The sequence below is a fragment of the Epilithonimonas mollis genome (assembly GCF_900142325.1).
Taxonomy (GTDB): domain Bacteria; phylum Bacteroidota; class Bacteroidia; order Flavobacteriales; family Weeksellaceae; genus Epilithonimonas; species Epilithonimonas mollis.
Genome location: NZ_FRAM01000001.1, coordinates 807,401 through 865,071, shown reverse-complemented (window position 1 = coordinate 865,071; position 57,671 = coordinate 807,401). Strand labels below are relative to the sequence as shown.

45 protein-coding genes (2 of these 45 running past the window's edge) are annotated in these 57,671 nt (G+C 38.0%); 24 read left to right on the top strand and 21 right to left on the bottom strand.

The features are described from left to right. The 5 genes in view from pyk to BUA97_RS03815 are tightly spaced (at most 24 nt apart) and all read right to left on the bottom strand, a layout consistent with a single transcriptional unit that may run on beyond the window. Positions 1–361, bottom strand: partial view of a pyruvate kinase gene (gene pyk, locus BUA97_RS03835; protein WP_072996525.1) — the 5' portion only. 1,085 nt of this gene lie to the left of the window's left edge; the window shows 361 of its 1,446 coding nt (coding positions 1–361); it begins with the start codon at positions 359–361; the stop codon falls past the left edge of the window. Next, positions 354–827, bottom strand: a complete 474-nt coding sequence (locus BUA97_RS03830; protein ID WP_072996524.1) for an IPExxxVDY family protein — start codon at positions 825–827, stop codon at positions 354–356. Before BUA97_RS03830 ends, pyk begins: the two co-directional genes overlap by 8 nt. Beyond that, the gene (gene rnc / locus BUA97_RS03825) at positions 802–1,572 is read right to left on the bottom strand and encodes a ribonuclease III (RefSeq protein ID WP_072996523.1); all 771 of its coding nucleotides are present in this window, start codon (positions 1,570–1,572) and stop codon (positions 802–804) included. The genes BUA97_RS03830 and rnc overlap by 26 nt, the downstream gene beginning before the upstream one ends. Positions 1,573–1,584: 12 nt before the next feature. Beyond that, the gene (gene fabF, locus BUA97_RS03820; RefSeq protein ID WP_072996522.1) at positions 1,585–2,832 is read right to left on the bottom strand and encodes a beta-ketoacyl-ACP synthase II; all 1,248 of its coding nucleotides are present in this window, start codon (positions 2,830–2,832) and stop codon (positions 1,585–1,587) included. 24 nt (positions 2,833–2,856) lie between these two features. Further along, positions 2,857–3,096: an acyl carrier protein gene (locus BUA97_RS03815; RefSeq protein WP_002976354.1), complete on the bottom strand. Its 240-nt coding sequence runs from the start codon at positions 3,094–3,096 to the stop codon at positions 2,857–2,859. Positions 3,097–3,276: 180 nt separating this feature from the next. Between BUA97_RS03815 and folE the strand changes: the two genes are divergently transcribed. The 9 genes from folE (at position 3,277) to BUA97_RS03770 (ending at position 15,166) form a co-directional block, all read left to right on the top strand. Next, positions 3,277–3,942, top strand: a complete 666-nt coding sequence (gene folE, locus BUA97_RS03810; RefSeq protein WP_072996521.1) for a GTP cyclohydrolase I FolE — start codon at positions 3,277–3,279, stop codon at positions 3,940–3,942. A 117-nt stretch (positions 3,943–4,059) separates the two neighbouring features. Continuing rightward, complete coding sequence (cysS, locus tag BUA97_RS03805; protein WP_072996520.1) at positions 4,060–5,529, top strand: cysteine--tRNA ligase; 1,470 nt, start codon at positions 4,060–4,062, stop codon at positions 5,527–5,529. Positions 5,530–5,627: 98 nt separating this feature from the next. Continuing rightward, positions 5,628–6,359 carry a carboxypeptidase-like regulatory domain-containing protein gene (locus tag BUA97_RS03800; RefSeq protein ID WP_139258217.1) on the top strand — a complete coding sequence of 244 codons (732 nt, stop codon included), beginning with the start codon at positions 5,628–5,630 and terminating at the stop codon, positions 6,357–6,359. A gap of 56 nt (positions 6,360–6,415) precedes the next feature. Continuing rightward, positions 6,416–9,070 carry a 4-alpha-glucanotransferase gene (locus tag BUA97_RS03795; RefSeq protein ID WP_072996518.1) on the top strand — a complete coding sequence of 885 codons (2,655 nt, stop codon included), beginning with the start codon at positions 6,416–6,418 and terminating at the stop codon, positions 9,068–9,070. A gap of 222 nt (positions 9,071–9,292) precedes the next feature. Next, complete coding sequence (locus BUA97_RS03790) at positions 9,293–10,228, top strand: hypothetical protein (protein WP_072996517.1); 936 nt, start codon at positions 9,293–9,295, stop codon at positions 10,226–10,228. Positions 10,229–10,324: 96 nt separating this feature from the next. Beyond that, the gene (locus BUA97_RS03785; RefSeq protein WP_072996516.1) at positions 10,325–10,705 is read left to right on the top strand and encodes a Spy/CpxP family protein refolding chaperone; all 381 of its coding nucleotides are present in this window, start codon (positions 10,325–10,327) and stop codon (positions 10,703–10,705) included. 78 nt (positions 10,706–10,783) lie between these two features. Further along, complete coding sequence (locus tag BUA97_RS03780) at positions 10,784–11,293, top strand: ferritin (RefSeq protein ID WP_072996515.1); 510 nt, start codon at positions 10,784–10,786, stop codon at positions 11,291–11,293. Between the two features lie 13 nt (positions 11,294–11,306). Beyond that, positions 11,307–13,187, top strand: coding sequence for a DUF3857 domain-containing protein (locus BUA97_RS03775; protein ID WP_072996514.1), 1,881 nt, complete (start codon positions 11,307–11,309; stop codon positions 13,185–13,187). An 8-nt stretch (positions 13,188–13,195) separates the two neighbouring features. After that, complete coding sequence (locus BUA97_RS03770) at positions 13,196–15,166, top strand: transglutaminase-like domain-containing protein (RefSeq protein WP_072996513.1); 1,971 nt, start codon at positions 13,196–13,198, stop codon at positions 15,164–15,166. Positions 15,167–15,414: 248 nt separating this feature from the next. Here the strand turns inward: BUA97_RS03770 and BUA97_RS03765 are convergent, their stop codons facing one another. Together BUA97_RS03765 and BUA97_RS03760 are read right to left on the bottom strand one after the other, a co-directional pair. Next, the gene (locus tag BUA97_RS03765; protein WP_072996512.1) at positions 15,415–18,564 is read right to left on the bottom strand and encodes a UvrD-helicase domain-containing protein; all 3,150 of its coding nucleotides are present in this window, start codon (positions 18,562–18,564) and stop codon (positions 15,415–15,417) included. 232 nt (positions 18,565–18,796) lie between these two features. Beyond that, positions 18,797–19,390 carry a ribonuclease HII gene (locus tag BUA97_RS03760; RefSeq protein ID WP_072996511.1) on the bottom strand — a complete coding sequence of 198 codons (594 nt, stop codon included), beginning with the start codon at positions 19,388–19,390 and terminating at the stop codon, positions 18,797–18,799. A 131-nt stretch (positions 19,391–19,521) separates the two neighbouring features. Here BUA97_RS03760 and BUA97_RS03755 point away from each other — a divergent pair, with 131 nt between their 5' ends. Both BUA97_RS03755 and BUA97_RS03750 read left to right on the top strand, forming a co-directional pair. After that, on the top strand, positions 19,522–22,443 hold the full coding sequence (locus BUA97_RS03755) for a SusC/RagA family TonB-linked outer membrane protein (protein ID WP_072996510.1): 2,922 nt from the start codon (positions 19,522–19,524) through the stop codon (positions 22,441–22,443). A 5-nt stretch (positions 22,444–22,448) separates the two neighbouring features. After that, complete coding sequence (locus tag BUA97_RS03750; RefSeq protein ID WP_072996509.1) at positions 22,449–24,011, top strand: SusD/RagB family nutrient-binding outer membrane lipoprotein; 1,563 nt, start codon at positions 22,449–22,451, stop codon at positions 24,009–24,011. 121 nt (positions 24,012–24,132) lie between these two features. On the opposite strand, the gene ffh is transcribed toward BUA97_RS03750, so the two are convergent. After that, the gene (gene ffh / locus BUA97_RS03745; protein ID WP_072996508.1) at positions 24,133–25,497 is read right to left on the bottom strand and encodes a signal recognition particle protein; all 1,365 of its coding nucleotides are present in this window, start codon (positions 25,495–25,497) and stop codon (positions 24,133–24,135) included. Positions 25,498–26,017: 520 nt separating this feature from the next. Here ffh and atpB point away from each other — a divergent pair. The 6 genes from atpB (at position 26,018) to atpG (ending at position 31,052) form a co-directional block, all read left to right on the top strand. Continuing rightward, a complete protein-coding gene (atpB, locus tag BUA97_RS03735) occupies positions 26,018–27,118 on the top strand; it encodes a F0F1 ATP synthase subunit A (RefSeq protein WP_072996506.1) in 1,101 nt (366 codons plus the stop codon). Positions 27,119–27,160: 42 nt separating this feature from the next. Further along, complete coding sequence (locus BUA97_RS03730) at positions 27,161–27,379, top strand: ATP synthase F0 subunit C (RefSeq protein WP_063968283.1); 219 nt, start codon at positions 27,161–27,163, stop codon at positions 27,377–27,379. Positions 27,380–27,474: 95 nt separating this feature from the next. Continuing rightward, positions 27,475–27,963: a F0F1 ATP synthase subunit B gene (locus tag BUA97_RS03725; protein ID WP_072996505.1), complete on the top strand. Its 489-nt coding sequence runs from the start codon at positions 27,475–27,477 to the stop codon at positions 27,961–27,963. 5 nt (positions 27,964–27,968) lie between these two features. Continuing rightward, positions 27,969–28,505, top strand: a complete 537-nt coding sequence (gene atpH, locus BUA97_RS03720; RefSeq protein ID WP_072996504.1) for an ATP synthase F1 subunit delta — start codon at positions 27,969–27,971, stop codon at positions 28,503–28,505. A gap of 16 nt (positions 28,506–28,521) precedes the next feature. Then, a complete protein-coding gene (gene atpA / locus BUA97_RS03715; RefSeq protein WP_072996503.1) occupies positions 28,522–30,099 on the top strand; it encodes a F0F1 ATP synthase subunit alpha in 1,578 nt (525 codons plus the stop codon). A gap of 86 nt (positions 30,100–30,185) precedes the next feature. Then, on the top strand, positions 30,186–31,052 hold the full coding sequence (gene atpG / locus BUA97_RS03710; protein WP_072996502.1) for an ATP synthase F1 subunit gamma: 867 nt from the start codon (positions 30,186–30,188) through the stop codon (positions 31,050–31,052). Between the two features lie 116 nt (positions 31,053–31,168). On the opposite strand, the gene pyrF is transcribed toward atpG, so the two are convergent. Beyond that, on the bottom strand, positions 31,169–32,533 hold the full coding sequence (gene pyrF / locus BUA97_RS03705; RefSeq protein ID WP_072996501.1) for an orotidine-5'-phosphate decarboxylase: 1,365 nt from the start codon (positions 32,531–32,533) through the stop codon (positions 31,169–31,171). A gap of 213 nt (positions 32,534–32,746) precedes the next feature. Continuing rightward, a complete protein-coding gene (locus BUA97_RS03700) occupies positions 32,747–33,301 on the bottom strand; it encodes a DNA-3-methyladenine glycosylase I (RefSeq protein ID WP_072996500.1) in 555 nt (184 codons plus the stop codon). 439 nt (positions 33,302–33,740) lie between these two features. Between BUA97_RS03700 and BUA97_RS03695 the strand changes: the two genes are divergently transcribed. Next, positions 33,741–35,276 (top strand): serine hydrolase, encoded by a 1,536-nt coding sequence (locus BUA97_RS03695; RefSeq protein WP_072996499.1) that lies wholly within the window; start codon positions 33,741–33,743, stop codon positions 35,274–35,276. A 74-nt stretch (positions 35,277–35,350) separates the two neighbouring features. Here the strand turns inward: BUA97_RS03695 and BUA97_RS03690 are convergent, their stop codons facing one another. Together BUA97_RS03690 and BUA97_RS03685 are read right to left on the bottom strand one after the other, a co-directional pair. Further along, a complete protein-coding gene (locus BUA97_RS03690) occupies positions 35,351–36,622 on the bottom strand; it encodes an aminotransferase class I/II-fold pyridoxal phosphate-dependent enzyme (protein ID WP_072996498.1) in 1,272 nt (423 codons plus the stop codon). A 77-nt stretch (positions 36,623–36,699) separates the two neighbouring features. Continuing rightward, a complete protein-coding gene (locus BUA97_RS03685; protein WP_072996497.1) occupies positions 36,700–37,737 on the bottom strand; it encodes a PLP-dependent cysteine synthase family protein in 1,038 nt (345 codons plus the stop codon). Between the two features lie 219 nt (positions 37,738–37,956). On the opposite strand from BUA97_RS03685, the gene BUA97_RS03680 reads away from it, so the two are divergent. The 3 genes from BUA97_RS03680 (at position 37,957) to BUA97_RS03670 (ending at position 43,563) form a co-directional block, all read left to right on the top strand. Continuing rightward, positions 37,957–41,442 carry a glycosyltransferase family 117 protein gene (locus tag BUA97_RS03680; protein ID WP_072996496.1) on the top strand — a complete coding sequence of 1,162 codons (3,486 nt, stop codon included), beginning with the start codon at positions 37,957–37,959 and terminating at the stop codon, positions 41,440–41,442. 168 nt (positions 41,443–41,610) lie between these two features. Further along, a complete protein-coding gene (locus BUA97_RS03675; protein WP_072996495.1) occupies positions 41,611–42,144 on the top strand; it encodes a DUF1697 domain-containing protein in 534 nt (177 codons plus the stop codon). A 129-nt stretch (positions 42,145–42,273) separates the two neighbouring features. Continuing rightward, a complete protein-coding gene (locus tag BUA97_RS03670; protein ID WP_072996494.1) occupies positions 42,274–43,563 on the top strand; it encodes an aldehyde dehydrogenase family protein in 1,290 nt (429 codons plus the stop codon). Between the two features lie 51 nt (positions 43,564–43,614). Here the strand turns inward: BUA97_RS03670 and BUA97_RS03665 are convergent, their stop codons facing one another. From BUA97_RS03665 to BUA97_RS03645, 5 genes are all read right to left on the bottom strand, one after another. Next, a complete protein-coding gene (locus BUA97_RS03665) occupies positions 43,615–44,652 on the bottom strand; it encodes a L,D-transpeptidase (RefSeq protein WP_072996493.1) in 1,038 nt (345 codons plus the stop codon). Positions 44,653–44,742: 90 nt separating this feature from the next. Continuing rightward, a complete protein-coding gene (locus BUA97_RS03660; protein ID WP_072996492.1) occupies positions 44,743–45,711 on the bottom strand; it encodes a YpdA family putative bacillithiol disulfide reductase in 969 nt (322 codons plus the stop codon). Between the two features lie 25 nt (positions 45,712–45,736). Further along, positions 45,737–46,042, bottom strand: coding sequence for a chaperone modulator CbpM (locus tag BUA97_RS03655; protein ID WP_072996491.1), 306 nt, complete (start codon positions 46,040–46,042; stop codon positions 45,737–45,739). A 1-nt stretch (position 46,043) separates the two neighbouring features. Next, positions 46,044–46,958: a DnaJ C-terminal domain-containing protein gene (locus BUA97_RS03650; RefSeq protein ID WP_072996490.1), complete on the bottom strand. Its 915-nt coding sequence runs from the start codon at positions 46,956–46,958 to the stop codon at positions 46,044–46,046. A 102-nt stretch (positions 46,959–47,060) separates the two neighbouring features. Next, positions 47,061–47,600 carry a lipocalin family protein gene (locus tag BUA97_RS03645; RefSeq protein ID WP_072996489.1) on the bottom strand — a complete coding sequence of 180 codons (540 nt, stop codon included), beginning with the start codon at positions 47,598–47,600 and terminating at the stop codon, positions 47,061–47,063. A gap of 135 nt (positions 47,601–47,735) precedes the next feature. On the opposite strand from BUA97_RS03645, the gene BUA97_RS03640 reads away from it, so the two are divergent. Then, positions 47,736–49,169: a M20/M25/M40 family metallo-hydrolase gene (locus BUA97_RS03640; protein ID WP_072996488.1), complete on the top strand. Its 1,434-nt coding sequence runs from the start codon at positions 47,736–47,738 to the stop codon at positions 49,167–49,169. 86 nt (positions 49,170–49,255) lie between these two features. Here BUA97_RS03640 and lnt read toward each other — a convergent pair whose 3' ends face one another. The 4 genes from lnt to BUA97_RS03620 form a co-directional block, all read right to left on the bottom strand. Further along, complete coding sequence (lnt, locus tag BUA97_RS03635) at positions 49,256–50,929, bottom strand: apolipoprotein N-acyltransferase (protein ID WP_072997197.1); 1,674 nt, start codon at positions 50,927–50,929, stop codon at positions 49,256–49,258. Positions 50,930–51,092: 163 nt separating this feature from the next. Further along, positions 51,093–52,751: a gliding motility-associated ABC transporter substrate-binding protein GldG gene (gene gldG / locus BUA97_RS03630; protein ID WP_072996487.1), complete on the bottom strand. Its 1,659-nt coding sequence runs from the start codon at positions 52,749–52,751 to the stop codon at positions 51,093–51,095. Positions 52,752–52,890: 139 nt separating this feature from the next. Next, positions 52,891–53,619, bottom strand: coding sequence for an ABC transporter permease subunit (locus BUA97_RS03625; RefSeq protein WP_072996486.1), 729 nt, complete (start codon positions 53,617–53,619; stop codon positions 52,891–52,893). Positions 53,620–53,639: 20 nt separating this feature from the next. Beyond that, positions 53,640–54,206, bottom strand: a complete 567-nt coding sequence (locus tag BUA97_RS03620) for a CopD family protein (RefSeq protein WP_072996485.1) — start codon at positions 54,204–54,206, stop codon at positions 53,640–53,642. Between the two features lie 141 nt (positions 54,207–54,347). On the opposite strand from BUA97_RS03620, the gene BUA97_RS03615 reads away from it, so the two are divergent. Both BUA97_RS03615 and BUA97_RS03610 read left to right on the top strand, forming a co-directional pair. Further along, positions 54,348–56,492: a M12 family metallo-peptidase gene (locus BUA97_RS03615; RefSeq protein ID WP_072996484.1), complete on the top strand. Its 2,145-nt coding sequence runs from the start codon at positions 54,348–54,350 to the stop codon at positions 56,490–56,492. A 228-nt stretch (positions 56,493–56,720) separates the two neighbouring features. Continuing rightward, positions 56,721–57,671, top strand: partial view of a M12 family metallo-peptidase gene (locus BUA97_RS03610; RefSeq protein WP_084081242.1) — the 5' end (the start) only. 1,188 nt of this gene lie beyond the right edge of the window; only the first 951 of its 2,139 coding nucleotides appear in the window; its start codon is at positions 56,721–56,723; the stop codon falls past the right edge of the window.

Here is a 57,671-nt window from a genome sequence, read left to right as displayed (position 1 = left end):
CAACTTTTACATCCTGAGGAAACTTCTCATAAGTCATATAAACCTTTGTAGAGTCGCCTTCCATTTTTTCATTTGTGAATGTCAAAACATCACCAGGATTAAGGAAAGATCCTTCCTTTACAACACCAACTCTCAGTTTTGGACCCTGCAAATCTCCCAAAATAGAGACCGAGTAGCCATATTCTTTATTAATCTCACGGATTATATCAATATTTCTTTTTACCAGTTCGTAATCGGCATGTGAGAAATTTATTCTGAATACATCACAACCAGCTTGTATCATCTGGATCATTGTTTCCTTGCTGGAAGTCGCAGGACCAAGCGTTGCAATTATTTTTGTTTTTTTTAGGTTTTTATTCATAATATTGAATTAATTGATAAAGTTCCTCTTCAGAACTTAATGGATATTCCTGAATTTGAAATGCAAAATTTTCCGGGAGCAAAATTAATGAAAAATCCGCAAACATATCGGAATTAGTTAAAAGGTAATCCACATCTTGGTGCAGATTTAGTAAAAATTTAATATTTGATTCATCTAAAAAAAGCTGATTCTGAACTTTTTTTGTAACAGATGACACAGATTTATTGGAAATAAAGCGATAGCAGTTTTTTGAATTCCTGTCATAGGCCTGGAAACGGGAGAAGTAATAGTCAAAATACTCGCCTTCGATTTTAATATCTTCGATTCTTCTGAATTTGAAATCATTGATATTGTTGAGGTTGTAAAACAATTCATGCTCTGGGATTGCTTTTATGAGTCTAATCAATCCTATGATGATCTCTGTATGATCTTCTTCTAGCTTAAGAAATTGTTTTTTGGTTTTCAATAATATTTTCTTTTTTACTGAGCATATAAAAAGCCCTTTGAGCTGCCTTTTCCTCGGCTTTCTTTTTAGATGCTTCTACAGCATTTGATATTTTTTCGTTGTGAAGCCACACATAGCACCGGAAGACAGTCACTTTATTCGGTTGGATTTCTTCGCAGGTTTCGTACTTGATAGGAACTTTTTTCTTTTGACTCCATTCCAGGAGAAGACCTTTGTAGCTGATGATCTTGTTTTCCAGCTTGTTGATGGTGGAAGGTGTAAGAATCCTGTCCAAGACAATTTTCTTACAAAACTCATAATCAATATCCAGGTATATAGCTCCGATCAGCGCTTCCAAAAGGTTTCCGGAGATGTTTTCGCTCAGAATGGTTTGACTTATATCAGCCTGTAACAGAGAACTCAGTTTGAGATCTTCTCCAAGTTTGTTCAGGTTTTTTCTGTTGACAATCTTGGATTTCATCTGCGTGAGAAATCCTTCATTTTCATTCGGATAGGTCTGAAAAAGATGGCAAGAAATAATGGTTCCCAAAACAGAATCCCCTAAAAACTCCAGACGTTCGTAATTTTTTTTATTCGTACTTTTTGAAGAGGATTTTAAAGAAAATGCCTCTTTAAAGATTTCCAGATTGTGAATATTGTATCCGACAATTTCAGAAATTTTTTTGCGAAAAAGAATATCTTTTTCCGAAAGTTTTTGTGTTCTGTTTTTAGGAAGTAATTTGAAAAAATAATTTTTCAACTCCATAAAAACATCAAATTATAATTTTTTGAAAAGTACGCAGGCATTATGACCTCCAAATCCAAATGTATTGCTCATCGCAATTTCAACATTCTTTTCAACAGCTTTGTTAAAAGTAAAGTTGAGTCGGCTGTCAATATTCTCATCATCCGTAAAATGGTTGATGGTTGGCGGAACAATACCGTGAATAATAGTGTGCAATGCAGCAATAGCTTCAATAACTCCAGCTGCTCCTAGAAGGTGGCCAGTCATTGATTTTGTAGAATTGATCTGAATGTCAAAAGCGTGTTCCCCGAATAATCTTGCAATTGCGTTAGATTCTGCGATGTCTCCTAATGGAGTAGATGTACCATGCATATTGATATGATCTACTTCGTCAGCAGTTACACCGGCATCTTCCAGACAATTTTTCATTACCAGATAGGCGCCGAGACCTTCAGGATGCGGAGCGGTCATGTGATGTGCATCTGCACTCATTCCGCCTCCGGATAATTCTGCATAGATAGTTGCTCCTCTTTGTTTTGCATGCTCATACTCTTCAAGGATAATACATCCTGCTCCTTCTCCCAAAACAAATCCATCTCTGTCTTTGTCAAAAGGTCTTGAAGCCGTTTTTGGATCGTCGTTCCTCGTAGAAAGTGCATGCATTGCATTAAAACCTCCCATTCCGCTTGCTGTAACAGCTGCTTCCGAACCTCCACAAACGATAACGTCCGCTTTGCCTAAGTTGATAAGCATTTTAGCATCGATCAAAGCGTTTGCTGATGATGCACAAGCTGAAACGGTGGTGTAGTTTGGTCCGTGGAAACCATACTCGATGGAGATATTTCCAGGCGTGATGTCAGCAATCATCTTTGGAATAAAGAAGGGATTGAATCTCGGAATATTGTTGGAAGCAGCCCAGCCCAGAACTTCTGTTTCAAAAGTTTCCAGTCCGCCGATTCCCGATCCCCAGATCACTCCCACGCGATCTTTATTCACATTATCTTCAATAAGCCTGCTGTGTGCGATAGCTTCTCTCGCGGCGATCTGGCCGAACTGAGAATTTCTGTCCATTTTCTTTGCCTCTTTCTTATCGAAATAATTAAGCGCATCGAAATTTTTCACCTCACAGGCGAACTTAGTTTTAAAATTTGTGGAATCAAAAAGAGTAATAGGAGCAGCACCGCTCTCTCCTTTAAGAAGGTTTTCCCAGTATTCTTTAGCATTATTTCCAATCGGTGTAATAGCGCCGAAGCCGGTTACAACTACTCTTTTTAATTCCATAAATTTTTTTTGTCTAATAAGATATTATTTATTTACAACTTCTTCGATATAAGCGATAGCGTGACCTACAGTTGTAATTTTTTCTGCTTGATCATCAGGAATCTGAATGTTGAATTCTTTTTCGAATTCCATGATCAATTCTACAGTATCCAAAGAATCAGCTCCTAAATCATTAGTGAAGCTAGCTTCCGGAGTTACTTCTGTTTCTTCAACGTCAAGCTTATCAGCGATGATAGCTTTTACTCTTGATGCAATGTCTGACATAGTATTTATTTTTAATTAATGTTAATTTGGTGCAAATATATAAAATTTCAAATCATTTCAACTTTTTTTTAAACATTTAAACTTCCTCCGGAATCTATCTTTTTTATAATCAAATCTTTATAATTACTATGGATAAGGTGTGAAAATTTGCTTATTTTTGCCTTTTATTAGTAATATATTATGGAACAATTTCCTGATAACGATGATGATGTGTTTACAGGCAAGGAACATACGCCACTCAGAAAGGACGCTTTTGATCTGCAACCGGAAGAAAAAATCAATAAAATAGAAAATCTTTTTTCCGAGATCATGCATACTCTGGGACTGGATATGACAGATGATTCCCTGAAAGATTCTCCGAGGCGTGTAGCAAAGATGTATGTTAACGAGATTTTCGGAGGTTTGCTTCCTGAAAATAAACCGAGCATCTCAACTTTCAAAAATCAGTACAAATACCGGCAGATGCTGGTGGAGAAGGATATAACAGTGTATTCTTTCTGCGAACATCATTTTTTGCCGATTATTGGAAAAGCACATGTGGCTTATATTTCGAACGGCGAAGTAATCGGATTGTCAAAAATCAACAGGATTGTTGATTATTATGCCAAACGTCCACAAGTACAAGAAAGATTGACCATGCAGATTGTTGATGCTTTGAAAGAAGCATTGGGCACAAAAAACGTTGCCTGTATTATCGATGCAAAACATCTTTGTGTGAATTGCAGAGGAATCAAAGATACGGCAAGTTCTACAATTACCGCAGAACTGAGCGGGATTTTCAGAACCAATCCAATTACAAGACAGGAGTTTCTGCATTATGTAGGAAGTCATGCAAAATTTGATTAAAATGATAAAATTTAAAAAATATTCGCATAAGATTTTCATTGCAACAATTATCTGTTGTTGATTTTTTGTGTCCATATTTTCATTATTTATCAATTATTTATCATTAATTAAAAATCAATGCAACTAAAAATATACAACTCGCTGTCGGGCGAAAAAGAAGTTTTAAAACCAATATTAGAAGGTAATATCGGGATGTACGTTTGTGGGCCAACGGTTTACAGCAATGTACATTTGGGAAATGTGAGAACATTTTTGTCCTTCGATTTTATCTACAGAAGTCTTCAATTCTTAGGTTATAAAGTAAGATATGTCAGAAATATTACAGATGCCGGACATCTCACGGACGATGGCGATATCAATAATGACCGGTTCATCAAGCAATCCAGGCTGGAAAAACTGGAGCCGATGGAAATTGTCCAAAAATATACGGTTGATTTTCACGACGTTCTGAATAAATTCAATTTGTTGCCTCCGACTATTGAACCGACAGCAACTGGTCACATCATCGAGCAGTTGGAACTGACGAAACTTTTGGTAGAAAAAGGTTTTGCTTACGAAAGCAACGGTTCTGTTTATTTCGATGTTTTGGAATACAATGCCAGAGGTCTCAATTACGGCGAGCTTTCCCGAAGAAATATCGAGGAATTGTTTGCTAATACAAGGGATTTGGATGGGCAAGGCGAGAAAAAAAATCCACAGGATTTTGCACTTTGGAAAAAAGCGTCGCCAGAACATATTATGAAATGGCCTTCGCCTTGGGGAGAGGGTTTCCCGGGCTGGCATCTGGAATGTACTGCGATGAGCACCAAATATCTGGGTGATCAGTTCGATATTCACGGTGGTGGAATGGATCTGAAATTCCCACACCACGAATGTGAAATCGCTCAGGGAAAAGCTTGCAATGGATTAGAACCTGTAAAATACTGGATGCACGCGAATATGCTGACGATGAACGGACAGAGAATGAGCAAATCGACCGGAAATTATATCCTTCCAATGGAACTGATTACCGGAAATAATGATTTCTTTGAAAAAGCGTTTCATCCAAGCGTGTTGAGATTCTGCTTTCTACAGGCGCATTACAGAAGTGTTCTGGACATATCCAATGATGCAATGCTGGCGAGTGAAAAAGGCTTCAACAGATTGATGGAAGCGGTGAAAATCTTGAACACTCAAACTCAGGTTGAAAGCGTAGGAACCACTTCTTTTGATTATAAAAACTGGAAAGAAAAAGTTTTGGAAGCTTTGATAGATGATTTTAATAGTCCGATATTGATTTCTCATTTGTTTGAGGCGGTGAAGTTTATTTCTGCTTCAAAATTAGGGAAAGAAAGTATTTCTACTGAAGATTATGAAGATTTGAAACAATTTTTAAATGCGATCGTTTTTGATGTTTTGGGATTGGAAATGATTGAAGAATCAAATAATGATAAACTCGACCAGACTTTGCAGGTTTTAATTGATTTGAGAAATCAAGCCAGAAAATCTAAGAATTGGGAACTTTCTGACCAGATCCGTGACCAGCTTCTTGAAAAAGGCATCGAACTGAAGGACGGGCGGGACGGAACTTCTTATCAGTTGATTTAATTAAAATCAATCATAAATAATTACAAATACGGTTAACGAAAGTTAAACCGTATTTTTATTTTACCAAAGTACTTTAGTTTTGTAAAAAATAAATGCGTTTGAAAAGACTTTTACAATTCATTTTTTTTATTGTTTATGCAAACTCGTTTTCTCAGGTCATCACAGGAAATGTCCTGTCAGAAGAAGGTATCCCAATTCCGAAAGTATTGGTTGTGAATATGAGTTCCAATCAAAAAGTCTATACTGATGTTTTCGGGCGCTTTTCAATGGCTGGAAAAACAGGGGATGAGGTTCGGTTTGCCAAAGAAAGTTACAAAGGCGAAAAAGTTATTGCTCTTAATCATTCAGTAACGGTTAATCTTCAAAAAATTCCGCAGGAGATAGAAGAAGTGAAAATCATTGACAAAAGGCTTGCTGAGTCGCGGGAAGAAAAGCTAAGAAAAGATATCGGCTTACCAAAAGGACCGGATAAACCAAGGGAAAAGCCAGCCGATGCTGTTGATGATATTGTAAAACCGCTTATTGGCATTCCGCCTACGCTCAATTTCCAGGCAATATACGATGTCGTAAGCGGAAAATCGAGAAGATTGCGCAGACTTTATAGGTATGAAGATTTGCAGGAAGGTCTCGCCTGGATCAAACAGAATGTAGATTGGGAATATTTTCAGGATGCAGGTATAAAACCGGAAAACATGAATGATTTCCTGATGTTTGCTTTACGCGATGAACGGGTTTTGATGTATATGAAAGCTAAAAATATTGGCGGAATAACAGTTTCTCTGGACAATAATATTTCGCCATATCTGGAAGTTCTTTCAAGGAAAAAATAAAATTTTATATCTTTCAATAAATCATTAAATTGCATCAATATTAACAGACCTTAATAATGAAACTATATTTTAGTGTTAACTTCGGGACAAAAGTTGGCCAGCGCCTCATTTTGCGTTTATACGACGAGAAAAATGACCATCGCGACTACAGCCTGGACTATTCCGAAAATAACAACTGGACCACTGAAATTGATTATTTTTCCAAATCGATTCTTTACAAATATCTTTTGATCACTGAAGACGGAGATGTTTTGGATGAAGAAATCCCGCATCACAGGCTTAATCTTCCGCACAGCTTCAAAGAATTTGTAATTTTTGACCAATGGAATCTCAAGAATTTTCCTGAAAATTATCTGACCAACAAAATCCTTCACAACCGTTTACAATGTTTTAAACCTGCAAAATCTTCCGTTGTCAAAAAACACACGCATCTTTTCCGGATAGAAGCGCCGCTTTATCATCCGGACTGGCAATTGGTTCTGGTAGGAAATGTTGATGCTTTGGGGAACTGGAACTATGAAAAAGCAATTGAACTGAATCAAACGGATTTTGGTGTCTGGGAAACAGGTGTGGAAATCAAATCCCATCAGACAGTTCTTTATAAATATGCAATCAAAAATAAAGAGACAGGTGAAGTTTTTTATATAGAACCGGGCGATAACCGCTGGGTTTTTGGGAACCCGAACAAGGATATTCTTTATGTCAAAGCCGATCATTATTTTAAATTTGATAATCATACACTTTGGCATTCTGCGGGTGTTGCAGTTCCTGTTTTCTCTTTGAGAACTGAAGAAGGTTTCGGTGTCGGCGAGTTTTCTGATATCAAAAAACTAGGTGATTGGGCCCATGAAAGCAAGCTTTCTCTGATTCAGATTTTACCGATAAACGATACGACTGCGAATTACACCTGGACTGACTCTTATCCTTACGCAGCGATTTCGGTTTATGCGCTTCATCCGCAATACCTTTCGGTTGAGAAATTAGAATATACTTTGCCAAAAAACCTCGTAGACGATTACCATGCGAAAAAGAAAGAGCTGAATTCTTTGAATCTGATCGATTATGAGCAGATGATTTCCGGAAAATGGAAATATGCAACTGCTGTTTTCGAGGAAAATAAAGAAAAGATTTTTAAAGATAAGAACTTCAGAAAATTCATTAAGGATAATGAAGAATGGCTGATGCCTTACGCTGCATTTTGTGTTTTGAGGGACAAATACAAAACCCCGAATTTTAATGAATGGAAAACACATAAAAAATATGTAGCAGGAAAAGTAGCAACACTTTATTCTCCGAAACATAAGGATTATTCTCCGCTGATGCTTCATGCATGGATTCAGTATCAGTTGCATTTGCAGTTACAGGATGCTGTTGCGTATCTTCATGATCTGGGGATTTCTGTAAAAGGAGACCTGCCGATAGGGATTTATCGCTATTCCGTAGATGCCTGGACAGAACCGGAACTATTCGGGATGGATTTCCAGGCCGGAGCACCGCCGGATCAGTTTTCAGATCTGGGTCAGAACTGGGAGTTCCCGACTTATAATTGGGAAGTAATGAAGGCCGACGGTTATCAATGGTGGAAAAAGCGTTTCAAAGTTCTGGAACAATATTTTGATGCTATGCGGATCGATCATATTCTTGGCTTTTTCAGAATCTGGAGAATGCCCGTTTCTGCTACGCAAGGCTTGCTGGGCTATTTTTATCCTGCGCTTCCTGTTACGGAAAATGAGTTTACGGACAGACAGATTCCTTTCAGTTTTGACCGCTATGTGAAGCCGTTTGTGAATGACCCGATTCTCTGGGAAAACTTTGGCGAATTTAAAGATAAGGTTCAGAATCACTTCTTTGATAATAATCATAATGGCGTCTATACATTTAAACCGGAATTCGATAGTCAGAGAAAATTAACGGATTATTTCAAGGAAAAATCCTGGAACTGGGCAGAAGAAAAACTCATTTCTCTTGCGGGAAATGTTCTGTTCCTGACCGAAGAAACAGAAAACGGAATCGTCTATCATCCGAGATTCAATATTGCAAAAACAACATCGTTCAAATATTTACCCGATTGGGAAAAGGCAAAACTGCTCGATCTTTATAATGATTATTTCTTCAGACGTCAGGATGGACTGTGGTATCAGAAAGCCATGGAAAAATTACCGGCTTTGCTGAATTCTACATCAATGTTGATTTGTGGTGAAGATCTGGGTTTAGTTCCTGATTGTGTTCCTGTTGTGATGGACAAACTTGCGATTACCGCTTTAAAGGTTCAAAGAATGCCGTCAGAAAACATTCCTTGGTATGATCCGAAAAATACAAGTTATCTGAATGTCGTTACCGCTTCGTCACACGATAGTTCAACGCTGAGACAATGGTGGCATGAAGATAGAAACCTGACGCAAAAATATTTTAACACGCAGCTGGGCCAATACGGAACTGCACCTTGGGATCTTTCCCCGGAATTATCAGAAATGATAATGAAGCAGCATCTTTACACAGACGCAATGCTGGCAATTTTCCCTATTCAGGAATTTTTGGCAACCGATGAGGGGTTAATGAACCCGAATATGGATGAGGAAAGAATCAACAATCCGGCGGTTTTTCCACACTATTGGCGATATAGGATGCACATCAGACTGGAGGATCTTAAATCAAAAGACAGCTTCAACCGGAAAATTACAAACTGGATCGAGAGCAGTAACAGGTTTTAGTCCAAAAAAATATGACTAAAAAAGCCTTTCAAATTTTTGAGAGGCTTTTTTTATTTAAAATTATAAGTCTGATTATCAGATGTAAATGTGCTTTTTTGAACTAAATGTTAATTCGATAATTAAACTTCCCTTTAACTTTTTTAATTCGCCAATATCCAAAAGACAGAAAGATCAGAATAATTAGAAAAATGGACTTTCCGTTAATTTTAAAAAATAAAGGAAATGAAAAAGATAATTTTAGGACTTGCAATGATTTTGGGAAGCATGATTTTTGCCCAGGATTATTACGACACTTATCCTCAGGACTATAACGGATACGAATATTATGACCAATCATATGACTATCCGGACGATTATTATTACAATTATCCAACGGATTATTATCCGGACCAGTATTATCAAGGCTATTATAACGACTACAGGAAAGCGGTTTATTCTATCAACTGGAACCGGTTCTTTGTTCAGTATCGTCTGACGCCTTGGCAGATTGACCAGATTATCGCGCTGAATAACCGTTTTGCAAACTATGCAGCATGGAATGCCTACTACGGATGGAATCCAGACAGATGGTATTATGACAGATTCTACGCTTTGCAGAATATTTTGGGACCAAGGATTTTTGTAGTCTATCAGAACGTTTATTTTCGCGGAAGAAACCCTATTGTCTTTTACAGAAACCGATGTGCAAATTTCTACGCAGTCCGTTATCCTGTGAGACCAGTTTACAGAAACGTGAATATTAATATCTACAGGATTGACAGAAATAACTTCCGTGACGGGTTCAGGAATCCGGGTAGAAATCAAGGGATGATTCAGCCGGACAGAAATCCAGGTATCAGAAACCCGCAACCACCGAGAAGCGGAGCCAATGGAAATAATATAGGAGCAATCAGAGGTTATAAAAACGACGGAATAAGAAATCAAAATGATAATATCCGAAATTCCGGAAATATAAGATATGGAAATGAAACCCCAATCAAAGTACAGCCAATGCCGGACGTCAGACAGGAAAACATACGAGGCAATAATGGCGTTAGACAAAATCAGAATTCCGAAAGAAAGATGGAAAACAAAACCAATGAGCGGTCTAATCAAAGGAGTTCATCACCGTCTGACAGAGGCAGCCGGGGTTCTGGCAATCGATTGGTGTCCCGATAAGTTTTAACAAAAATTTATAATTACAGTTTCTTAACCTTATAATTATTAAGAAATCAAACTAACAAATAAAAAATATTAATATTAAATTTAAAAAAAATGAAAAAATTGATTTTAAGTGCAGCATTTCTTGGATTAGGTATTTTTGGATTTGCTCAGACTGCACAAAGCAGAACGGTAGATTTTCAACAGAAAAAAGCGGAACGTTTGCAAAAGATGAAACAGGAGCTGAATCTTACTGATGCTCAGGTTACTCAGATAAAAGCATTGCACGAATCCAAAGCTGCGGAAAGAAAGCAGGAAATGGCTGCCAAGAAAGAGGACAGAATAAAAATGATGAAGGAGAATGATGCAGAAATGCAGAAGATACTGACGCCGGATCAGTATAAAAAATTTCAGGAAATAAAAGCGAAAAAAATGGCAGAAAGAAAGGAACAATTCCAGAAAAGAAAAACAGCTGAGGCTGCCGTGGTGAAGTAAGTTATTTTTTAGTGGTTAATTTTGTTAAAGAGTGGATTTTTATCCGCTCTTTTTTTATATTTGGGAAAAATTAACATTATGGTAAGCGACAATATTATAAAGCTCATCAACGAGCAGATTACAAAAGAACAATATGCAGCACAACTTTACCTTTCTATGAGTGCCTGGTTCTACTCACAGGATCTGGAAGGGATTGCCAACTATTTCAGAATCCAGTCAAAGGAAGAGCTGATGCATGCAGATAAGATGTTCGATTATATTCACGATATAGGTGGAAAAATCATTCTGAACGAAGTGGCAAAGCCACCACATGATTTTGCAAACGCCCAGGAGATTTTTGAAAAGGCTCTGGATCACGAGAGACTGGTAACCAAAAGTATTTTCAACATTGTGAAGGCGGCTAATGACGAAGGGGATTTCGCAACAACAAGTTTCCTGCAATGGTTTATCAATGAGCAGGTGGAAGAGGAGTCCAGTGCATCATTACTTGTTACTAAAATCAAAATGGTCAAGGATAATCCTTCCGCATTATACCTTTTTGATCAGGAACTGGCACAACGTGTTTTTACGCCTGCTGCAGGAAATTAATTCCTTTTAAAAAATGAAAAAACTAATAATCATGCTGGTGTTAATGTCAATAAAGACATTTTCACAAAATTATGCTATCTCGGAAATCCCGGAAGAACTTAAAAAAGATGCGAACTATGTGGTTCGTAATATAACTTCAGAATACCTGATCAAAGCGGAAAACAGCATCGAGCTGAAAAAGAAAATAATCATTTCGATTCTGAATAAAGCAGGAGATGGTGGTTCTTATGTCTATATCCCTTATGACAAGTACAGCAAAATATCAGATGTAAAAATAAAAGTTCTGGATGAAAATGGAAAGCAGATCGGGTCTTATTCAAAAAGTGATCTGAATGATGTCGGCCAGTCAAATGACGCTTACCTTTACTCTGATGACAGGGCGTTGAGAATGAGAATTGTACAGCCTGTCTATCCATACACTATAGAAACGTCTTATACTGAAAGATCATCCGACACTGTGTTTCTCCCTGTATTACAACCCTATATGGATGAGAATGTTTCAGTACAAAACTGGAGCACAGAATTTAAAAACGAATCGGGAATCAGACTCCGGAAAAAAATCACGGAAACCTTTTTTGGAAAACCGGAGATTTCTGAGTCGGATAATTTTATAAAAGCATCATTCAAAAATATCCCTGCCTATAAAGAAGAAAACTATTCGCCGGATTACAGGACAGTAGTTTCCAAAGTAGAGTTTGCCCTGGACAAAGCCTGTCTGAAAGGCGTTTGCGGTGATTTTTCCAACTGGAACAGCTTCGCTGGCTGGTACAAAGGTCTTTTGGAACCGGTTTCTGTCATCACGCCGGAAATTCAGCAGGAAGTTAATGCGCTTAATCTTACAGGCACAGTTTCTGAGAAAGTACAGAAAATCTACCAATATATGCAGAGCAAAACCCGCTATGTTTTCGTTGCCATAGGAATTGGAGGCTGGCAGCCAATGTCGGCCGATGATGTGAGGAGAAAAGGTTATGGCGATTGTAAGGCACTGACCAATTATATGAGAGTACTCCTGAAAGCTGCCGGTATTCCTTCTTACTATTCTATAATATATAGTGATAAAACAACAAAGATTTTTGATAAAGATTTTCCTAAGATGGATGGCAACCACGTGATCCTATGCGTGCCGACAGAAAGCGGAAATATCTGGCTGGAAAATACCTCTCAGAATATCGCATTCAATCATCTCAGCTATCAGACCATGGACAGGAACGTAATTATGGTCAAGGATAATGCGGCAGAACTTGCCGATACACCCAAGACTCTATCAGAAAACAATAAAGAAATATTAAGAATAAAAGCAGCCATCTCTGCTGATAATACCTTGCAGGTCTCTTCCAGCTTTGGATTTTCCGGCGGAATGTACGATATGTTTCTTCCCTTGATTTCCCTTTCGCCTGCAGATCAGAAAGATGCGCTGAAGAGACGATATGATTATCTGCAGTTCTCCAATATCGATTTAACGAATCTGACAAATGATAGAAACGAGGCGAAGATCAATTTTGATCTGAGTTTCAAGGCCGAGAATTACTCAAAATCTCTGGGGTCTGATATCTACTTCCGGGCGATTCCTTTTTTAGATTCTGATTTTCATCTGGAAGGCACCGACAGAAAACTTCCTATTGAGATTCCGTTTGGATTCACCGATGATTATGAGATAGAATACACGATTCCCGAAAGCTATAAGTTTTCCGAAACCTTGTCTCCGGTAAAAATAGATTCCGAATTCGGGAGTTTTTCTATGGAGTTTATTCCTCTGGATAAAAAGCTTCTGGTCAAAAGGAAGTTCATGCTGAAAAAAGGAACTTTCCCTCCCGATAAAATCTCGGAATATATCAGCTTCAGAAAAAAAACAAATAAAATAGATCATACAAAAATCCTGATAACCAAATTATAAACTCAATTATGAAAATAAAAATTTTGCAGATCCTGCTCACATGTGCCATCCTTCCAATCTTCGGACAATATAAATTTCTGGATATTCCCAAGCTTGACAATAATGATCTGAAAGCTGCTTCATATGCAAAAAATCCGTCGGAAGCTGCAGAGATTCTCTACAAGTCTTATCATTATTACATTACCGACGGCCAACTGAATCTTGATGTTGTCAGCCGGGTGAAGATCTATAAAAAAGACCAGGCAGAAAAATTCCTTAATCAGGAGATCTATACATATGACGGGAAAAATAATAAATCCGAAAAAGTAACGTCTCTGAAGGTTGTTACTTACAATCTGGTAAATGATAAAGTAGAGACTACCACTGTAGAAAAAAACTCTAAATACAAATCCAAGGATTCAAAAAACTACACCGTCACAAAATTTGCTTTTGAGAATGTGAAAGACGGCTCTGTTCTGGAGTACAAATATTCCGTGCTGTCACCTTTTGTCTGGTCTGTTGACAGGATCACAGTGGAAGATAATGTTCCCACCCGCCGTTTCGATTATGTCCTGGATTTTCCAAAATATCTTGGTTTCAATATAGATTATAAAGGAAGCCTCACACCAAAAAACAGAGATGTAGCCGATAAAAATATCTACGGCGGAGAATATTATACCTATCGTTTTGGCTATGAAAATATACCACCTTACAGAGATGAAAAATATGTGCATAATCTTGACAATTACAGAACTTCCATAAGGGCAGAACTGAATTCCACTAACATTACAAGAACACCCGGCGCATACGATTATGCAGACCTGGGCGGGTTCAAATCTTATGCTGTCAGCTGGACGGATATCCGTAAGCAGCTGTATGAATCAGAATACTTCGGAGATCAGCTGAAAAAGAAATCTCTGGTAAAAGAGCTTCTCCCGGCAGATATAAAAAATATTACATCTGCAGAGGAAAAAGCGGCTGCCATTCTCAAATTTGTTCAGAAAAACTATACTTGGAATAATTATTACACCGTTGGAGCAGAAGAAGGAAAAGGCATAAGAAACCTCCTGGAAACCAAAGTCGGCAGCTCGGGAGAGATCAATATTCTGTTGATTATGCTGATGAGAAGTGCCGGTCTGGATGCCCAGCCTGTTGTGTTGTCGACCATAGGAAGAGGTCACCTGATGGATTATTCGCCGTCGCTGAATCAGCTTAATTATGTTCTGGCCCTTCTGGATATCGGTGGAAAAGCGGTAATCTATGATGCCACTTCCAAGATGACCCTTCCAAATCTTATCCGCCCGGCAGCTCTGAACTATAGCGGTTACCTGATGACTGAAAAAGAAGCTAAAAAAGTAAACATCTTCTGTCCCGGAAAAAGCACAACTTACCTCACGGTAGATGCCAGGCTGAATCCTGATGGAACGATGGAAGGCTCATTCTCTGATAAGGACACCATGCTCTATGCCATGATGAATAATGAAAAATATGATGAAGATAAAGCGGCTTATCAGAAAGAATATTACAAAGATCGCTACACATTTCCTTTTACAAATATAAAAACAGAATTGCTGGACAATAATGATTTCCAGACCAGTTTTGAGTTTGATTCGGATTCTTTTGTAGATGGGATCGGTGGTAAACTGGTTTTCAATCCTCTCTTGTTTTTGTATAACAAATCCCATCAGTTTGACCAGTCTGATGAAAGGAGATCGCCCATCGAGCTCTACACAGGCTATGACAAGATCAAAAAAGTTACCGTGACTTTGCCTGATGGCTATACATTTGAAAATATTCCGAAATCCAAAAAGTTCCGGACAGAAGACAATGCAATTCAATATATCTATAAAGTGACACAGGAAGGAAATAAGCTGACCCTGGAAACCACCACAACGGTTGAAGATCCTGTCTATCCCAAAGATTATTACCCGGCGTTCAAGCAGATATTTGACAATATCACCAAAATGGAAGGGCAGGTTGTAACGGCCGTTAAAAAATAGTGAATAGAATCCCGGGAATAATTTCTCGGGATTTTTTTAAGCTAATAATATTAAGGTATTCTCGTTCAATATCTAAATTTGAAAGCCGCATAGCGACAACCTGTTAATAGTAAAAAGTAAACAAAATAATCAAGCTCCGTAGTAGCGACCTGTAAAAAGCCCGAAAGTTTCCCGCCGCAGCTCTGCAGTAAGCTTTTCAGGAAAGGTTAGGAGTGTGCTTTGTAATCTAGTAAAAGTTTTCTGAATAATCAAATGTAGATTACATCCGTCTTCAACACTTTCTTCCCAAATTGTTCTAGCTTATTTTTATAAGTTTCCACTTGTTTCTGATTTTTTTCGTTCTCTTCACCGGTTTTAAAATCAATGATAATGAAACCGTTTTCGGTCTTTATTAAGCGGTCTGGGCGATAAGTTTTTGATTGGTCATTTTCTGTCACCAACATTTCGCGCTCATTAATTATTTTTAGGTTTTCTGTAAAATAATTAGAGTAATCTTTATTGTTTAAAATATTTTCAATTCTTTCCCAGATGGATATTTTTTCCTCGTTGGTTATTTTTCCTTCCAGCAAATAAGAATTGAGAACTTTGGCGACATCTTTTCTGGTTTTGATTCTGGATAGAACCTCATGTGTGAAAATCCCCATTCTTACACGCTCTATGCGGTTCTGGTAACTTTTGGAAGTGGTTGCAATTTCTATTTTCGACGGCTTTTCTGTGGTCTTGGCGATAGAAGTAAGATTTTCCGACAGATAGTCTTTCTTTTCCTTATTCTTTTGCTTTTTGAAATCGGAAACAGGAAAGACATCAAAAGAGTCAGATGGTTCTCCGTTTTCTTTCGGCTGAAATTGGGTAACAAAATCATAAAACTCTAAGTTGTTAGAAGATTTGCTCGGCTTCTCGATGTAGAAAAACAATTGTTCTACAGGTCTGGTTGTTGCAACATATTGGATACAGAAACGGTCAATTTTATTTCGGTAAGAATTGTCAAAATTGAATTGAGCCAAATCTTCATCGTAAGTTTCCAGTTCAGATGAGAACTGTGTCAGGATCACGGTTTTCAGTTCGTCTTCGCTGTTGAGGTTGTACCATTCGGAGAATTTTTTGTCATTGTTTTTATTTTCCATTGGAATAAAAACGACAGGGAACTCGAGACCTTTCGCTTTGTGAATCGTCATAATCTGGACCGCATCGATATTCTCGCTGGCCTGGATACTGATTTTCGAGGCTTCATCCTCCCAGAATTTCAGGAACTCTTTCAGCGTTGCACCGGCATTCTGAGTATAATTGAACAGCATCTCCAGGAAGTTCAGAAGGAAATCGGTCTCCTTATGTTCCACGGAAAATTCCTGAACATAATATTCGATAAAATTATAAAGGTTCAGCTGCGGGATATCATTCTGGGTCAGTCGGACATTATAATGAGAAGCAATATGATCTTCAATTTGTTTGTTATTTTCAAGATTCAGAATAGCTTTGATCTCTGATGTGAAATCCGTCATTCTTATTCTTCCGGAAGCATTCAGGAAATACATCATTTTCACCAGGAACTGACGGTTTTTCGGATTGATATCCCACTTGAGGAATTCTATCAGAGCCTTAACCGTAAATGATAAATCCAGAGTCAGACCTTTCTCGGAAATGGTTTTGATATGTGTTTCATTGCCGTTATATTGAACTTTCAGGTTTCCTAAAATCTGGGAATAATTGAAAATATCGGTATTTCCCCTGCAAAGAATTGTAATGTCCGAGAATGAAAATCCGTTGTCGAGGCATTCCTGGATATCCTGTCGCATTTTCTCCGCAGATTCTTCATAGAAAACAGATTTGACAGCGTTTTCCAGAAGATGGACTTTCACTCTGCCTTCCAGATTGGATTTCGCACCCTGAATGGCATTTTCCCCAAAGATGATCTGGTGTTCCTCATTCAGATCCCGGGACATGAAATCGTAGAGCCGGTTGTTGAAATCAACAATATTTTTCGCGCTTCTCCAGTTGAATTTAAGATGTTCTGCTGTTGCAAACTTGGGTGTGATCTCTTTTTGGTTGATGATGTTCAGCATCAGCTCACTGTCACCACCACGAAATCTGTAAATGCTCTGTTTCGGATCGCCAACAATGGTGAAGCTCGTATTGTCAGACGTTATACTGTTGTCACGGAGCGGCAGAAAATTCTGCCATTGCATCGCTGAGGTATCCTGAAATTCGTCAAAGAAATAATGCTGAAACCGTGTTCCTACTTTTTCATAAATAAAGGCCGAAGGCTCGTTCCGCAGATTTTCATTGATAATGATATTGAACTTGGAAAGTAAGACCAAGTCATTTTCTTCCTCGATTTCCATCAGCTTTTTCTGAATATCAGCATTGACCTTCAAAGGAAGAATAGCCTCCAGGATCTTTTCTTTTTTCTGCGAATCAATATGAATATCAATGATCTCTCTCCGCCAGGAAATCAGCTGAGGAAGTATTTCCTCGATGTCATTTTGCTTATGCCTTCCTTTTGCAGATGCACCTTTCAGATAATTCGTCAGTGCGGATTCTTCATTAGCCGGAAAAGGAAAACCATCTCTTTTCTTGTTATGGTAATCCAGAGCTTTTTGAAAAAATCCGGCAAGTCCGTTCTTTCCCTGCGCAAAGTCATCTACATCAATAGCCCGGCTTTTTATAAGGTCCAGAGCTTGCTTTGCGAGTTGAGATGATTGGATTTTATTATCACTTATTTTTTTCCGGAGTTCATTTTTTTTATTTTCATAAGCCTGCCATTCGAAGTCTTTGTTATCCTGCAAAGGCTTGTAATGAACATCATTTACAAATTTTTTCGCTGAATTATAAAGCGTTTGATTCAGATTGACCCGCTCATTGTTGTCAAGGTTGTAATTGACAAAATCCATAAAAGCTTCGGAAACCGTTTCCTCTTCACCGATCTCATCCAGCATTTTGTCCACAGCTTCTATCAGATAAGGTTCCGGCTGGATCTCCAGACTGAAGTTCTGAGCCAAGCCCAACTCATAAGAAAAACTCTTTACAAGCCGGGAATTGAATTTATCAATTGTCCCGATATTCAGCGTAGAGTAGTGGTGGAGAATATAATCCAGTACTTTTTGCGAACGCATATTGAGGTCTTCCAGCGTTATCCTGATGCCTTGGTCTGCAAGGGCTTCCTGTATATTTTTAAGATCCTGATTGCGGGAATAATTATCCTTAACAAATTCACCGAGATAAAAAAGGATTCTCTCCTTCATTTCATTGGCCGCCTTGTTGGTAAAGGTTAATGCAAGAACGCTTCTGATCGCATCCGGCTGGTTCGGAAACCTGAGGCAGATCATCAGTAATCTCTGAACGAGCGTATAAGTTTTACCTGAACCTGCAGATGCATTGATAACGGAATAAGTGTTTTGCATAGTAAACAAATGTAAGAAAATTGATTACAGGTTGCAATATGCAATGGAGTTGAAAATGTAGAGATGAGCGTGGAAATTTTTAACCTGAGCTTGTTCGTGCTATGTATATCCTAATAGTCGTGCTATGTTTGTCCTAATAGTATCTGTCAGAAATCAAGCGATTGATTCTATTTTTATTAAAATACAGTAGAATTAAATATACTTATGACTAAATTTTTCAGTTTTCAATATTTTAGATCTCAACGTCGTATTCCAACCGGAAAGATTTTCTGTGGTGGATATTAGGACCGAATTTTTTCAGGGCTTTCTGATGGGTTTTTGTACAATAACCGAAATTGGTGTTCCAGCCGTAATCCGGAAATTCGTCGTGAAGTTGTATCATCAGGTTATCCCGATAGTTCTTTGCAATAATAGATGCCGCTGCAATCGAAAGATATTTGCTGTCGCCTTTTATAATACAATGGTGCGGGATAAAATTATAAGGATGGAATCTGTTGCCGTCCACCAGGATCAGTTCCGGTCTCGTTTTCAGCTGATCGAGAGCCAGATGCATGGCATGCAAGCTGGCGTTCAGTATATTATGCTGGTCAATGAAATCCGGGGAAAGTTCTGCTATCGCAAAGTCCACAGCATTTTCACGGATGTAAAGGTCGAGATTCTGCCTTGTTTTAAAGTTTAACGTTTTAGAATCATTAACCAAATTTTGCTTAAAATTTTTATCTACAATAACTGCTGCAGCCACAACCGGCCCTGCCAGACAGCCTCTTCCGACTTCATCACAACCGGCTTCGATAAAGGCGTTTGAAAAATTTTGTATTAATAGCATAATAAAAAGTAACACTGCAAAGTTATGTAATAGTGCGACTTTAGATGATGCAATTAACAATTTTTTAACAATTTGTGTTGCATATATTAATAATGTTTTGCATTTTTGTTTATTGAAAAATTTGATTTGATATGAAAAAATTAACAACAAGCGTGTTAGCAGTGGTTCTTTCATCGTCTTTTGCAATGGTTTCTGCGCAAACGATAAAGGATACAGCTAAAACACAAGATATCGAAGGCGTGGTAGTAACGGCTTTAGGTATCAAGAGAGAAAAAAAAGCTTTGGGGTATGCTACTCAAGAAATTAAAGGGGATGTTATTTCCGATGCGGGTCAAACTAATGCAGTAAGTGCCCTTTCAGGAAATGTAGCTGGGGTACAAGTTACAGCACCTTCTACAATGGGTGGTTCTACCCGTATAACAATGAGAGGTATAAGTTCTGTCACTGGCGAAAATAGACCATTAATTGTGGTGGATGGTGTTCCTTTGGATAATTCAAACGTAAATACTTTAGATACTCAAAGAGGAGCTGGTGGTAGAGATTATGGTGACGCTACTTTTGATATCAATCCTGACGACATTGAAAGTGTAACTGTTTTGAAAGGTGGCCCTGCTGCTGCTTTATATGGAGCTAGAGCTGGAAATGGAGCTATTATATATACCACAAAGTCTGCAAAAAAAGGAAGAACAGAGGTTCAACTTAATACAGGTATTTCTTTTGAAAATATTTATATCAGACCGAAGCTTCAAAACTTCTATGGTGGAGGTTCTCAAGAAACATTACCTACCAGAACAATTAATGGAACAACTTATAATGTACAAGAATATGCTACAGATGCATCTTGGGGTCCAAAATATGATCCAAATTTGATGTACTTACCTTGGTATGCTTTTGATCCGGAGTTTGCTAATGATTATATGAAACCAGTTGCGTGGGTTGCTCCAAATAAAGATGTAGACGATTTTTTCAATACAGGAGTTACATATACGAATAATGTATCGGTTGCTAAATCGTTTGGTGATACAAATGTCAGATTGTCTTACACAAACACGCAAATAAATGGTATAGTTCCTACGTCAAAAATTAACAAAGATAATTTTAGTGTTAATTTAAATACTAAATTATCGGAAAATCTTAAGGCAGAAGCTATAGTAAATTATGTTCATACAGCAGGTTATAATAGACCTGAAGTTGGATATGGAGATAATTCAGTAGCTCAAAAATTCTATCAATTTGGACAAAGAAATTTAGATTTTTCAAAGCTTAAAGATTACAAGTTGTCTAATGGCAATCAAAGAACATGGAATAGAACTGCTTACAATAATGCTACTCCAAAATATTCTGATAATCCTTATTGGACAATCAATGAAAACTACTCTCAAGATAGTAGACAAAGATTTTTTGGAAATGCTGGTCTGACATATACCTTTGATAAACATTTTTATATTGTTGGTAAGGTTTATGGAGATGTATATTCACAGAATATCGATACTAGAGTAGCTGTGGGTTCTCAAGCTGTGTCAAATTATACTCTGGAAAAGAGAAATGTATCAGAATTTAATTACGAAGGTAGAGCGCATTATAGTAATAACTTTGGAGATTTTAATGTAAATGCATTTGTTGGATTTAATATTAGGGATAACAAGATGAGTTGGTTAAAAGGTACTACTGTTGGGGGGCTAGTTATTCCACATATATATAATTTAGATAATAGTAAAGAGAATGCTAAAGCAACAAATAGATCTTACCATAGTTCTGTAAAAAGTGTCTTCGGATCAGTATCTATTGGTTACAAGGATTTATTATACGTAGAAGCAACTGGTAGAAATGATTGGTTCTCGACTGTAAATGATGACAAACTTTATCCGTCAGTCACAGGAAGTCTTGTTTTTTCTAATTTAATAAAAGCTGATTGGTTATCTTTTGGTAAATTGAGAGCTGGATGGTCTAATGTTGCGCAAGGAACAGATCCATATAGTAGATTAAATTATACTGTTATAGGAACTCCTTTTGGTAGTTCTCAAATGTATTCTGATCCGAATACATTTAATGATCCAAATATCAAACCGGAAATGAAAAATACTAAAGAGGTTGGTATAGAGGCCAGTTTCTTTAATAATAGATTTGGATTTGATGTAACTTATTATGATGTCAAATCAACGGATCTAATCATTCCTTTACCTGTTGATCCATCAACTGGTTTCCTTTTCAAAAGAATTAATGCTGGGGAAATGACCAATAAAGGTATTGAGGCTATGGTTAATATTACTCCAATTAAGACTAGTGATTTCTCTTGGGATTTGACTTGGAATTTTGCTAGGAATAGAAATAAATTAGTTGAATTACAAGGTGATTTGAAAAATTACATTCTTACAAACGCACCTTTTAGAGTTCAATTAGCAGCACAAGTTGGTGAGGCTTATGGAGCAATTTTAGGAACAGATTATGTATATGATGCGAACGGGAACAAAATTATTGACGAAAATGGTTTCTATAAGGCGTCAGAGATTAAATCTTTAGGATCTATTTTGCCAAAGTATAATATGGGATTCCGAAATACTTTTAAATATAAATCTATTAGTTTGTCTGTATTAGTTGACATTCAAGAAGGAGGAAAGTATTTCTCAACAACAAATATGTTTGGAATGTACTCTGGGATGTTGGAAGAGACAGGCTTAGGTGGAAATAGAGCAGCGGGAGTTGTTCTTCCTGGTGTGAAAGAAGATGGTACTGTAAATGATATTTTACTTGATGCACCTACTTGGGGAGCTTCGTTCTACGACACTGTAGATGCGCAAAATGTCTTCGATGCAAGTTATATTAAATTAAGAGATATTACAATTGGTTATGACCTCCCTAAATCCTTAGTCGGGAATTATATTCAGGGTGTTAGAGTTTCGGCTTTTGCACGAAATTTATTTGCATGGAATTTATCCAATAAAGGTATAGATCCTGAAAATGTATCTTACGGTTCTGGTAATTATCAGGGAATTGAAGGTGGATCATTACCTTCGACAAGAATCTATGGATTCAATGTTAACTTTAAATTTTAATAAAAATGAAAAAAATAATTTTAATTATATCAGCACTAACAGTTTCAATGATTTCCCAGAGTTGCTCTGATAAATTTGATGAAATTGATATAAATCCCAATTCTACCGATAAACCACTAACATATGGTATATTTAATAGTGCAAACAAAGAATTGATGGATAATACAAGGGATGAGTGGACTTCAGGGCGTATCGCTTTGCCTTGGATTCAGTATTCTGCTCAAACAGGATATACAGAGGAAGATAGATATCGTTTCAGAGCTGCTAATAATGATTCTTTTTGGAGTTTTTCATATAGGGTTGCTCAAGACTACAAAAGAATTGCGGACTTAAATACTGATCCTGTAACAGCAGCACAAATGTCCGTGTATGGACCTAATAAAAATCAAATTGCTGCCGCTCGAGTTATGTTATCGTATGTATTCTTAAATTTAGTGGATACATATGGTGATATTCCATATTATTCATATGGTAATAAAGATGCAGATTTTCAAGCTTTGGACATAGATAAGTATGTTCAACCTAAATTTGCTAGCCAACAAAAAATTTACGCCGACATATTGAAAGAATTAAAAGAATCAGCGCAAATGATTGATGTTAATTCTAAGGTATTTACACAAGGTGATTTGTTGTTTGGCTCTGGATTGAAGCTTAAGAAATTTGCGAATTCTCTTAGACTTAGAGTAGCAACAAGAGTAAAGGGGGTTGTCCCAACTGCTGAAGAGCATATTACTGATGCGATTGCTTCTGGTGTCATGACTTCTAATACGGATAATGTTGGATTAACATATGAGAACAATTTGGTTAATCCTTCACCGATGTTTGATAATTTTAGAACAAGAACAGATTTTTCAGTTTCTAAAACTTTTGTACAATTATTAAAAGGAGAGAAGGGCAACTTTTCTTTAGATCCAAGATTGTTTAAGTATGCTTCTCCTATGAATGCTACCCAAACACAAATTCTAAATGGTACGTCGATAGAGTCTAATAATCCTGCAGATTTTAAAGGAATGCCGTATGGACTTCCTAGTACTATGACAGCAAGTCAATTAGATGAAATTAATTTTTTCAGTAAAAATGTATTAAAACCAAACTATACTGAGATATTTATGGAATATTCTGAAGTAGAGTTTTTATTAAGTGAAGCCAATGGCTGGGCTCAGGATCATTACGAAAAAGGTGTAAAGGCTTCTATGGAAAGATGGGGAGTTGAAGCATCAAAAATTAATGCTTTTGTCTCTTCTTTGCCAGTTGCATCAAAAGAAAATGTATTAACTCAGAAATATGTAGCCCTTTATATGCAGCCGTTTGAAGCTTGGGCTGAATATCGAAGAACGGGTTATCCAAATACGTTATTGCTTCCTGGTCAAACAGCCGAATTAAACATTCCGGTAGATGGTGAAACTACTTACACATTTGTTTCATTAATTGCGGGCCTTACAGATATACCAACAAGATTATTATATCCAACGGCATCACAGAATCTCAATACCATAAATTATCAAGCTGCTTCTCAGTCTATTGGAGGAGATAAAATGAATACTAAATTAATTTGGGATAAAAACTAATCTAAGGATTAGGATTATTTAGAAGAAAACCGCAGTAATGCGGTTTTTTTATTTCCAATAAACATAAAAAAGTCCGAAGTAATTTTTACTTCGGACTTTTATTATATAAAAAATTTCTAACTTATTTCCCAAACAATCCGCCACCCATTCCAGGCATATTTGGCATTTTGCTCATCATTTGCATCATTTGTTTCCCTTGAGGACCTTGCATCATCTTCATCATTTTGCCCATCTGGTCAAACTGTTTCATTAATGCATTCACGTCTTCTAGTTTTCTGCCTGCACCTTTCGCAATTCTTTGCTTTCTGGAAACATTGATGATTGAAGGTCTTCTTCTTTCGTCAGGAGTCATGGAGTGGATAATCGCTTCGATGTGCTTGAATGCGTCATCATTGATGTCCACATCTTTTATTGCCTTTCCAACACCAGGAATCATCCCCATAAGATCCTTCATATTACCCATTTTCTTGATCTGGTTGATTTGCTTCAAAAAGTCATCGAAACCAAATTCATTCTTGGCAATCTTCTTATGAAGCTTCTTCGCTTCCTCTTCATCAAACTGTTCCTGAGCTCTTTCAACCAGGGAAACAACATCTCCCATTCCAAGGATTCTGTCAGCCATCCTTTCCGGATAGAAAAGGTCAAGCGCTTCCATTTTTTCTCCCGTAGAGATAAATTTGATAGGCTTTTCTACAATAGATCTTATCGTCAAAGCCGCTCCACCACGCGTATCACCGTCCAGTTTAGTAAGAACAACACCGTCAAAATTCAAAGTGTCATTGAAGGCTTTAGCCGTATTCACAGCATCTTGTCCCGTCATAGAATCTACTACAAAAAGCGTCTCTGTCGGTTTGATGGTTTGATGAACAGATTTGATTTCGTTCATCATCTGCTCATCAATCGCCAAACGGCCAGCCGTATCCACGATAATCGTGTCAAAGCCGTTTGACTTTGCATAATTAATCGCATTCTCAGCAATCGCAACAGGATTTTTATTCTCTAGTTCTGTGTAAACTTCAATATTAATTTGTCCACCCAGCACTTTCAGCTGGTCAATCGCCGCAGGTCTGTAAACGTCGCAAGCCACCAAAAGTGGTTTTTTGCTTCTTTTTTGTTTCAGATAGTTGGCTAATTTTCCGGAGAAAGTCGTTTTACCGGAACCCTGAAGACCTGCAATCAAAATCACAGTTGGCTTTCCGGAAAGATTGATTCCCTCCTGTGAACCTCCCATCAGGTCAACCAATTCGTCGTGAACAATTTTCGTCATCAATTGTCCCGGCGTCAGCGATGTCAAAACGTTTTCACCAATCGCTTTATCCTGAACTCTTTTCGTAAGGTCTTTCGCTACTTTGTAGTTAACGTCGGCATCTACCAATGCTCTTCGGATTTCCTTGACTGTTTCTGCAACGTTGATTTCCGTGATTTTTCCACGTCCCGAAATATTATGAAGGGCTTTATCTAGCTTGTCTTGTAAACTATTGAACATACTTTAATAAGATATTTAAGTCTGCAAAAATAAGAAAATTTAAACGAAGTTACAGCGTCAGTGATGACTAATCAATCATCATTTATTTTTTGTTTTATTTGGGGCAGTTTAATCCGCATTTTATAAATAGAATTAAGTTTGTCAGGATTGTTTATTTTTGCAAAATGAATCAGATATTAATACTAATTATTGCAATCGCTTCACTAATTATTCTTAATATAATTGTGTATTATTTGTTCAAAATGGTTTTAATAAAAGGCAATAATTCCGGATTGAGATTTTTAGGAATTAACTTGTTAAAAGATATAATCTGGCTTACCGGAATTTTATTTTTTATAGACAAAACAAAAGTTAATTTTCTGATTTTGAGTTTGATTTTTTTAATCAGTTCTTTTTTAATTTATTATTTTGTCATTGTAAGGCTCAATAAATCATAGTATTATGAATTTGATAAAAATCATATAATTTAGTTTTTCTAACCATTATAAATCGATATATTTGCAAACCGATAAAATGTGTTATGAAGCTAAAAATTAATTCTGTTTTTTTTACGTTTTTGTTCATCTTTTCTAGCGTTTTCATCTCTGCTCAGCACGAAGTTGCTAATGTAGGTGAAACAGCAGAAATAGAAAAGGCCGAGAAATCATTTGATGCAAAGAAAATGATAATGGAGCATATCGGCGATTCTAATGAATGGCATCTGATGACTCTGAATGAAGGGACTGCGGAAGAGAAACATATCTCTGTTCCATTGCCAATTATTGTAAAGGACGAGGCTGGGATCCATACATTTTTATCATCTTCTGTAGCTCATGGTCACGAACATGACGGGTATACTTTGCACGACGGGCAATTGGTTTCTACGAAAGGATTGGAGAAAGCAACATTGTTTGGTCTGATTGGTAATAAGCAAGATTCCGGAAAGGTTTTTTATGATTTTTCAATTACCAAAAATGTTTTTGCTATGTTCCTGTCAGTCGTTTTCATGCTGATTATTTTCATCGGAATGGGAAGAAGTTATAAGAATTCTATGATGCCGAAAGGTGCCGGCAGAATTTTGGAACCGATTGTTATTTTTATCCGTGATGAAGTGGCAATTCCAAATATCGGGTCTTCAAAATACAAAAGATTTATGCCTTATTTATTGACGGTGTTTTTCTTTATCTGGATCAATAACCTGTTCGGATTGATTCCATTCTTTCCTTTTGGAGGTAACTTGACCGGGAATATAGCAATTACTGCAGTTTTAGCAATTATTACTTTGGTGATTACGCTTTTCAGTGCCAACAAAGATTACTGGAAGCATATTTTCATGCCGCCGGTTCCGATTTTGCTTTACCCTATTATGGTTCCGATTGAGATTATTGGCGTGTTTACAAAGCCGTTTGCTTTGATGATGCGACTTTTTGCCAACGTTACCGCGGGTCACATTATGATACTGGCGATTATTTCATTGATATTTATTTTTAAAACACCATTATTAGGATTTGCATCTGTGCCTTTGGCATTATTCATTTCTGTATTGGAGTTATTGGTTGCAGTATTGCAGGCGTATATTTTCACAGTATTGTCAGCATTATTTATTGGAATTGCAGTACAGGATCACTCACACGAACATTAAGATACAATTAAAAAGAACATATTTAACCTAAATAATTTTATTATGGATTTAACAACTGGAGCAGGATTAATTTACGTAGGGATCGGTTTAGCAGTATTAGGCGTAGGTCTAGGAATTGGTAAAATCGGTGGACACGCAATGGATGCTATCGCTAGACAACCGGAACAAGCTGGTAAAATTCAGGGAGCAATGCTTATCGCAGCTGGTCTTATTGAAGGAGCTGGTCTTATTGCGATTATCTTTGGTGCATTCATCAAGTAATCCTTATTACATCTAAGTCTTAGCAAAACGGTTGGTTTTGCTAAGATTTTTCTTAAATTCAAAAAAATTATTTTAATTAATAAAAAACTTAGATTATGATAGAGCCGGGCATAGGTTTATTATTTTGGATGACACTTACATTCATCATCCTATTGTTTTTATTAGCAAAATTTGCGTGGAAACCAATTCTTAACGCAGTTAATGATAGAGAAGTTACGATCATCGATGCACTTAACCAAGCTAAATTGGCTAAGCAGGAAATGGCTCAGCTGAAAGAAGATAACGAAAGAATCATTCGTGAAGCCAGAGCAGAAAGAGATGGCATCCTGAAAGAAGCCAGAGATATGAAGGATAAGATCGTAAGCCAGGCTAAAGAAAGTGCTAAAGCAGAAGGCGAAAAAATGATCGAAGCAGCCAGACAATCTATCCAGACAGAAAAGATTGCAGCTATGGCTGATATCAAAAATCAAATCGGAACTTTGTCTGTGAACATCGCTGAAAATATCTTGAGAGAGAAACTGAACAATGATGGCGCTCACAATGCTTTGGTAGAAAATATTCTTAACAAATCTAACCTTAACTAATCAGGATGCTGACATCTAAAGTAGCTAAAAGATACGCACAGGGTTTACTGGATTTCACACAGGAGTCTGGTAATACAGATGCTGTTTTCGGTGAGATGAAGGATATTGTGAAAATAATGTCCAAGTCCAGAGAATTGAATACATTCTTCAGCACGCCAATTATTGATGCAAGAAAGAAAGAGGCGATTGCTTTAGAAATATTCAAGGATTTTTCTCCTGTTTCTAAAAACATCATCCGACTGGTCATCAAGCAAGGAAGAGAAGCTCAGCTTAAGAATATTGCTCAGGAATTCATCAATAAAGTAGAAGATATCAAGGGAACGCAACGTATCTCTTTGGTAACGGCTACTCAATTGTCAGAGCAAAATATTCAGAAAATTATTGCTGATTCTAATATGGTAAACGTTTCTAATTATGATTTGGAAACGATTATCAAACCAGATATCTTGGGAGGTTATATCCTGAGAGTGGGCGACCAGCAAATCGATGCTTCAGTTAAAACCAAACTGAACAATATCAAAAAAGAATTTCAACTTAATTAAGAAAAACAACCATATAATGGCAGAAATAAATCCGGCAGAAGTATCAGCGATACTGAAGCAGCAATTAGCAAATTTCGATACTCAATCTAACGTAGAAGAAGTTGGAACTGTACTTACAATCGGTGATGGTATCGCTCGTGTTTACGGTTTAGAAAATGTGCAGTACGGAGAATTGGTAAGATTCGAAGCTGGAGTAGAAGGTATCGTTCTTAACCTTGAAGAAGACAACGTTGGTGTTGCGCTTCTTGGTGAATCCAAAATGGTAAAAGAAGGTGATACTGTAAAAAGAACCAACAGAATTTCTTCTATCAAAGTAGGAGAAGGGATGCTTGGTAGAGTTGTTGATACTCTGGGAAATCCAATCGATGGTAAAGGACCTATCGAAGGAGATCTTTACGAAATGCCTTTGGAAAGAAAAGCACCGGGCGTTATCTTCCGTCAGCCGGTAACTGAACCACTTCAGACTGGTATCGTTGCTATCGATTCTATGATTCCGGTAGGAAGAGGGCAAAGAGAGTTGATCATTGGTGACAGACAAACTGGTAAAACAGTTGTGGCTATTGACACCATTATCAATCAAAAAGAATTTTATGATGCTGGTCAGCCAGTCTATTGTATATATGTTGCAATTGGGCAAAAAGCTTCAACTGTAGCACAAATCGTTAAAACTTTAGAAGATAAAGGTGCTTTAGCTTACACGGTTATTGTTGCAGCTAACGCTTCAGACCCGGTTCCAATGCAGGTTTACTCTGCAATGGCAGGTGCTTCTATCGGAGAGTACTTCCGTGATACTGGTCGTGCAGCTTTGATTGTTTATGATGATTTATCAAAACAAGCGGTTGCTTACCGTGAACTTTCTCTGCTATTGAGAAGACCACCGGGACGTGAGGCTTATCCAGGGGACGTTTTCTACCTACACTCCAGATTGTTGGAAAGAGCGGCGAAAGTTATTGCTGATGATGCTATCGCAAAACAAATGAACGATTTGCCAGACTCTCTTAAACCAATTGTAAAAGGTGGTGGTTCATTAACAGCTCTTCCTATCATTGAGACTCAGGCTGGTGACGTTTCTGCATATATCCCTACGAACGTAATCTCTATTACTGACGGACAGATTTTCCTTGAAACAGATTTGTTTAACTCAGGAGTTCGTCCGGCAATCAACGTTGGTATCTCTGTATCGAGAGTTGGAGGTAATGCTCAGATCAAATCCATGAAAAAAGTATCCGGTACTTTGAAGCTAGACCAGGCTCAATATAAAGAATTGGAAGCGTTTGCCAAATTCGGTTCTGACTTAGATGCTGCTACATTGGCGGTAATTTCTAAAGGAGAAAGAAATGTGGAGCTTTTGAAGCAGCCAGTTAACTCTCCACTTCCGGTAGAAAATCAAGTTGCTATGATCTATGCAGGAACTGAGAACCTATTGAGAAATATCCCGATCAGAAAGGTAAAAGAATTCCAGGTAGAATATGTGGATTTCCTTAAAAACAAACATCCGGAAGTTATGTCTGCACTTAAAGCGGGTAAGATTGACGATTCAATTACCGGGACGCTGAAGCAAGTTGCAACAGAACTTTCTGCGAAATATAACTAAAAATTAGTTGATGGTTTTTGGTTGATAGTTGACAGAATTTTCTAAAACTAACAACCAACAACCGACAACCAACAACTAAAAATAATATGGCAAACTTAAAAGAAATACGAGGCAGAATTTCATCTATATCTTCTACGATGCAGATTACAAGTGCTATGAAAATGGTTTCCGCTGCGAAACTGAAGAAAGCACAAGATGCAATCGTGATGCTGAGACCTTACTCAGAAAAACTGCAGGAGATTATAGAGAATGTGAGTGCTGCTTCTGATGCTGAGAATATCTCAGAATTCGCAATAGAAAGAGAGGTTAAAAAAGTTCTTTTCATTACTGTGACTTCCAACAGAGGTTTAGCTGGTGCTTTCAACTCTTCTGTTATCAAGGAACTGAACATTCAGTTCTCTGCAAACGAAAATGTGGAAATAGAAGTTTTAACCATCGGTAAGAAAGCTTTTGATGCGCTTAGAAAAAACAGGACTGTTTATGAAAATCACAGTTCTCTGTTTGATAATCTTTCTTTTGACCACGTTTCAAATATGACGGGTAAAGTGATGTCAGATTTCAAAGCCGGAAAGTTTGACAAAGTTTACGTTGTTTATAACAAGTTCATCAATGCAGCTACTCAGGAAGTAGTGACTGAGCAGGTTTTACCAATTGCAATTTCTGCGGAGAAAGCAAGCTCAGATGTTAATGCAGATTATATCTTCGAACCGGGTAGAAAAGAAATCCTGGAAACATTGATTCCTAAATCTATCAAGACCCAGATATTCAAAGCTGTTCTGGACTCCGTAGCATCAGAACACGGTGCAAGGATGACAGCGATGCACAAGGCGACCGATAATGCAGAAGCGCTTAGAAATGATCTTAAGATTTTCTATAACAAAGCGAGACAGGCAGCCATCACAAACGAAATATTAGAAATTGTTTCCGGAGCAGAGGCTCTTAAGAACAGTTAATAAGGATAAAGTTAAAGTTAGTAGTTAGTTATAAAAAGCATTGGGGGTCAAACTTCAGTGCTTTTTATTATTTTGGGATCAAAATAAAAAGGCAGAAATTAATTTCTGCCTTTTCGTTATTTACTAACACAATCCTGATAAGCCTGCCAGCCTTCATTTTTGTAACGCAATGCTTCCTGTTCCGGCTCGTCTGCTTTGTAGATGCCGCGTCCGACGATGATGAAATCAGTTCCGTAATTCCTGATCACATGTTCCGGGGAATTGTATTGCTGACCTTTGTCATCGCCACCTTTTGCTAAATTAACCCCTGGCGTGAACAATAAAAGCTGGTCAGAAATTTGATTCTGAGCTACGCAACCGATGATGCTGGGATGGGTTTCTATGATTTTCAAAGCTTCTTCACGGTAATGAGAATCGGTCAAAGTGCCTTCTGACGACATACCGAGAATGGCTACGACACCAACGCTCATAAAGCAATCTAAGCTTTTGCTTCCGCCAATGACGTGGGAGGTTACTAAGTCTGCCCAGTTGGAAATCTTGTAGGTTCCATAAGAAAACTGCAGTTCCTGCGTGTTCCCGATGTCTGCGAATTTCCGGTCTTCCATTAGTAAGAAGTTATGTTTTGTCGCCAGGTCTTTCAAGGGAAGAATGGTGCTGTCAGCATCGAAATCGTTCAGGATATCAATGTGTGTTTTCAGAGCGACAATATGAGGACCAACCATATCAGCAAAATCCAATAATTCTTTTGTGCTGATGAAATCTGCCGAAGCAATCAGGTTTGATCTTTTTTCAATGGCTATCTCAAGGATTTTTTTGGCGAAGGAATGTTCGGCAGCTTGCAGTTTCTGTTCGTAAGACAAGCGTTTTTTCTCTTCGAAAACCACTTGATTTCCGTTCACGAAATCTTGTATCCTTGCTACTTCAGCTTCATCAATGTGATTTTCTTCTCTCAGGATTTCCACCACCTCAGAAATATTGAACAGCGAATGAACTTTGTAGCCTTTGGCTTCCAGTTTTTCTTTTCCGCCCTGTTGTCTGTCCAGAACGACTACGATGTCAGAAACTTTAATGCCTTCGTTTTCTACTTCGTCAATTGTTTCTACCAAAGATTTTCCGGAAGTGATGACATCTTCTACCAAAAGGCAGTTTTGTCCTTTTTCATAAATCCCTTCAATCAGTTTTTTGGTGCCGTAAGATTTGGCTTCTTTTCTTTTAATAATGAGCGGAATGTAACTCTGAAGTGACATCGCTGTTGCCATTGGAAGTGCTGCATAAGGAACGCCGCAGATGATATCGAAATTATCCAAAGGAAGCATCTCCAGAAGATAATCGGCGAGTTTTTTCAGGATTTTCGGGTCAGATGCGAGAGGGCGAAGGTCCACATAGAAGGGACTTTCTATCCCGCTTTTTAATGTGAAACGCCCAAATTTGATGATCCCGAGTTTGTAGCACTCGAGGAAAAATTCTTTTTTACTTTCCATTGACTTTCTTTAGATTTCTACAAATTTAAGGCTAATTTTTATATTTTGAAAAAACCAGTTCGTAAAGTCTTCGAGAGCCTCAGACTGACAATGCTGAAAAAGTCTTCGACTCCGCTCAGACTGACAATGTGAATGAATGCCTTCGAGAGCCTCAAACTGACAAAGAATGTAGTATTAGAAATGTCACACTGAGCGGAGTACAAGTGGATCTAGCTATTTAACTTCTTTCCACTTGGGGTTTGTGGCGGCGATTTTTTCATTGATTTTGCAATCATCGGAATGGGCACCTTTTAGGAAACCGATGCTCATCAGGAATTCGCCGACGATTTCTCCGCCTGTGAACCTGAATGTTTTTTTGAACAGTTTTACCCATTCTTCTTTGGTTTTCGGATGGTGGTGTTCCAGCCATTTTTCGAATGACCCGAATTCTTTTTTCAGTTCCAGGATGGTTTTTGCATTTTCTATTGCAGCGTTGACTTTCAGTTTATTTCTGATGATCCCGGGGTCTGATAATAATCTTTCTCTGTCTTTTTCTGAGTAGGCCGCAATTTTTTCGATACTGAAACTGCTGTAGGCTTTCCGGAAAGATTCTTCTTTTTTGAGAATCGTTTCCCAGCTCAATCCAGCCTGATTGATTTCCATAATTAACCTTCCGAAGAGTTCATCATCATTGTGGATGGGGAAACCGTAGTGGTTATCGTGGTAGTTTTTGTGCAATGCTTTCCGTTCTTCGGGTTGCATTGTTTCTATGGCCTTGCAGTATGACATCGTATGTTTTTATAATTGAATGTAAAGATAATTTTATTTTGTCACTTATTGAAATTGCCATAGAACAGACTGCCAGAGGTATTAAGTAGATAATCAGAGGTCTTGAGTAAATAATCAGAGAAGTAAAGTAGACAATCGGAAGTGTTGAGTAGACTGTTACACAAGCAAAGTAGACAATTACAGGAGTTAAGTAGACAATTACAGGAGTTAAGTAAACAGTTACAGGAGTTAAGTAGATTGTTACAAGAGTTAAGTAGACAGTTACAGAAGCAATGTTGCCTGTTACAGGACTTGAGTAGATAGTTACAAGAGTTTCGCAAATCTTTAAATCTTTAAATTCAACAATGATATTTGGGTTTGAAATATTGTTTAATCAACTGTGAGTATGATTAATGATAAGAATTAACAATTTCTTATCTTCGTGGAAAGCTTTTTTAAAATGACAAAACAAATTTCTTTTTTCTTAGTTCTTTGCTCTCTTTTCTATGTCAATGCTCAGATCGAGGAAAAAAAACTCGACGAACTGATTGAGAATTCGCTTAAAACGTTTGATGTTCCCGGGATGTCTGTCGGGATTGTGAAAGATGGGAAAGTGGTCTATGCCAAAGGTTTCGGGGTTCGGTCATTGAACAATAAACTTCCGATGGATGATAATACTTTGGTCGGTATTGCGTCTAACAGTAAGGGTTTTACCTGTACTGCTCTGGCGATCCTGGCTGATGAAGGGAAAATCAACTGGGACGATAAAGTGACGAAATATATCCCTGAATTCCAGATGGCAGATGCTTATGTTTCCCAGAATGTGACCATCAAGGATCTGATTACGCATAGAGCCGGATTGGGGTTAGGTCAAGGTGACCTGATGTTTTTTCCTGAAGGCGGGAATCTGACGGTGAATGATATCGTTCATAATGTGAGATACCTGAAACCGGAGAATCCTTTCCGGACGACTTTGGATTACAACAATATCATGTTCATTGTTGCTGGCGAGGTGATTCACAGAGTTTCCGGTTTGCAATGGGCGGACTTTATCGAGCAGAGAATTATGAAACCTGTTGGAATGACAGCGAGTTTCGGTTCTTATAACAGAGCGAAAAATTCTCAAAATATCATTGATGCGCATGCTCCTGTGGACGGAAAAGCAATTGCTGTTCCGCACGACTGGAGCGAAACTGCGAATGCGGCCGGCGGGATCATGAGTAATATTCAGGATATGACGACCTGGGCGAATTTCCTTCTGAATGGATTTGTGACCAAAGACGGGAAACGTTTGGTTTCTGAGAAAAATGCTCACGAATTGTGGAGTCTTCAGATTCCTGATAAGGTTGGAATAACTTCGCCTTATGATACTCATTTTTATGGTTACGGATTAGGCTGGTTTTTGAGTGATGTGAAAGGTCATTTGCAGGTTCAGCATTCCGGAGGTTTGATAGGAACTGTGACGCATTTTACTTTGATTCCGGATATGAAACTAGGGATTGTGGTTTTGACAAATCAGCAATCTGGTGCGGCATTTTCGACGATTACGAATTCAGTTAAAGATGCTTATCTGAAAATAGAAAACCGTGATTGGCTGAAGCTTTATGGCGACAGAAATAAGAAAAATGAGGAAACTTTCTCAAAACAGAAGAAAGAAGTTTATGATAAAGCTTCGAAATATAAAACGGATCTGAAAGATGATCAGTTCATCGGATGGTACAAGGATAACTGGTTCGGCATCGTGGAGATTTCCAAAGTTGGAAAGGGTTACAGAATTATTTCTAAATCTTCTCCAAGGCTGAAAGGCGATTTGATTCCATATTCAGCGAATTCTTTTGTTGCGAAATGGGATGACAGAAGTTATGATGCGGATGCGTTTTTCACTTTGAATTTTGATGAAAATGGAAAAGCGGTTTCTGCTAAGATGAAGCCTATCTCTGATGTGACGGATTTTAGTTTTGATTTTGAGGATTTGGATTTGAGGAAGATTAATTAAGAATATACAATTTGATAAAAAAAACCGCCTAAAAATTCTTTAGGCGGTTTTATATTGACAGGAATTAAACTCAATTAAATCTCTTTAAATTGTAAATTTTGTTCCTCGACTTGTTTGTCTGCTAAGTTTTTGTAATAACCGGTTTCTAACTTTTTGTAGATGGCTTCAAAAGCTTCCAACGTTTCATTAATTTCTGCATCTGTATGAGAAGCGGTTGGAATTAATCTCAACAAAATCATTCCTTTCGGAATTACAGGATAGGAAACTACGGATGTGAAAATCAAGTAATTTTCTCTCAAATCCCTCGCCAGCATCATCGCCTCCATTGGCCCTCCCTGGATGAAAACTGGTGTTACGCAAGTGTTGGTGTCTCCAAGATTGTAACCTATTTTCTTCAATCCGCCTTGTAATTTATTAACATTTTCCCATAGTTTAGCTTTGATTTCCGGTCTTGTTCTTAATAATTCCAATCTCTTCAAACCTCCTATTACCATTGGCATCGTCAAAGATTTAGCAAAAATCTGGGATCTTAAGTTGAATTTCAAATAACGTATGATTTCTTTGTTTCCAGCAAGGAAAGCTCCGAAACCAGCCATAGATTTTGCGAAAGTAGAGAAGTAAACATCAATCTGATCCTGACAGCCTTGCTCTTCACCAGCTCCAGCTCCGGTTGCTCCAAGCGTACCGAATCCGTGTGCATCATCTACCAGAATTCTGAAACCATATTTTTCTTTAAGGGCACAGATTTCCTTCAGTTTACCTTGTTGTCCTCTCATTCCGAAAACACCTTCAGTAATTACCAAGATTCCGCCTCCGGTTTCTTCAGTTACTTTTTGAGCTCTTTGTAAGTTCTTTTCAAGACTTGCAATATCGTTGTGTCTGTATGTAAAACGTTTTCCTGCGTGTAATCTAACACCATCTACGATACAAGCGTGGGAATCTACGTCGTAAACAATCACATCATTTCTGGAAACCAAAGCGTCGATTGTGGAAACCATTCCTTGATAACCAAAATTCAATAGATATGCAGATTCTTTCTGAACAAACTCTGCCAATTCTCTTTCTAATTGCAAGTGTTGCTCGGTTTCTCCGGACATAGCTCTCGCACCCATCGGATAAAACATGCCATATTCTGCAGCGGCTTTTGCATCGGCTTCCAGAACATCCGGATGGTTGCAAAGACCTAAATAATCGTTAGCGCTCCAGAAAATCACTTCTTTGCCCTGGAACTTCATTCTCGGGCCAATTGGTCCTTCCAGTCTTGGGAAAATATAATAGCCTTCTGCGTAATCTGCAAATTGTCCTAAAGGACCCGGGTTTTGTTTTATTCTTTCAAAAATGTCCATTTCTAACTGATATTTTTTGATTTTATTAAAAAAACCTTTTGTATTTACAAAAGGCTTATAAATATTGAGGTATAATTTTATTCAATGATTTCTGTTTTGAAAACCTGGTCGTAGTTGTGGAAGCAGTTGTTGATGAACCCCTGTTCTTCCATCCATTTGTCGCTGTACACTTTGGTAATATAGCGGGAACCGTGATCCGGGAAAATCAGAACTATCAAATCATCTTCTTTGAACTCATGAGCATTGGCGTATTGAATGAGTGCCTGTGTTACAGCGCCAGTGGTGTAACCGCCCATGATGGCTTCTTTCAAAGCAATCTCGCGGGTTCTGTAAGCTGACATTTCGTCATTAACGCGTACAAATTCATCGATTTTGTCAAATAAAAGTGCGCCGGGAATCAGATTTTTCCCAAGACCTTCTATCTGGTACGGATGGATTTCTGTTTTGTTAATTTTTCCTGTCTCGTGATAAGTTTTCAGAATAGATCCGTCTGCGTCTACACCAATGACTTTTATGTCAGGATTTTGTTCTTTCAGATATTTTGCAGATCCGGAAAGCGTTCCACCGGTTCCTGTGCAGGCAAAAAGGTGAGTGATCTTTCCTCCGGTCTGTGTCCAGATTTCCGGACCGGTTGTTTGGTAATGTGCATCAATATTCAGTTCGTTGAAATACTGATTGATATAGACGGAATTCGGCGTTTCTCTTGCGATTCTCTTGGCAACTTCATAGTAAGATCTCGGATCATCTGCAGGGACAGAAGCAGGGCAAACATAGACGGTTGCGCCAAGTGCTTTCAGATAAGCAATTTTTTCAGCTTTTGTTTTGTCGCTGACCGCAAGGATGCATTTGTAACCTTTGACGATACAAACCATTGCTATGGAAAAACCTGTGTTGCCAGATGTAGTTTCTACAATCACAGAATCTGATTTTAGGATTCCCTGCTTTTCCGCATTTTCTATGATATGCAAAGCAATTCTGTCTTTTGTAGAATGTCCCGGATTATAAGACTCCAGCTTAGCATACACTGTTGCAGGAATGTCCTTTGTAACCTGATTTAATCTGACTAACGGTGAGTTGCCAATCAAACCAAGAATATTATCGTGTACATTCATCATTTTATAATCATTTTTCTCTCAAAAACTGTCTGCAAAAATAAAAAAAAAATTGCAATGTTTTTACTTTTCCGCCGTGAATCTGATTTTAATCAAATAATCCTTGCCGATATTTCGATTGTTTTTCTGCTGTTTTCAAAAAATAAACCAATATTTAATTTTTGTTAAAAACTTAGATAACTGAATCAAAAACGTTAATTTCGCCGATATTTCATTTTCCTTATGAAGAATTGGACTTTTAAACAATGGAACACCATTCTGGGATGGGTCGTTTTTGTAATTGCATTTATCACTTATCTTTCGACCATCGAGCCCAACTTTAGCTTTTGGGATTGTGGAGAATATATTTCTTCTGCCGTTAAGCTGGAGGTGACGCATGCACCTGGAGCAGCATTGTTCCAACTGGTGGGTGCTGTGGTTGCTTTGTTTGCATTTGGAGACGGGCAGCAATACTCATTGGTGATCAATGCGATGTCGGCTTTGTTCAGCGCATTTACGATCCTGTTTTTGTTTTGGACCATTACCCATCTCGTAAGAAGACTGCTGAATAAGGAATTCGAGAATATCTCTGTAGCTGAGGAAATCGCAACATTTTTTGCAGGAGCTGTCGGTGCATTATGTTTTACATTTTCTGATACATTCTGGTTTTCAGCCGTTGAAGGCGAGGTTTATGCAATGGCCAGTATGTTCATTGCACTGATTGTCTGGCTGATTACAAAATGGGAAAACGAGTATCGGGAAAAGGACAACGAAAGATGGATTATTCTTTTATTTTTTGTAATTGGCCTTTCGGTTGGGGTACATATGATGTGTATGCTGGCTCTCCCTGCGGTCTGTCTGATCTATTATACAAGGAATTACCAGTTTACATGGAAGTCATTTCTTTGGGCAAATGCCATCACGCTGGTAATCCTGGCAATTGTATTCAAAATTATTTTCCCGGTGATAATGACTTTGTTCGGGAAATCTGAGATATTCTTTGTTAACGGATTGGGTTTACCTTTCCATTCGGGAACCGTTTTCGCATTTGTTATTCTGGTTGTTCTCTGTTATTTATTTATTACTTATACAAGAAGAACCGGGAAATCCCTTTACCAGACTGTTGCACTGTCAATCGTTTTTATGATGATCGGATTCTCCTGCTGGCTTGTAATACCGATCAGAGCTAATGCCAATCCGCCGATGAACCTTAATGATCCGGATAATGCTTTGGGCATGCTGGATTATTACAACCGTGAACAATATGGTGACTGGCCAACATTATATGGTCAAAACTATACCGCTTATCTGGATCCGAACGGAATTCAAAAAAATGAGGACGGAAGCTACAAAACAGAAAAGACAGGGGATACATACGAGAAGGATCCTACCACAGGACAATACCGTAAAGTTGGAGAGAAGTTCAATTATGTTTACAGTAAAGAGCATGTTGGTTTTCTGCCAAGGATGTTCAGCGAAGATAAATCGGTAATGCCTAATTATATATCGATGTACGGTGCACCGGATTTTACTTTCAATTACGGAAATGAGCAAATCTCTGAAAGTCCTGAAGCTAAGCAATTCTTTGATGAGCTTCGTCAGAAATATGAGAACGGAACCATCAAAATGGACGATTATCTAAAGGCAAAGCAATTTGGAATCATCAATGTTCAGAAACCTACATTGGCTCAGAATTTAGATTACTTCATTACGTTTCAGAATTACTATTATTTCGGAAGATATCTGCTTTGGAATTTTGCCGGTCGCCAGAACGATGTAGAAGGCCATATGGAAAATACGAACGGAAACTTTATTACAGGTATACCTTTTATAGATAATAATATTTGGGGAGATCAGAGCGAGATGCCTGCTAAATTCCAAAATGAAAGTACGGTTAAGTTTTTTATGCTTCCGTTGATTTTAGGATTACTCGGATTCTTCTTCCAGTTGAACAGAGATTTCGGAAGATTCTATGCGATATTATCTTTATTCATTTTAACGAGTGTAGGAATTGTGTTTTATACAGGTATGAAACCATTTGAACCTCGTGAAAGAGATTATGCGATGGTTGGTTCCTTTTACGCATTTGCAATTTGGATCGGATTAGGCGTTGCGGCAATTTACTGGCTGCTTCAGAAAAAAATAAAAAGTAAATCGACTCAGATAATTGTTGGTGTCATACTGTTAGGAATTCCATTGATGATGGGCTTCCAGAATTATAATGTTCACGACAGAAGTGGTCGTTATACTGCATACGATTATGCCTATTCCAGTTTAAAATCTTTGCCGAAAGACGGTATAATGTTCGTGTATGGTGATAATGATACCTACCCTGTCTGGGCGATTCAGGAAACCGAGGAATTCCGTCCGGACGTGAAAGTGGTGAATTTCACGCTGTTATCCACACCTTGGAATATCGATCAGGTCAAAAGAAGAACATACAACGCCATGCCTGTTCCGTCATCTTTAACACACGAGGATTACAGAGAAGGTTCTAATGATCAGGTTTACATGATGTCAAAAGATGACTGGTCAAACATCTTTGCCAATATGAAAGATCAGGGTGTTCCTGATACAGAACTGGCCTCTTTCAGAAAATATCTCACCCAGGACTCCATGACTTTGAAAGAAGCTATCAGTTTCCTTAAAATGAAATCGCCTGAAAAAGACGAAATCGTTAAAATGGTGTTTGGAGAAGAACGTTTTCAGAAGTTCAATATCCTTCCGGTTTCCAAATTTGTACTTCCGGTGAATGTAAATAATGCGATAAAATCCGGTATCATTACACCCGAAGAAGCTCAAAAAGCAGAAAAACAAATCGTTATCAATTACAAAGGATCCAGCATGTTCAAGAATAATCTGATGATGATGGATATCCTGGCGAACTTCGACTGGAAACGGCCGATCAACTTTTCAAGCGGCGGTATCTACGACGGAAGCAATTTATTCTTCCTGTCAGATTATCTTAAGTTTGACGGATTCAGTTACAGGCTGGTGCCAATCAAAACGGAAGAATCTCCCGATGGAGAGCTTGGAATGGTGAATGCAGATGAACTCTACAAAATTGTAAAAAACTACAGATGGGGTAATTTCAAGGATCTCAAGACACACTTTGACGAAACCTGTACACAGAATATCATCGGCTACAGATCATCTGCAAGCCGCGCAGCAGAGGCACTTGTGATGAAAGGTGAAAAGCAAAAAGCCATCGAGGTTCTGGATCTGGCAAGCAGAGAAATTCCTGTTTCCAAATACAATGACCCGAGATCTCTAAGCTCAATAGTCTATGCGTACATCGTTGCCGGCCAGGAACAGAAAGGTCTCAAACTGGCAGAAGAACTTAAGAAAGGAATCTTTGAAGAATATGATTATTACACCAGATTATCACCAAAATTCCAGGTTTACGCCGCCAGACAGATGAAAACCAAACCCATGGAATACTCGCTCGTTGTTGGTGCCGTTTCCGATGCTTATAACAAAATCGGACAAAAAGAAAAAGGCTACCAGTATCTTGTTAATTCACTGGATGTCATTGACAAAAGATTCAACAATTTCATCAAGGATCTTCAGGAGATGGGAAAAGAAAAAGCTTTCAAAAAAGCAGATGATGTTCAGAAAGTGACATCGTTCTACTCCTATCTTTTCGATATAATGAAGGATTATGACACGACCTATGAAGCCGAAAAAATGGACAACATCACAAAACAGTTGATGAAGGTTACACAATAAAAAACAGAACGGACAAATGGATTTTGTCCGTTTTTTTATATTTATCATAACTTTTTTAGAAGCTTAATCCCGCTATCCGCTATATCTTTTTTGCCAAAGCTTTTCCCATCGCAAAAAAAGGATGCCGCTGCTATCGGGGCTAGTTTGCAATTCATCGATTATCAGATTATGAAAAACTATTGCGCTTTTCTCCGCGGTGTCAACGTCAACGGAACCAGTATGAAAATGGCAGATGTCTGCGAAGTATTTTCCCAGGCAGGCATGAATAATGTTTCATCAGTTTTAGCCAGCGGAAATATCCTTTTTCAGTCAGATAAAAACTCTGCCGAGCTTAAAAATATTCTGGAAAAAGCAATGTCACAATATTTCAATTACGAAGCTTTCCTCTTCATCAGAACTGAAAAAGAAATCGACGTTATTTTCAAAAATGATCCGTTTCCGGTAATCGATAATTATCATAACTATGTTTTTATCGGTTCGGAAAATATTGAGGAAACATTGCTGGAAGAATTTGAGAAATCAAATAATGCAGAAGCTGAAAAAGCTAAAATCATCAATAATATATTCTATTGGCAAGTTCCGAAAGGACAAACGCTCGGTTCTGCATTTGGGAAAGTCCTCGGCAAAAAAAGCCTGAAAGATAAAATGACCAGCCGGAATCTCAATACATTTGAAAAAATTCTGAAAAAATTTAATAATTAGAATTTATTTCTGATTTTCTCTATGAAAATGATTGATGCTGAAAATTTGCAGATTTCTATCTGATAAACTATTTTTAGCAGTGAAAATTTGGCGCAATAATGCAGCCAACAATCAAAAATAAAATTGAAAATGGATCTATCAAAACATATCAGTTCTGCACACAAAACATTCTCCGTCTGGAAAAAACTTCCTTTCAGAGAACGACAAAAATTCCTTTTAAAACTCGCAGAAGTTCTCGAAAAGAACAAAGGAAGATATGCAGCAACTATCACATCAGAGATGCATAAACCGATCACGCAATCTATTGCGGAGATCGAAAAAAGTGCAGGAATGATAAAATTTTATGCGACCGCAGAAAATGTACTGAAACCTGAAAAAATCAAAACAGAATTCACTGTGAGCGAAGTTCATTATGATGCGATGGGAATCATCCTTGGCGTGATGCCCTGGAATTTCCCTTTCTGGCAGGTTCTGAGATTTGCTATTCCCGCAATACTTGCCGGAAATGTTGTCTTACTTAAGCATGCTTCCATCTGTTTCGGAAGTGGTGATGAAATTGAAAATGCTTTTGCTGAAGCCGGTTTTCCCGAATCTGTTTTTCAGAACCTGAGAATCGGGCATGATGAGATCAGGGAAATCCTGGAAAATCCGCTTGTGCGAGGCGTTAGTCTCACAGGAAGCGAAAAAGCGGGAGGAACAGTTGCTGCTCTGGCCGGAAAGAATATTAAAAAATCAGTTCTGGAACTGGGCGGCAGTGATGCTTTTATAATTCTGGAAGATTCTGCCTTTGAAAAAGCGGCAAAAGAAGGACCCTGGGCAAAACTGCAAAACACAGGTCAGATCTGTAACGCGGCAAAACGTTTTATCGTTCATGAAAAGGTTGAAAAAGATTTTGTTCCTAAGTTTATAGAAGAATACACCTCTTATCAGCCGGCCGACCCCATGAAAAAAGACACCAAGCTTAGTAAAATGGCAAGACCCGATCTGGCGGACGATTTGGAAAAACAATATAAAAAAGCCCTGAAAAACGGAGCGGAAATAATTCTTCCTCTGGAGCGTATTTCTGAAAATGAATTCCGTCCCGGGATTATTCTGGTAAAAGAAGGTAACCCGGTCCTGCAGGAAGAACTTTTCGGGCCATTGGCTATTCTGATGGTAGGAAAGGATGATGAAGATATTCTGAAGCTTGCGAATGATATTCCGTTCGGATTAGGAAATTCGGTGTGGACAAGAGATAAAAAAAGAGCTCAGTATTTCATCGAAAATCTGGAATCCGGAACAGTTTCTATCAACAAAGCGACGAGTTCCGATACAAGATTGCCTTTTGGCGGTGCAAAATCCTCGGGATATGGTGTCGAGTTATCCTTGCATGCACTGAAAGAATTCACTCAGATTAAAACAGTAGTTGGGAATATTTAAATAAAAAATCGGAGAAATCAACTCCGATTTTTTCAATTATAATTTTGAAATTTAATTCATTTTTGCAGAGTCCTGGGTTTTGACAGCTAACAGAGAATCTGCTTTGGCTTTTTTCTCCTGTTCGACCTGCTGGATAACCGTGTCACGGTTTTCCTGTTCTTTCATGATTTCTGTCAGCTGAGGTTCGATGATTTTGTTCATTTCGTCTTCAGAAATATTATTAGCATCTGGAGAATCCAATAGCTTTTTCCAAGGTCTTCTTTTTCCCCAGGGATAATCACCATAAACAATCAATGGCGTTCCTTTCGCTCTTGTGGTTTGCCCGCCTTTGTTAAGAATCCACGTATCAACCCATGTGTACATCCATTTTGCATCTTCTTCCAGCATCCGCAGACAGGAATGGGACGCAGGATAACCAGGCATTGCATACTGATGCCAGCCAATGCCGTCAAAATTGGCAACGTTCACATTCCAGCGTAGTTTCCATTCGTCGCTGACAGTGGAGATGGCAACTTCTTTTTTCCAGTTGGCAAACATAAGCCCCCGTTTGGTCTGCGTTGCTTTTTTTCCCATACTCGTTGGTCCCCATTTGATGAGATTTCCGTATTCATAAACGCCAAAGGCCTGGATCGGATAAGAAAAGAAAACAAATTTCTTGACATTTTCCAGCGTTGTCACATGACCCGGGAAAGGCGAATATCTCAGAAAATCTTCTTCAATTTTTGCCGGCACCACCAATGTGTCGGCTGCTCCGATATTGGATCTGTCGAGCCTGTTCAGTGCCAAAATTGTATAAAGTGCTTTGCCCGTGAATTCTTTTTTGTTCTTTTGGGAAACCGAATCGGTATTTTTATAAACCCATGGATAAAATCCAAAATCTTTTCGCGGAATAACAACGTCCGGAATTTTTGGTTTTTCCTCTTCTATTTTTTCTTCATAATCTTTTTTGTCGTCAGAACCCGAAACATCGGTCACAGGATTGTTCTTTTTATCTGAAGAGGAAACGGATTCGTCTTTTTTACATTGGATCAGGAATAGGGAAAAGATGATGGATAAAGTAATTGTGTTTTTTGTAAATCGAAAGTTCATAGTTTTTATTTCTCTGACCTTAAATTACAAAAAGAATACCAATCCTGGAGAATAATTTTTACAAAAAGGAATATTATTGATAAATTTTGATCAGTTGTTATTTTTTCCAATTATATCCTGAATGATTAGCCGGGCATGGATTCTGGAATTTTCTATAAACCAAAGATGTGTGTCTTTTCCGCCACAGACAACACCTGCAAGATAGATTCCTTTCAGGTTGGTTTCCATGGTTTCCGGATTGTAATGAGGATTGTGACAGTCACCTTTTAAATTGATTCCGATAGCTCTCAGGAATTCAAAATCTGGTAAATATCCGGTCATCGCAAGCACGAAATCGTTTTCTATCTCTTTGATTTCATTGTTACTGGTTTTAAAAACCACCGAGTCCGGCTTTACTTCCACAAGTTCTGCACCGAATTGGGCTTTGATGCTGCCTTCTTTTATCCGGTTTTCAATGTCGGGTTTTACCCAGTATTTGACACTGTTCGAGATCTCATGATGCCGGACAATCATGGTTACATTGCCGCCCTTGCGGTAGACTTCCAAAGCTGCATCCACCGCAGAATTGCTGGAGCCCACCACTGCAACATTCTGAAAAGCGTAAGGGTAAGGTTCTGTATAATAGTGTTTTACTTTAGGAAGATGTTCTCCAGGGATATCCATCAGATTCGGAATATCGTAAAAACCTGTTGCTACAATTACATTTTTAGCAAAATAGATTTGTTTGCTTGTCTCGACCTGGAAAAAAGTGGATTTCTCAATATTAAGAACCTTTTCATAAAGCCTGATATTGATATCCTTCTGACGTGCAATTCCCTGATAATATTCCAGAGCGTCCTGTCTGCCCGGTTTTGGTTTGGTGGTGATAAATGGGATTTCGTCAATTTCCAGTCGGTCTGCTGTGGAAAAAAATGTCATGTATAAAGGATAATTGTAAAGACTGTTCGCAACCGTTCCTTTCTCGATAACAATATATCGTAAACCTTTTTTTTTCGCTTCCAAAGCACAGGCTAATCCTATGGGACCGCCGCCGACAATAAGAACATCATATAATTCCATTGTACAAATCTATGAAGAAAAATGACTAAAACTCTGCATCTTCCCAGTTTTCGAATTTCGGCATATTATGAAGCAGGCGTCTGTTTTCATTTTTAAGTTCTTCCAGCTGATTCAGAAGCTGATGGATAATTTCGATTCCCGGCAGGTTAACATCCAGATCATAATGCCAGTTTGCAAAACGCTCAAGATGAGGCAATTCTTCATAAATAATATACTGAATACTGTTTTCAGTTTCCGGATGCAGTAACTCCGAATCAATCAGTTGGTTCAGAAAACTGTAGTCTATTTTATAAAGCCGGATGATTTCTTCTATTGAGATTCTTTCGTTCATGCTAAGAATTTTTTAGTTGTCGGAAAAGTTCTTTCTGTTTTTCGTTAAGATTGGTAGGGATATTTATCTGATAAGTCACATAAAGATCGCCAAATTCGCCTTCTTTTTTATAAACCGGAAAACCTTTGCCCTTCAGTCTCACCGTTGTTCCGCTTTGGGTTTCAGGCTTCACTTTCAGATTTACTGAGCCATCAAGCGTTTCTATATTAACTTCGCCACCCAAAACAGCTGTATAAAGATCAATAGCCACCGCGGTTTTCAGATCATTGCCTTCACGTTTGAAATTTTTGTCTTCCGAAATATTAAAAGTAATATAAAGGTCGCCTTGCGGACCGCCGTTCATTCCTGGATTTCCGTGACCTTTCAATTTAATTTGCTGTCCGTCATAGATCCCTGCAGGAATTGTAATGCGTACCTTCTTACCATTGATGTCAAAAGTCTGCTGATGTGTTTTTGAAGCTTCTTTAAGACTAAGGTTCAGTTCTGCAGAAATATCCTGACCTTTGAATTTTCCGCTTGCACTGCCTCTCGAACTTCTTCCGAAACCGCCTGCACCGCCGAACATCGATTGGAAAAAATCAGAAAACTCTTCACCATCTCCAAAATCCGTACTTGAAAATCCGCCGGAATTTCCTGAATAGCGCTGCTGTTGATGTCTCTGTTGTTGCTGCGCACGCTCATATTCTTCACCATGTTTCCAGTTTTCGCCATATTTATCATATTTTTCCCGATTTTCCGGATTGCTCAGAACTTCATTTGCTTCATTGATTTCCTTGAATTTTTTTTCTGCTTCCTTATTGTTAGGATTCAGATCAGGATGGTATTTGCGGGCCAACTTTCTGTAAGCTTTCTTAACATCATCTGCAGATGCATTTTTTTCGAGACCCAGGATTTTATAATAATCTATAAACGCCATATTATCAATTGTTTTTGTGCTTTGTTTTACAACTACAAGTTAGCAATTTGATTTATAAAATGAAAAGAAATCCATCTGATTTTTATGAGCTGAGCATTCTATCTATTGTTTCACCCATATCAGCTCAGAGGTGTTGTAGCCAATTACTTTTGCTTTTTCAAGAAACTGATTTTTCACATCGTCAGGAATTGTTTTTTCTTTAGAAAGAATCCATAGGTATTTCAAATTGTTTCCGGCAATCAAAGCATATTTATAATCGCCAGACAGTTCTATAACATTATATCCGGCCCAGAATGGCTTAAAGAAAGATACTTTTAGTCTCGCCTCCGTTTCTTTGTTAACGAATCTCGCTTCGCCAATGCTTTGTTTCCATTCTTTTTTGACATAATCATATCCTTTGTTATCAACTTTGATGCTTCCATCGGGATTTTTGGAATACGTGGCAGTGACCTGGTTCAGGTTTTTTTCGAAACGGTAATCAAATCTTGCAATTTCATACCATTTTCCGAGATATTTTTCCGAATCAAAATTCTGAATAGCAGTTGCCTTTTCCGGAATCCCCACAGAACAGGAATTTAAAATAAAAAGTCCCATAAAGCCAATAGAGACAGGGATCATAATTTTTGTGAATATTTTTTTCATATCAAAATTTATTTCCCACTTTTATTCAAAAATAATTCCAAATAAAAGAGTTTTTAATTAAAATTATATGTGAATAATATCGATTCGATAATTTGATTATTTTTACATCAGATAAAAGTTAAATAATTTATATTAATGAAACAAAAATTACTGTCTATACTAACTCTGGCTTTGTTCAGTCAGACTTTTGCACAAGCGGATAAATTTTATGCAACAACAGACGCAGAAAATGCAAATGAGCTGAAAGCAAAATTCCCTGATGATATAGAGATTATCAGCACTAATAATAACAGTGCTGCTGTTTTTCTAAATAAAAAAGCTGCTGATTTTCTGCATCATAACGTTATCACCCATGGCCCAGGTTATGTTTATAAATCCTCAAAGGAAGAAGCAGTTTCTGCCATCAGCAGAACTAAAAAATCCAACAGAATTCTGGATTTCACCATAGATCAGGATGCAATTGTGAATGCAGCCATTGCAAAAGTGAGTGCAGATAACATCAAAAATCACATTCAGGCTCTGGAAAATTACGGAACCCGCCATCATACCACAGTGAAAGCCAAAACAGCAGTTCAGGATCTGAAAACCAAATGGCAAAGCCTGATTACAGCTTCCGGAAGAACGGATATTTCTGTGAGAGTAGTCAATCATGTCGGTACCACGATGCCTTCTCTGATTCTTACAATTAATGGAACCACGTCGCCTAATGAATATATAATTGTTGGCGCACATATGGATTCTATCACCAATAACGTTAATAATGCGCCCGGAGCGGATGATGATGCATCGGGAATTGCCACAGTTTCCGAGATGATCAGAGTTCTTTTGAATATCAATTATAAACCGGCTAAGACTGTTGAGTTCATGGCTTATGCTGCTGAGGAAATAGGACTTGTCGGCTCATCGGAAATTGCTCAGCAATATGCGCTTGATAATAAAAATGTAGTGTCTTTCGTCCAGTTTGATATGACGAACTACAAAGGTTCTTCAAAAGATGTTTATCTGACGACGGATTCTTATAACAGCAATGACCTTAATCTGTTTCTGATTGAACTGATGGAACATTACAATAAAACAGGAACGCATGCTTTCACTTATGGTAATACGATTTGCAACTATGGCTGTTCCGATCATTTTAGCTGGGCAAACAACGGATACGATGCGGCATTCCCTTTTGAAGCTTCTTTTTCTCAATATAATCCGAACATCCACACTGTTAATGATAAACTTTCCAATATGGGAAACAACGCAACACACGCCGCTAAATTTGCGAAACTTGGACTGGAATTTATTATAGAAACAGCGAAAGGTGCGTTTCTTGCGGTTTCGGAATCTGACAATAATTCGGTGGAGATTTTTGTTAAAGATAAATCTCTGAATTATAAACTAGGAAAAAAAACTGTGGAATCTGTTTCAATTATCGATACAAGCGGAAGGCAATTGCTGGAATCGAAAAATCTGCTTTCATTCGGGACAATTGATTTGAATAAAATTAATAAAGGTTTTTATCTCGCAGTTTTCCGTACCAAATCCGGCAAGGTGATTACTAAGAAATTCGTGTTGGAGTAAATAAAAAGAATCGTTCAGTGTAACACCAAAAAAGCAAATGGATTCATAAGTCTATTTGCTTTTTTTATTATTCAAACTTCAGTTCGTTATTTTTTTCTTACCAGATACTTTCTTCCAGGAATAAAAAGTAATAAAGCACCAGTCACAAAAATACAGATTCTGGAAAGGAAATCCCCGCTTTTGGTGTAGAACGTTTCTTTGTTAATCAGATTCACTTTTGCGGTTAATGCACCTTTTGAGCCGTAAGGCAATTCGTTTACAATATCGCCACGGGAATTGATGTGGGCACTGGTTCCGCTGTTGGCTGCTCTCGCAATTTCGCGTCGGGTTTCTATCGCGCGAAGCTTGGCATAGACCAGTAATTGCTTATGTCCCTGCGAATAGCCCCACCAGGAATCGTTGGTAACAATCGTCAAAATATTCGCACCTTTTTTTACATAACCAGTCACGAATTCGCCATAGATACTTTCGTAGCAGATGATGGGTGCAATCACAGATTTGTTGTAAGGATTGGCAAATACTTTCCTTTCATCGGAAACCCCGAGAGAACTAGTTGTTCCGCCCAGATCCAGCATTGCATTGCCTAAAATGGGTTTCAGAACTTTAATATAAGGAAAGATCTCGACACCTGGAACCAGCATCGCTTTATGATAGATTTCCGGCTGCTGACTAGTTGGCAGGATTTGAATCGCTGAATTGTAATTGTCCACCCAGATGCCTTGTCTCTCGAGATAACTTGCTGTAGAAGATTTTTCCTCACCTTCTTTGTAAACATAATAACTGGAAATACCTCCTGCATAAACAGACTTCGGATGTTGGGAAAGAAAACTTTTGATATTATTAATTAATAAGCTGTTATGAAAACCTCTCTCGCTGAAACCACCGATTCCGGGCAATGATGTTTCCGGAGCGAGATATAAGTCGATGTTTTCGTTAGGTTTTGGATCGCCCGGTGCGCGATACAATCCAACTTTTGAATTCTCTGATGCTAATTTTAGCAAATCACTTTCAATCGTCAAACTGTCTTTTTGATATTTTTCAGTGTAGGGGTCAAGCGCTGGCTGGAGCATTGCGACGTTGATTGTTCCAATAGTTTCTGGAGAGTAAATATCATATTTAACCAAAGAAATAACCATCGGCAAAACAATGAAACCAACAGACATCGATACATTCTTAATCAATGACTTTCTTTTTCGCCCGGCTTCCCAAATTCTTATGGTATAAAATACCATAACATTACATATCAGGATCCAGAAACTTCCGCCGGTTGCCCCCAGAGTATCATACCATTGAACAAACTGGTGGTATTCAGCAAAGACATTTCCTAGGTTGAGCCATGGCCAGGTAAATTCCCAAATGAGATGAAGCTTTTCAAAACACATCCAGATTGCTACAAAAAACATCAGTCCAAAATACGTTCCCTGACTTTTCTTATAAAAATGATAGAAAAGAAAGAAAACCGACATAAAGAGGGAATTGGTCAGAACCGGAAACAAAACCGCCAGAAGTGATTTGCTCCCATCAGGTAATTGAGAGTTGTAAAGCCAGCCGGTTGTCACCGAATTCCAGATCAGAAAAGTGATATATGAGAAACAAAAAACCGTTAAGCTTTTCTTTTTGATATTACTGAACCTGGTGATATTATGTTCCATCATCAAAAGCGGAACCCAGGCAAAAAATATAAAAAACGGAATCCCGTATGTTGGCCAGGCAATGGCTAACAAAACTCCGGATATTAAAGCTAGTAAAAGGTTTTTCATTGTTTTGATATTTTCAAACCGCATAAAAGTCACAAAAGCATATTTTAGTTTTTCAGAAGTTCCAAAAATATATTTTCTAAAGATTTTATTTTTGAACTTATGTAACTCATTATTTTCAATTTCTTTTGTGACTTTTGCAGTTTTATAATTAAGCTATATTGATTTAAGAAAACATCTTCTTTCTAAGGAAATAAAATGAAGCTCCCAAGACGCCCAAGATTCCTAAAGGTAAAAGCAGGTTGATCCATTGCCAGTCAGATTTTTCCGCATCGATTCTTTGCCTGTCGAGCAACCGCACTTCTATGGTTCTGTCACGCAGGTCCATTAGGTTGCTGTCATCCAAAAGATAATCCAGAGCATTTCTCAGGAACTGTGCGTTGCCATAATGTTCCTTGGTAAGCAAATCTTCGCCCAAAGGCAGTGGCTGGCCTTTCCAGATCTGATTCCTGGCAATGTCACCATCGGCAATCACAAGCATTTTATTTTCCGGACTTTGGGCTCTGAATCCCGGATAAGTGTTTTTTTCACTTCTGGTCGCATATGCAGATGTGAATTTTCCTTCCAAAGCTACCGCAAAAATCTTGGGAGGCGCAGGGCGTTCCATTTCTCCGATGCTGTCAGCGCGTACAATTTCAGACAAGGCGACGTAATTCGGGACTGTTTTGCTGATGGTTCTTTCACTGGATTCAAAAATAACTCGGGTTTTGATATTTTTTCTTCCCAGCGTATCAATCGAAGTGGGAAATTCAAATTTCACAGGATTGATATTTTTGGTAATAGGATTCTTGGTTTCAGCGATTCCTAACGGGAAATATGGCCAGAGAAAACTGCTGTATTGCGGATTGCCAGCCACTTCACCTGAAATAATTCTTACCAAAGCCGATTTTTTCATATCCTTGGTCAGCGCAGGATTGATTCTCAGACCATAATTGAACATAAAATCTGTCAGGTTAAGATCCAGCGGATAAGCCATTATTTTTTTAGCCTGGAAAAGCGTGTCCATCTCGGCATTCACAGCGTCGATCATCCAAAGTGTTTTTCCGCCATTCATAATATACTGATCGAGAATTACCTTCTCGTTATCAGTAAACGCTTTTCTCGGTTTTGCAATAACAAGGGCGTCCATTTGTTTCAGTTTTGGTACATCTGCGAGGGACAGTTCGGTTTTGTTTTCAGGAATGATAGGTCCGATGTTATAATTCTCCATTGCCAGATCCATAAAACCACGGAATTCATCAGGTTTCAATTCTTGCTGATTTACTAAGAATCCAATATTCTTGGCAGTTTCCTCAGTCATCCCTTTGATAGTGGACGCAAAATTATATTCCAGATTCTCAATGGATTTGTTCAATTGCGTCGCCGCATCGATTCCGGATTGCTGAACAATCAGAGGAACAGAAGTTCCATAACCATTATATTTGATGGCAGCATAAGGAAACATCACGATTTCCGAGATTTTTCCGTCCTTCATATCAGGCAGGATCGAAGGCTGCATTCCCATACCTTTCAAAGTATCCTGCGGGATTTTCTCTGCAATCGGGTCACGGAATTTGTAATCGATTTTCGGATTGATTTTCCGGAACTCATCCAGCATGAATTTGGTTTCGTTCTGCAGCTGTTTGAAAGAAGCCGGGAAATCACCATCCAAATAAACTTCAATTGTCATCGGCTTTTTTACATTTTCCAAAACCTTGATGGTAGAGTCGGAGAGTGTGTATCGTTTTTCTGCCGTGAGATCGAAACGTTTATAAATGATTCCGCTCATCCCGATAATCAGAAGAACGGCAATGATAATGAGCGTGATTTTATTTTTTTTATTCATGTTAATATACGTTGACAGTTGTTAGTTGTCTTTTCAGTCTTTTATACTCACCGTTGAGTGTTTTTTAAGTTTCGTTGAGTCTTTTACACTGGATTTTGATTATTTTATATTAGTTTTTGAATGTCTTTAGACTCTTTCTTTATTTCTTTTTCCAGACAAACCAGCTTGCCAATCCTAAGCCCAAAAATATGACAAAAAGAAAGTAGCAGACATCTCTGGTATCAATCTGACCTCTTGTGAACGCTAAAAAATGCTGATAAAATCCGATATTCTGAAGGATGTAATCTGCACTTCCCAACAATTTGTAGCTCGCCAGCTGTTCAATCCCGAAATACAGAATGAAGCAAAGGAAAACGCCAAGAAGATAAGCCATAATCTGGTTTGATGATAACGATGATGCCAAAATCCCGACTGAGGAAAAAGCAGCAATAAGAATGATCATACCAATATAACTTCCGAAAGTCATGCTTCCGTCAATGTTACCTTCCGGAACGCCTAAAACATACACCGTGTAATAATAAACTAGGCTTGGCAAAAGGCACATCACACCAACCAGCCAGACGGAAAGGAATTTCCCGCCAACAATTTCCGTGATTTTCACAGGTTGAGAAAACAGCCAGAACAATGTTCCGGATTGCTCCTCCTCAGCCAGCGTCCTCATACTGATGGCCGGAATGATGAACATAAAAAGCCAGGGCGAAAGCACAAAGAAACTTTGCAGCGTTGCGCTTCCGATCTCGAACAGGTTGAAACTGTTCTCGAAGAAGAACAGGAATAATGCAGAAATAATGCTGAAAGCAGCAATGATAATCCATGCACTCCAGTTTCCGAAAAAATTCCAAAGTTCTTTTTTGAATATTGCTATCATAGTTGTTGGATGATGGGTGTTTAGTTTTTTGTCTTTGTTCTTTTATCTTTATTCCTGTTCACCATCTTTACAATGAAGGTTATCAGAATGATTAGTCCGAAAAATCCGAGTAAAAGCTGCCACCAATATTGTATAACGGCATATTTCAGAATTACGGTAAAAACAACAGCGAATAAAATAAATGTGGCGATCTCGTTGAATTGTCTGAGTTTGAGATTCGGAATCGGAAGTAGTTTTCCGCTGAGGTTTTTCAGTTCCCTGACGCGTTTCCAGCACCAGAAATGGTATATCCCTAATCCAACTAAAAATGTTAGTTTTAAATGAAACCAAGGTGTTTTCATTAACCCTGAATTAAGATAAATCATGACGAGTCCGCTTAGTAACATCAGAATTCCGGCGGGAACTGTGATGATATTCCAAAGCCTGACTGCCATAAAGCTGTATTGATTTCTCAGAATCTTCTGTTTGATTTCATCAAACTCATCAGTGTCCTTATAATATACAAATAACCTTACCAGATAGAAAATCCCGGCAAAGTAGCTTACCATAAAAATAATATGAATGGCTTTGATAATAGAATAAAGCATCTATGCGCTATTTTTTTTACAAAGATACTTTTTATTGACCGAAGATGAAATATGATTTGATTATAGAAAACAGATGTAAAAATCTGAAATTATGTATTTGATTTTCAAAAAAATAATGTTTCATTTGTAAAAAATAAATATATGAAGACAAAATTACAATTGTTGTTTTTCGGTTTGCTCGGACTGTTGGGTTTTGCCCAATCTCTGAAACCTGTTGCTAAAGAAGTTGCAGATTTACAGATGAGAAAAGTGAACTTTGAAAAAATCACACTTTTTACCAAAGAAGAATCTGGCCAGAAAATGGCAAAATACCAGCAGGCTGCGGCCGACATCTCGGTTCTGAAACTGAACAGGTCGCATCTTTCAAAGATCGTCAGCCAAAAACCTCAGGCACTGGAAATGACTTATCCTTTTGAAAACGGAAACCTGACGGTAGAATTGGTTAAGGTGGATATTTTTTCCAATGATTTCAATCTTTATACAGATAAAGGGAAGGTTAATGATTATACGCCCGGCGTTTATTACAGAGGAATTATAAAGAATGATGTTCACTCCCTTGTTGCTTTCAGCTTTTTTGAAAATGATGTCGTGGGAATTGCTTCTGTAAAGGATGGTGGAAATATCGTTCTGGGAAAAGCCATTGACTCTGATGATTTTGTGGTTTATGATGATCTGAAGCTGCGTGGTAAAAGCAGTTTCGTTTGCGGTACAGATGAGCTGATGGAGAATCAAAGAAACAAAATCTCCTTTGATCCGGTCACCAGCAAAGCACCGCAGGCTACAACCAATTGTGTGAGAATGTATTATGAAGTTGCCAATCAGCCATATAAAAATAATGGTTCTAATGTTACTACGACCACCAACTGGATTACAGCGGTTCATAATAATATCAATACTTTATATGTCAATGATGGTGTGAAAATGTCGCTGAAAAAGATCTATATCTGGACAACTTCAGACCCTTATAATGGTGATTATAATGAAAATTTAGCAGAATTCAGTGCGCTTAGACAAACCTTTGACGGTGATTTGGCACACTTGGTTAATGCACCTTCTACAACGAGTGTGGCTTATCTTAATTCGCTTTGCACCACCTATAAGCATGCCTATTCCGGCATCGATCAGACCTTTGCCAATGTTCCGACTTATTCCTGGACAATCGGCGCGATGACCCATGAGATGGGACATTCCTTAGGTTCTCCTCACACCCATGCCTGTGCCTGGAATGGTAACAATACTGCAATTGATGGCTGCGGACCTCAGGCGGGCTATGATGAAGGCTGTTCCGGACCTATTCCTACAAAAGGAACCATCATGAGCTATTGCCACCTGAATGTGGGAATCAGTTTTGCAAACGGATTCGGTTCTCAGCCCGCAGCATTGATCAGATCTCTTATAGATTCCAAAGCTTGTCTGGGAACAGATTGTATCACCACCTGCCCGATTACGGTTTCCAACGTAACGTTCTCTAATACTACAAAAACAGGATTCACAGCACTTATCAGTGATGATACTGCCACATCCTGGAAATACAGAGTAGTGAAAATGGACGGAACCATTGTAAAGTCAGGGACTGTTTCTTCAAAGCAAGTCACAGTAACCGGCTTATCTCCCAATACTTATTATAAGTTACTTGTAGGAACTTCCTGTGCTTTGGAAAATGCTTTCCAGACGGAGACTATGTTCCTGACAGATGATGACTGGTGTGGAAAAACCATCACAGACTCAGGTGGGCTGACTGGTAACTATTCCAATTCTGAAAATTTTGTGAGGACTTTTTATCCAGATAATTCCGGGCAAAAGCTGAAATTAACTTTTACAAGCCTGAAACTGGAAGATGGTTATGACTTTATAACTATTAAAAATGGACCTAATGCAACCTCTCCAAGTTTTTCCGGAGGAGCTAATCTGACTGGAACTATGAATCCCGGCTCATTTACTTCTACGCATGCGACAGGAGCGATAACAATTGTTTTCACTTCCGACAGCTATCTTACGGATTCCGGTTGGGAAGCAAAATTCTCTTGCGCCACATTAGGACTTTCGGAGGTTGACAAAGATATGATCGCAATTTCTCCGAATCCTGTGAAAGATCATTTCATCATTTCCGGCATCGAAAAAATTGTTTCCGTTAATGTTTTTGATAATTCTGGAAAATTGATCAAAGCATTCGATACTTCATCCGTTTCTAAAAATCATTATGATGTATCTGGACTGATGAAAGGTAACTATATTATCATTATACAAACAGAAAATGATAAAATCACCAAAAAACTGATAAAATAAAATTGACCATATTAAAGATAAAACAGCCAAATGTAACCTTGGCTGTTTTTTTTATTTAGTTCAAAGCAGAATTTGTTAATAATTGGTGATAATTATTTGATTATTATTGATTAAAACGAAATGATTTTGCCAAATCTTATTTATATTTAAAATGTTAAACTTTTATTTATGGAACGAATTCTGAAAAAAAAATCTTTTTTTTGTAGGATAAATTTAATATTATAAATCATGAAGAAATTTTTACAACTGCTATTTGTGGTATGTATTTTTGTTTTTGGATTTTCACAGGAACTGAAGCCGATTGCTAAAAAAGTAGCTGATCAAAAGGCAGCGAACAGGAGTTTTGCAAAGTTCATTCCTTTCACCAGAGAGGTGTCATCCAGAAATGCTGCAGTTTATAAAAACGAAGCAGATGGTGTTGCAGTAATGAAGCTGAAACCAACGGAGTTACAGAGAATTGTCAATGAAAGACCGGAAACCATGGAAATGACTTTCCCTTTCGAAAATGGTGAAATGACTGTAGAATTAGTAAGAGATAATATTCTTACGAATGATTTTCAGGTAGAAACCGATAAAGGTGTCAGGGCTTATACGCCAGGTGTTTATTATCAGGGGATTATAAAAGGTAATAACAGTTCTGTTGTTGCTTTTAGCTTTTTTGATAATGATGTGGTAGGCGTTGCTTCTGCCAATGAAGTGGGAAATGTAATTTTAGGAAAAGCTGCAAGTTCAGAAGATTTTGTTTCTTACAGCGATTATAAACTAAAACCAAAAAATCCATTTGCTTGTGGTGCAGAAGAGCTTCCGGAAAATGCGAGCAAACATATTTCTTATGATCCGGGTAAAACAACCTCGAAACTTACACTTAATTGTATCCGGGTTTATTTTGAAGTTGGATACGGACCATACACTCAGAATGGATCTAACGTAACGACTACTACCAATTGGGTAACTGCTTTGTTCAATAATATCAAAGCACTTTATACCAATGAAAATGTGAATGTAGCAATGAGTACGGTTTACGTATGGACAACTACTGATCCTTATTCAGGATCACCATCAACGATTCTTAATCAGTTCAGAACTACAAGGACAACCTTCAATGGGGATCTTGCTCAGCTGATCAGAAATCCTGCTACTACAAGTGTCGCTTATGTTGACGGACTCTGTGGAAATTAT

What these genes read in the sequence shown, in the direction of transcription:
- rnc (WP_072996523.1), bottom strand. Translation starts at nt 1,572, where the DNA reads ATGGAGTTGAAAAATTATTTTTTCAAATTACTTCCTAAAAACAGAACA.
- fabF (WP_072996522.1), bottom strand. Translation starts at nt 2,832, where the DNA reads ATGGAATTAAAAAGAGTAGTTGTAACCGGCTTCGGCGCTATTACACCG.
- BUA97_RS03815 (WP_002976354.1), bottom strand. Translation starts at nt 3,096, where the DNA reads ATGTCAGACATTGCATCAAGAGTAAAAGCTATCATCGCTGATAAGCTT.
- folE (WP_072996521.1), top strand. Translation starts at nt 3,277, where the DNA reads ATGGAACAATTTCCTGATAACGATGATGATGTGTTTACAGGCAAGGAA.
- cysS (WP_072996520.1), top strand. Translation starts at nt 4,060, where the DNA reads ATGCAACTAAAAATATACAACTCGCTGTCGGGCGAAAAAGAAGTTTTA.
- BUA97_RS03795 (WP_072996518.1), top strand. Translation starts at nt 6,416, where the DNA reads ATGAAACTATATTTTAGTGTTAACTTCGGGACAAAAGTTGGCCAGCGC.
- BUA97_RS03790 (WP_072996517.1), top strand. Translation starts at nt 9,293, where the DNA reads ATGAAAAAGATAATTTTAGGACTTGCAATGATTTTGGGAAGCATGATT.
- BUA97_RS03785 (WP_072996516.1), top strand. Translation starts at nt 10,325, where the DNA reads ATGAAAAAATTGATTTTAAGTGCAGCATTTCTTGGATTAGGTATTTTT.
- BUA97_RS03780 (WP_072996515.1), top strand. Translation starts at nt 10,784, where the DNA reads ATGGTAAGCGACAATATTATAAAGCTCATCAACGAGCAGATTACAAAA.
- BUA97_RS03775 (WP_072996514.1), top strand. Translation starts at nt 11,307, where the DNA reads ATGAAAAAACTAATAATCATGCTGGTGTTAATGTCAATAAAGACATTT.
- BUA97_RS03770 (WP_072996513.1), top strand. Translation starts at nt 13,196, where the DNA reads ATGAAAATAAAAATTTTGCAGATCCTGCTCACATGTGCCATCCTTCCA.
- BUA97_RS03765 (WP_072996512.1), bottom strand. Translation starts at nt 18,564, where the DNA reads ATGCAAAACACTTATTCCGTTATCAATGCATCTGCAGGTTCAGGTAAA.
- BUA97_RS03760 (WP_072996511.1), bottom strand. Translation starts at nt 19,390, where the DNA reads ATGCTATTAATACAAAATTTTTCAAACGCCTTTATCGAAGCCGGTTGT.
- BUA97_RS03755 (WP_072996510.1), top strand. Translation starts at nt 19,522, where the DNA reads ATGAAAAAATTAACAACAAGCGTGTTAGCAGTGGTTCTTTCATCGTCT.
- BUA97_RS03750 (WP_072996509.1), top strand. Translation starts at nt 22,449, where the DNA reads ATGAAAAAAATAATTTTAATTATATCAGCACTAACAGTTTCAATGATT.
- ffh (WP_072996508.1), bottom strand. Translation starts at nt 25,497, where the DNA reads ATGTTCAATAGTTTACAAGACAAGCTAGATAAAGCCCTTCATAATATT.
- atpB (WP_072996506.1), top strand. Translation starts at nt 26,018, where the DNA reads ATGAAGCTAAAAATTAATTCTGTTTTTTTTACGTTTTTGTTCATCTTT.
- BUA97_RS03730 (WP_063968283.1), top strand. Translation starts at nt 27,161, where the DNA reads ATGGATTTAACAACTGGAGCAGGATTAATTTACGTAGGGATCGGTTTA.
- BUA97_RS03725 (WP_072996505.1), top strand. Translation starts at nt 27,475, where the DNA reads ATGATAGAGCCGGGCATAGGTTTATTATTTTGGATGACACTTACATTC.
- atpH (WP_072996504.1), top strand. Translation starts at nt 27,969, where the DNA reads ATGCTGACATCTAAAGTAGCTAAAAGATACGCACAGGGTTTACTGGAT.
- atpA (WP_072996503.1), top strand. Translation starts at nt 28,522, where the DNA reads ATGGCAGAAATAAATCCGGCAGAAGTATCAGCGATACTGAAGCAGCAA.
- atpG (WP_072996502.1), top strand. Translation starts at nt 30,186, where the DNA reads ATGGCAAACTTAAAAGAAATACGAGGCAGAATTTCATCTATATCTTCT.
- pyrF (WP_072996501.1), bottom strand. Translation starts at nt 32,533, where the DNA reads ATGGAAAGTAAAAAAGAATTTTTCCTCGAGTGCTACAAACTCGGGATC.
- BUA97_RS03700 (WP_072996500.1), bottom strand. Translation starts at nt 33,301, where the DNA reads ATGTCATACTGCAAGGCCATAGAAACAATGCAACCCGAAGAACGGAAA.
- BUA97_RS03695 (WP_072996499.1), top strand. Translation starts at nt 33,741, where the DNA reads ATGACAAAACAAATTTCTTTTTTCTTAGTTCTTTGCTCTCTTTTCTAT.
- BUA97_RS03690 (WP_072996498.1), bottom strand. Translation starts at nt 36,622, where the DNA reads ATGGACATTTTTGAAAGAATAAAACAAAACCCGGGTCCTTTAGGACAA.
- BUA97_RS03685 (WP_072996497.1), bottom strand. Translation starts at nt 37,737, where the DNA reads ATGATGAATGTACACGATAATATTCTTGGTTTGATTGGCAACTCACCG.
- BUA97_RS03680 (WP_072996496.1), top strand. Translation starts at nt 37,957, where the DNA reads ATGAAGAATTGGACTTTTAAACAATGGAACACCATTCTGGGATGGGTC.
- BUA97_RS03675 (WP_072996495.1), top strand. Translation starts at nt 41,611, where the DNA reads ATGAAAAACTATTGCGCTTTTCTCCGCGGTGTCAACGTCAACGGAACC.
- BUA97_RS03670 (WP_072996494.1), top strand. Translation starts at nt 42,274, where the DNA reads ATGGATCTATCAAAACATATCAGTTCTGCACACAAAACATTCTCCGTC.
- BUA97_RS03665 (WP_072996493.1), bottom strand. Translation starts at nt 44,652, where the DNA reads ATGAACTTTCGATTTACAAAAAACACAATTACTTTATCCATCATCTTT.
- BUA97_RS03660 (WP_072996492.1), bottom strand. Translation starts at nt 45,711, where the DNA reads ATGGAATTATATGATGTTCTTATTGTCGGCGGCGGTCCCATAGGATTA.
- BUA97_RS03655 (WP_072996491.1), bottom strand. Translation starts at nt 46,042, where the DNA reads ATGAACGAAAGAATCTCAATAGAAGAAATCATCCGGCTTTATAAAATA.
- BUA97_RS03650 (WP_072996490.1), bottom strand. Translation starts at nt 46,958, where the DNA reads ATGGCGTTTATAGATTATTATAAAATCCTGGGTCTCGAAAAAAATGCA.
- BUA97_RS03645 (WP_072996489.1), bottom strand. Translation starts at nt 47,600, where the DNA reads ATGAAAAAAATATTCACAAAAATTATGATCCCTGTCTCTATTGGCTTT.
- BUA97_RS03640 (WP_072996488.1), top strand. Translation starts at nt 47,736, where the DNA reads ATGAAACAAAAATTACTGTCTATACTAACTCTGGCTTTGTTCAGTCAG.
- lnt (WP_072997197.1), bottom strand. Translation starts at nt 50,929, where the DNA reads ATGAAAAACCTTTTACTAGCTTTAATATCCGGAGTTTTGTTAGCCATT.
- gldG (WP_072996487.1), bottom strand. Translation starts at nt 52,751, where the DNA reads ATGAATAAAAAAAATAAAATCACGCTCATTATCATTGCCGTTCTTCTG.
- BUA97_RS03625 (WP_072996486.1), bottom strand. Translation starts at nt 53,619, where the DNA reads ATGATAGCAATATTCAAAAAAGAACTTTGGAATTTTTTCGGAAACTGG.
- BUA97_RS03620 (WP_072996485.1), bottom strand. Translation starts at nt 54,206, where the DNA reads ATGCTTTATTCTATTATCAAAGCCATTCATATTATTTTTATGGTAAGC.
- BUA97_RS03615 (WP_072996484.1), top strand. Translation starts at nt 54,348, where the DNA reads ATGAAGACAAAATTACAATTGTTGTTTTTCGGTTTGCTCGGACTGTTG.